The organism is Micromonospora okii, from assembly GCF_020884795.1.
Lineage (GTDB): Bacteria > Actinomycetota > Actinomycetes > Mycobacteriales > Micromonosporaceae > Micromonospora > Micromonospora okii.
The window spans coordinates 111,349-168,777 of the sequence record NZ_BBZF01000021.1 but is presented as its reverse complement, the minus strand read 5'-3'; the positions used below and the strand labels follow the sequence as shown (position 1 = coordinate 168,777).

Genomic DNA, 57,429 nt, shown 5'->3' with positions numbered 1-57,429 from the left:
GTTACGGAGCTGATGTCCCTGGTGGGGCTGCCCGCCTCGGTCGCCGACGTCCTGCCCAGCCAGCTCTCCGGCGGCCAGCGCCAGCGGGTCTCCATCGCGCGCGCCCTGGCCCTGGAGCCGGGGCTGGTCATCGCCGACGAGCCCACGAGCGCCCTCGACGTCTCCGTGCGGGCCCAGATCCTCAACCTGCTGCTGGACCTCAAGGACCGCCTCGGGCTGGCCATGGTCTTCGTCTCCCACGACATCCAGACCGTCAAGCGGATCAGCGACCGCGTGGTCACGATGTACCTCGGCCGGATCGTGGAGCAGACGCCCGCCGCCGCGCTTCCCGAGGGCGGCCGGCACCCGTACACCCGGGCGCTCTTCTCCGCCACGCCGGGCCTGCTCTCGCCGATCGACCCGATCCCGCTGGTCGGCCCCGTGCCGTCCGCCACCCGGCCGCCCAGCGGCTGCCCGTTCCGCACCCGCTGCTGGAACGCCACCGACGTGTGCGCCGCCGACCTGCCGCCGACCGAGCCGGGCGGCCTCGGCGGCGGCCACGAGTTCCGGTGCCACCACCCCGTTCCCGCAGGGGTCGGCAGCGCCCAGCTCGTCGAACTCGCCAAGGCGGCGACGGGCCGCACCACCCCCCTACATGTCGAGGAGACAGCGTGACCACGCCAGCCCCGAGGATCACCGGAGTCGTGCCGCCGGTCGTCACCCCCCTGACGCAGGAGGGCGCGGTCGACGTCCCCTCCCTGGAGCGGCTCGTCGAGCGGCTGCTCGCCGCCGGCGTCGACGGCATCTTCGCGCTCGGCAGCTCCGGCGAGACCGTCTTCCTCACCGACAGCCAGCGGGACCTCGTCCTCGACACCGTCGTGAAGACCGTCGGCGGCGCGGTGCCGGTGATCGCCGGGTGCATCGAGCCCACCACGCCCCGGGTGCTCGACCGGGCCGGGGCGGCGGCGCGCCTCGGCGTCGACGGCCTCGTGGCGACCGCCCCCTTCTACGCCATCGTCGGCCCCCACGAGACCGAGCGGCACTTCCGGGCGCTCGCCTCCTCGGTCGAGCTGCCCCTCTTCGCGTACGACATCCCCGTCTGCGTGCACACGAAGCTCTCCACGGAGCTGCTGGTCCGGCTGGCGGCGGAGGGCGTCCTCGCCGGCGTCAAGGACTCCAGCGGCGACGACGTCGCGTTCCGCCAGCTCGCGCTGGCGGTCGCGGAGCGGACCCCCGGCGGCGGCTTCAGCCTGCTGACCGGGCACGAGGTGGTGGTCGACGCGATGATGCTCGCCGGAGCGTCCGGCAGCGTCCCCGGGCTGGGCAACGTGGACCCGGACGGTTACGTGCGGCTGCACCGGGCCGCCGTCGACGGCGACTGGGACGCCGCCCGCCGCGAGCAGGACCGCCTGACCCGGCTCTTCCGCATCGTCGACGCGGCCGACCCCGCCACGTCGGCCGGGGCGACCCGGGGCGTGGGCGCGTTCAAGACCGCCCTGGCCCTGCTCGGCGTCATCGACGGCAACGCGGTGTCGCTGCCCCTGCGGCCCCTCGACGCCGACGAGACGGCCCGCGTGCGCGCCCACCTGGAACTGGCGGGGCTGCTCTGAGCATGTCCGAGCCACGCACGCCCCCCGCCGACGCCGACGAGGTCGTCGCGGCGCTCGACATCGGGGGCACCAAGACGACCGCCGCGCTCGTGACCCGGCGGGGCGAGGTGGTCGACCGCGCCACCGCCGCCACCCCGGGCCGGGCCGGCCCGACCGCCGTGCTCGACACCGCCGCCGGACTGGTCGACCGGCTCCGCGCGCGGGCCACGGGCACCCGCGTGCGCGCCCTCGGCGTCGGCAGCGCCGGGGTGGTCGACAGCCGCACGGGCCGGGTGCTCTCGGCCACCGACGCCCTGGCCGGCTGGGCCGGCACGGACCTGCGCGGGGGGCTGCGGGGCCTGCTGGGCCTGCCCGTCGCTGTCGTCAACGACGTGCACGCGCACGCCCTCGGCGAGGCACGCCACGGCGTCGCGGCCGGGCACGCGACGGTGCTCTTCGTCGCCGTCGGCACCGGCATCGGCGCCTCGTTCGTCGTCGGCGACGCCGTGCTCGCCGGCGCCCACTCGGCGGCGGGCCACGCCGGGCACCAGCCCTCCCCGTACGCCGGGTCGCTGCCCTGCCCCTGCGGGCGGCGGGGGCACCTGGAGGCGCTCGCCTCCGGGCCCGGCCTCGCCGCCGAGTACGCCCGGCGCGCCGGGCGGCCGGTCGACGACCTGCGGGCCGTGGCCGCGCTCGCCGAGGGCGGCGACGAGGTGGCCGGGGAGGTCGTCCGGCTCGGCGGGACCGCCGTCGGCTCGGCCGTCGGCGGGCTGGTCAACGTGCTCGACCCGCACGTCGTGGTCGTCGGGGGCGGCGTCACCGGCCTCGGCGAGCCGTGGTGGCGGGCACTGCGCGAGGCGGTACGCGGTGAGGTGCTGCCGGGCCTGGCCGCCGTACCCGTGCTGGCCCCCGCCCTCGGCGCGGACGCCCCGGTCGTCGGCGCCGCGTCGCTGGCCTGGGAGGTGCGGTCGTGAACGCGGTGATCGAGCGGCTGCGTCACCGGCTGGTGGTCTCGTGCCAGGCGTACCCGGGGGAGCCGATGCGCGACCCCGACACGATGCGCCGCGTGGCCCTCGCCGCCGCCCGGGGCGGGGCCGCCGGCATCCGCGCCCAGGGGCCGGCGGACATCGCCGCGATCCGCGCCGCGGTCGACCTGCCCCTGATCGGGCTCTGGAAGGACGGCGACGACGACGTCTTCATCACCCCGACGATGGAGCACGCCGTGGCCGTCGCCCGGGCCGGGGCCCACGTCGTCGCGCTCGACGCGACCTGCCGGCCCCGCCCCGACGGGCTGACCCTCGCCGAGACGGTCGCCGCCGTCCACGAGCGGACCGGGGCCCTGGTGATGGCCGACTGCGCCACCCTGGACGAGGGCGTCGCCGCCGCCGAGGCGGGCGCGGACCTGGTGGGCACCACGCTCGCCGGCTACACGGCCTACACCACCAAGGGGGACGGCCCCGACCTCGACCTGGTCGCCCGGCTCGCGCGCGCCGTCGACGTGCCGGTGGTCGCCGAGGGGCGGATCCACACGCCGGGGCAGGCGGCCGAGGCGCTGCGCGCGGGCGCGTGGGCCGTGGTCGTCGGCACCGCCATCACCCATCCGACGACCATCACCGGCTGGTTCGCCTCGGCCGTGGCCGACGCCGCCTCGGCCTGACCGGCCCGCCGTCGCCGCCTCGACCGTGTCGACCGCCGGGCAGGCGCGGCGCGGGTCGTGGGCGACGCGCCGACCGTCGCCGGAGGACTCGCCGACCGAACCGCCGTGGCCACGGCGCGTGGGCGGTAGCGATACCCTCGACGGGCATCGCTCGATGTCGCCGCCTTCGATGATGGCCGAGGACCGAGGAGTTGCTCATGCCGGACCTGTCGTCCCGCCCCGCTGCCGTGCTCCACCCCGCCGCTGTGCGTCGCGCCGTCGTGGCGGTGCTGGCCGTCGGCGTCGCCGCGTCCGCGTCGGCCTGCACCACGTCCACCCCCGAGGCCGGAAACTCTGCCGCCCCGTCGGCGACGTCGGCGCCCGCCGTCGACGGCACGAGCGCCGGCCCGCCTTCACCGACGGCCACCCGGTCCGAGGCCCGGCCGGGGACGGGCGGCGCGGACCCGATCCTGCGGGGCAAGCGGCAGATCGTCCTGCGGCCGGTCGACTCGTTCGAGTCGATCCTGGCGTTGGACGCCAAGGGCCGGCTGGACCTGACCGACGGCGACACGGACACGAGCCTGTTCGTGTTGCTGCCCGCCGGTGGGAAGAGGTACCAGATCCGCACCGCGAAGGTGCGCGAGCACGGCGAGCCCGAGTGCATGGGCCTGCGCGACGACGGGACCGCCCCCACGACGGTCGTGGCGGCCCCCTGCGACGCCGGCCGCGCAGGCCAGATGTTCACCATCTCCGCGGCGGGGGAGACCGACGAGGGGCGCCCCGCCTACACGATCGCGGGTCAGGGTGGGCTCCACCTGCGCGCGCTGGACGAGGAGGGCCTCGTCGCCCAGCGCCTGGGCGAGGGTGACGCGGGGAAGGGCACCACCTTCGACTTCGTCGACAACGGGGCTGCCCCTCCCGGCCCGGGCGAGTGACGCCGGCGTCGCGCCGCACCCCGGGGGCCCCGCAGGCGCGGCGGCCCCCTGGAACGAGGAGCCGCCGGGCGGGTGGACCGCTACCGGGCGGGTGGACGCGGCCCGGTGCCCCGCCGGCCCAGGGGCATCACCGAGGTAGGTCGAGTCCGTACCGCCGTTCCAGCCGGCCGCTGCGCGGGTGCGCCGTGGCGTCGCCGTGCGGCGACCAGCCCAGGCCCTCGTAGAGCCGGACCGCCCGGGGGTTGTCCACGTACACGTCCAGCTCGGCCCGGGTGTAACCGGCGGCGGCCAGGTGGGCCGGCAGCTCCCGCATCAGGTGCCGGCCGACGCCCCGCCCCCAGTCGGCGGGCCGCACCCCGACGTAGCGGACCTCGGCGGTCGACGCGTCCGCCGGCAGGGGCGCGACGGCGGCGAAGCCGACGACCCGCTCGGCGTCGTCGCGCGCGACGAGCAGCAGCGCCCCGGGCGCGTCGAGGACCGCCTGGATGAGGGGGCGGGCGAGGCTCAGCGGCGCGGCCTCCGGCTCGCCGTCGCGGGCGGCCGTCGCCTCGGCCCAGATGCCGGCGGCGGCGTCGACGTCCTCCCCGGGGCCGGCCGCTCCTGCGCGCACGATGATCACCCGCCCAGTCTCCGCCCCCGGAGTGGCGGGCGGCAACCGGGTTCACGGGTCGGTGTGAAAAGCGCGTCAAGAATCCGCCGGCCGCCGTCATGGCTGCGTCAACGGCCCTGTCCGGACGCTCTCCGAGGCGTTGTGATGGCTCGGCGCGACCGGAAGGCGGTCGTGACGAGCTCATTCCGGTAAGAGGAGTCAGCGTGTCTGACGTGGTGTTCGTGGTGCTGACGGTGGCGCTGTTCGCGGCGCTCGCCCTGGTGGTGCGGGGGGTGGAGAAGCTGTGAGCGCCGTCGACGCCGTGGGCCTGGCGCTCGCGATCGGCCTGGGAGTCTTCCTGGTGGTCGCCCTGCTGTTCCCGGAGCGGTTCTGATGACCATGACAACAGCGGGCGTGCTCTTCGTGCTGTCCCTGGTGGCGGCCCTCGTCGCCGTCCACAAGCCGCTCGGCGACCACATGTTCCGGGTCGTCTCCGGCACCCGCTCCTCCCGCGTCGAGCGGGGCGTCTACCGGCTGGTCGGGGCGAACCCGGCGGCGGAGCAGACCTGGGGGGTCTACGCCCGCAGCGTGTTGGCGTTCTCCGCGGTGTCGCTGCTGTTCCTGTACGCGTTCCAGCGGGTGCAGGACAAGCTGTGGCTGTCGCTGGGCTTCGACGCCGTGGTGCCGCACGGCGCGTGGAACACGGCGGTGTCGTTCGTGACCAACACGAACTGGCAGTCGTACTCGGGCGAGTCGACCATGGGCCACCTGGTGCAGATGGCCGGGCTGGCGGTGCAGAACTTCGTCTCCGCCGCCGTCGGCATCGCCGTGGCGGTCGCGCTGGTGCGCGGCTTCGCGCGCAGCCGCACCGGCCAGCTCGGCAACTTCTGGGTGGACCTCACCCGGATCGTCCTGCGGATCCTGCTGCCGATCGCGGTGCTCGCCGCGCTCGCCCTGATGCTCGGCGGGGCGGTGCAGAACCTCTCCGGCGGCACCGAGGCGGCCACCCTGACCGGTGGCACGCAGACGGTCCCCGGCGGGCCGGTCGCCAGCCAGGAGGTCATCAAGGAGCTGGGCACGAACGGCGGCGGCTTCTACAACGCCAACAGCGCGCACCCGTTCGAGAACCCGACGGCCTGGACGAACTGGCTGGAGATCTTCCTGATCCTGGTGATCCCGTTCAGCCTGCCCCGGGTCTTCGGCCGGATGGTCGGGCAGAAGCGGCAGGGCTACGCCATCGCCGCCGTGATGTCGCTCCTCGCGCTGGCCAGTGTCGTCCTGACCAACGTCTTCGAGCTGACCGGCGGCGGCACCGTGCCGCAGGCGATCGGCGCGGCCCTGGAGGGCAAGGAGGTGCGCTTCGATGTGTCGAACTCGGCCACCTTCGCGGCGGCCACCACGCTGACCTCCACCGGCGCGGTGAACTCGTTCCACGACTCGTACACCCCGCTCGGCGGCATGATGCCGATGATCAACATGATGCTCGGCGAGGTCGCGCCCGGCGGCACCGGCTCGGGCCTGTACGGGATGCTCGTCCTCGCCGTGCTCACCGTGTTCGTGGCGGGCCTGATGGTCGGGCGCACCCCGGAGTACCTGGGCAGGAAGATCGGGGCGCGGGAGATCAAGTTCGCCTCGCTCTACTTCCTCGTCACCCCGGCGCTGGTGCTGATCGCCACGGCGACGGCCTTCGCCACCGGCAACGACTCCACGACGCTCAACGTCGGCCCGCACGGGCTCTCCGAGGTGCTCTACGCGTTCACCTCGGCGAGCAACAACAACGGCTCGGCGTTCGGCGGCATCACGGTCAACACGACGTGGTGGGACACCGCGACCGGGCTGTGCATGCTGCTGGGCCGGTTCCTGCCGATCATCTTCGTGCTCGCCCTGGCCGGCTCGCTGGCCCGGCAGACGCCCACGCCCGCCTCCGAGGGCACGCTGCCCACGCACCGGCCCCTGTTCGTCGGGATGGTCGTCGGCGTCACGGTGGTCCTCGTGGCGCTGACCTTCCTACCCGCGCTCGCCCTCGGCCCGCTGGCCGAAGGGCTGTGACCACCATGAGGAACGAGGACATGTCCGTCGCGCCCGTGACGACCGGCACCGGCGACCAGCCGACCGCCGGCACCCCGGCCCCCGCCGGCACCCCGGCCCCCGCCGGCACCCCGGCCCCCGCCGGCACCCCGGCCCCCGCCACCCGGGGCAACCGGGTCGGCGGCGGCCTGCTCGACCCGGGGCAACTGCTGCGCTCCCTGCCGGACGCGCTGCGCAAGCTCGACCCGCGCACCCTGTGGCGCAACCCGGTCATGCTGATCGTGGAGATCGGCGCGGCCTTCACCACCGTCCTGGCCGTGGCCGACCCGTCGGTCTTCGCCTGGGCCGTCACGGTCTGGCTCTGGCTGACCGTCGTCTTCGCCAACCTGGCCGAGGCGGTCGCCGAGGGCCGGGGCAAGGCGCAGGCGGCCACCCTGCGCCAGGCGAAGAAGGACACCGTCGCCACGCGGCTGGCCGGCTGGACGCCCGGCACCGCCGCGAGCGCCTACCGGCAGGAGCCCGTCCCCGCGCCGGAGCTGCGGCAGGGCGACATCGTGCTGGTCGAGGCCGGCGAGATCGTCCCCGGCGACGGCGACGTGGTCGAGGGCATCGCCAGCGTGGACGAGTCGGCCATCACCGGCGAGTCCGCCCCGGTGATCCGGGAGTCCGGCGGCGACCGCAGCGCGGTCACCGGCGGCACCCGGGTGCTCTCCGACCACATCGTCGTGAGGATCACCCAGAAGCCGGGGGAGAGCTTCATCGACCGGATGATCGCCCTGGTCGAGGGCGCGAACCGGCAGAAGACCCCGAACGAGATCGCGCTGAACATCCTGCTCGCCGCGCTGACGGTCGTCTTCCTGCTGGCCGTCGTGACGCTGCAGCCGCTGGCGATCTTCTCCAAGGGCTACCAGGCGGCGGCGCCGGACACCGGCGCGGTCACCGACGCCGGGGTGACCGGGATCGTGCTGGCCGCGCTGCTGGTCTGCCTGATCCCGACCACCATCGGCGCGCTGCTGTCGGCCATCGGCATCGCCGGCATGGACCGCCTCGTGCAGCGCAACGTCCTCGCCATGAGCGGCCGGGCCGTCGAGGCGGCCGGCGACGTCGACACGCTGCTGCTGGACAAGACCGGCACGATCACCCTGGGCAACCGGCAGGCCGCCGAGTTCGTCCCCGTCGAGGGGCGGACGGCGGCGGAGGTCGCCGACGCGGCCCAGTTGTCCAGCCTGGCCGACGAGACCCCCGAGGGGCGCTCGGTGGTGGTGCTCGCCAAGAACTGGTTCGGGCTGCGGGAGCGCGAGCCCGGCCTGGTCCCGCACGCCACCTTCGTGCCGTTCACCGCGCAGACCCGGATGAGCGGCGTGGACCTGGGCGCGGAGAACGGCCGCCCCACCCGGCGGGTCCGCAAGGGCGCGGCGGCGGCCGTGATGAAGTGGGTACGCGACAACGGCGGCCACCCCACCGAGCAGGTCGGCCGGATCGTCGACGAGATCAGCGGCATCGGCGGCACCCCGCTCGTCGTGGCGGAGCACGTCGACGGCGAGCCGGCCCGCGCCCTCGGGGTGATCCACCTCAAGGACGTGGTCAAGGCCGGAATGCGGGAGCGCTTCGACGAGATGCGCCGGATGGGCATCCGCACCGTGATGATCACCGGCGACAACCCGCGCACCGCGAGGGCCATCGCCGAGGAGGCCGGCGTCGACGACTTCCTCGCCGAGGCCACCCCCGAGGAGAAGCTCGCCCTGATCAGCAAGGAACAGGAGGGCGGCCGGCTCGTGGCGATGACCGGCGACGGCACCAACGACGCCCCCGCCCTGGCCCAGGCCGACGTCGGCGTCGCGATGAACACCGGCACGTCGGCCGCGAAGGAGGCCGGCAACATGGTCGACCTCGACTCCGACCCGACCAAGCTCATCGAGATCGTGGAGATCGGCAAGCAACTGCTGATCACCCGGGGCGCGCTGACCACGTTCTCCATCGCCAACGACATCGCGAAGTACTTCGCGATCATCCCGGCCATGTTCGCCGGCATCTACCCGAGCCTGGACGCGCTGAACGTCATGCGGCTGTCCAGCCCCACCTCGGCGATCCTCTCCGCGGTGATCTTCAACGCGGTGGTCATCGTCGCGCTGATCCCCCTCGCGCTGCGGGGCGTGCGGTACCGGCCGTCGAGCGCCTCGACGCTGCTCAGCCGCAACCTGCTGCGCTACGGCCTCGGCGGGATCGTCGTGCCGTTCGTCGGCATCAAGCTCATCGACCTGCTCGTCCAGTTCGTCCCGGGGATCTGATCATGCGCCTGCCCAACTGGCTCTCCCGACACCTCGCGGCGCTGCGCGCGCTGCTCGTCCTCACCGTGCTGCTCGGCCTGGCGTACCCGCTCGCCCTGGTCGGCGTCGGCACCCTGCCCGGCTTCTCCCACCGGGCGGACGGCTCGCTGCTCACCGCGAACGGCGCGACGGTCGGCAGCGCGCTGCTCGGCCAGTCCTTCACCGACGCCGACGGCAACCCCGTGCCGCGTTACTTCCAGTCCCGCCCCTCCGCCGCCGGCGACGGCTACGACCCGACCGCCAGCGGCGCGAGCAACCTCGGCCCGGAGAGCGTGGTCGACACCCTCGACGCCGACCCGCGGGAGTCCACGCCGAGCCTGCTCACCCGGGTCTGCGCCCGCAGCCGGGCCGTGGGCGCGCTGGAGGGCGTCGACGGCCGACGCCCCTACTGCACCGCCGACGGGGTCGGCGCGGTGCTGGCCGTGTTCCGCGCCGACGGGCTGACCGGCCGGGCGACCCGGGTGGTCAGCGTCAACCAGGCCGCCCCGGCCACGCCGTTCGTCGCCACGTACGAGGGGGTGCCGGTGGAGCCGGCGCGGCCCGGCGAGGACTACGTGGCCGCCGGGGGCCTCGTCACCCCGGTCCGGGGCGACGCGCCGGCCGAGCCCGCCGTGCCGGCCGACGCGGTCACCGCCAGCGGCAGCGGCCTCGACCCGCACATCAGCCCGGCGTACGCGGAGATCCAGGTGGCCCGCGTCGCGCGCGAGCGGGGCGCGGACCCGGCGGCGGTGCGCGGCCTGGTCGCCGCGCACACCACCGGCCGGGCGCTCGGCTTCCTGGGCGAGCCCGGGGTGAACGTCCTGGAACTCAACCTCGCCCTCGACGCGCGGTTCCCCGCCCGCTGACCGCCGGTGGCCGGGGCGGGCCCGCGCGCCGCCCGCCCCGGCCACCGGCACCCCGACCAGGCAGGATGGTGACCGTGCCCCAGGGAGAACTGCGCATCTACCTCGGCGCCGCGCCCGGCGTCGGCAAGACGTACGCGATGCTCCAGGAGGCCCACCGGCGGGCCGGACGCGGCACCGACGTGGTGATCGGCTTCGTCGAGACCCACGGCCGCGAGCACACGGCGGCGATGGTCGGCGACCTGGAGCAGGTGCCCCGGCGCGCCGTCGCCTACCGGGGCGTCGAGTTCACGGAGCTGGACCTCGACGCCGTGCTCGCCCGGCGGCCCGAGGTCGCCGTGGTCGACGAGCTGGCGCACACGAACGTGCCCGGCTCGCGCCACGAGAAGCGCTGGCAGGACGTCCAGGACCTCCTCGGCGCGGGAATCACCGTGCTGACCACGGTGAACGTGCAGCACCTGGAGTCGGTCAACGACGTGGTCGCCCAGATCACCGGCACCACCCAGCGGGAGACGGTGCCCGACGAGGTGGTCCGCGCCGCCGCGCAGGTCGAGCTGGTCGACATGACCCCGGAGGCGCTGCGCCGCCGGATGGCGCACGGCAACATCTACCGGCCCGACCGGATCGACGCGGCGCTGGGCAACTACTTCCGCGTCGGCAACCTCACCGCGCTGCGCGAGCTGGCGCTGCTGTGGCTGGCCGACAAGGTCGACGACCAGCTCGACGCCTACCGCGCCGAGCAGGGCATCTCCGCCACCTGGGAGACCCGGGAGCGGGTGGTCGTCGCGCTCACCGGCGGGCCGGAGGGCGACACGCTGATCCGCCGCGCCGCGCGGATCGCCGCGCGCGGCAGGGGCGCGGACCTGCTCGCCGTGCACGTGGCCCGCAGCGACGGGCTCGCGGGCGCCGACCCGGCCCGGCTCGCCCGGCAGCGGGTCCTCGTGGAGAGCCTCGGCGGCACGTACCACCACGTCCTCGGCACCGACATCCCGGCCGCGCTGCTGGACTTCGCCCGGGGGGTCAACGCCACCCAGCTCGTCCTCGGCGCGAGCCGGCGCGGCCGGGCCGCCCAGCTCTTCTCCCGGGGCGTCGGGGTGACCACCGCCGCGCACTCCGGGCCGATCGACGTCCACCTGGTGACGCACCCCGAGGCCGGCCAGGGCCGGCGCGCGGCCGGGACGCCGGCGGCCCTGTCGCGGCGGCGGCGGCTGTTCGGCTTCGCGCTCGCCGGGCTGGGGATGCCGCTGCTGACCCTGCTGCTGTCGGTGCTGCCGGACCTGACCCTCACCAACGACATCCTGCTCTTCCTCGCCGGGGTGGTCGGCGTCGCGCTGGTCGGCGGGCTCTGGCCGGCGCTGGTCGCGGCGCTCGGCGGCTCCCTGCTGCTCAACTGGTTCTTCACGCCCCCGTTCCGCACGCTGACCATCGCCGAGGGGGACAACCTGCTCGCCCTCGGCGTCTTCGTCGTCGTCGCCGTGGCGGTGAGCGGGGTGGTCGACGTGGCCGCCCGGCGGACCCGGGAGGCCGCCCGGGCGTCCGCCGACGCGCAGACCCTCGCCACCGTGGCCGGCGGGGTGCTGCGCGGGGGCCAACCGCTGCCGGCGCTGCTGGACCGGCTGCGGGAGACCTTCGGGCTGCGCGCGGTCAGCGTCCTGGAGCTGGCCGCCGGGGCCGAGGGGCGGCCCGACCGGGCCCGCGACGCCGGTGCCTGGCGGATGGTGGCCGGCGTCGGCGAGCGCCCGGCGGGCAGCCCGAGCGCGGGGGAGACCGCCGTGCCGGTGGACGAGCGGCTCACCGTCGTGCTCAGCGGCCGGCGGCTGGAGGCCGCCGACCGGCGCGTCGTCGAGGCGTTCGCCGCGCAGGCCGCCGTCGCCCTGCGGCAGGAGCGCCTGGCCGAGGAGGCCGCCACCGCCCGCCCGCTGGCCGAGGCCGACCGGATGCGCACCGCGCTGCTCGCCGCCGTCAGCCACGACCTGCGTACGCCGCTGGCGTCGGCCAAGGCCGCGGTGAGCAGCCTGCGCAGCCCCGACGTCGAGTTCGACGCCGAGGACCGCACCGAGCTGCTCGCCACGGCCGAGGAGTCGCTGGACCGGCTCGCCCGGCTGGTGGCGAACCTGCTCGACATGAGCCGCCTCCAGGCGGGCGCGCTCGGCGTCACCGCGACCGCGATCGGCCTGGAGGACGCCGTGCCCCTGGCCCTCGACGAGCTGGGCGCGGCGGCGGCCGACGTCGTCACCGACCTCCCCGCCGACCTGCCCGCCGCGCGGGCCGACCCGGGCCTGCTGGAGCGCGTCCTGGTCAACGTGGTCGCCAACGCCCTGCGGCACAGCCCGCCGGGCCGGCCCCCCACGATCACCGCCAGCGCCCACGGCGGCCAGGTCGAGCTGCGGATCATCGACACCGGCCCCGGCATCCCGGCTGAGGAGTGGGAGCACGTCTTCCTGCCGTTCCAGCGCCTCGGCGACCGGGACAACACCACCGGCGTCGGGCTCGGCCTCGCCCTGTCCCGTGGCCTCGCGGAGGCCATGGGCGGCTCCATCACCCCGGAGACCACCCCGGGCGGCGGGCTGACGATGGTGCTGCGGCTGCCCGCCGCCCGGCCCGGCGGGGCGGAAGGGTCGCAGGGGTGACCCGCGTCCTGGTCGTCGACGACGAGCCGCAGATCCTGCGCGCGCTGCGGATCAACCTGCGCGCCCGGGGCTACGAGGTGGACGTGGCCGGCACCGGCGCGGCGGCGCTGAAGGCCGCCGCCGCGCACCCGCCGGACCTGGTGGTGCTGGACCTGGGCCTGCCCGACCTCGACGGGGCGGAGGTCATCCGGGGTCTGCGCGGCTGGACCAACGTGCCGATCATCGTGCTCTCGGGCCGGGCCGGCAGCGAGGACAAGGTCGGCGCGCTCGACGCGGGCGCCGACGACTACGTGACCAAGCCGTTCGGGATGGACGAGCTGCTCGCCCGCGTCCGCGCCGTCACCCGCCGCCTCGCCGCCGCCCCCGCCGACGCCGTCCCGGTCGCCCGGGTGGGCCGGCACACCGTGGACCTCGCCGACCGCACGGTGACCCGCGACGACGGGACCGAGGTCAGGCTCACGCCGACCCAGTGGGGGGTGCTGGAGAAGCTGCTGCGCCACCCGGGCAAGCTGGTCACCCAGCGGCAGCTCCTGCACGACGTGTGGGGGCCGGAGTACCAGCACGAGACCAACTACCTGCGTCAGTACATGGCCCAGCTCCGCCGCAAGCTGGAGGACGACCCGGCCCGCCCCCGGCACCTGATCACCGAGCCCGGCATGGGCTACCGCTACCGGCCCTGACCGGCAGGAAAGCGCGTGGCGGGTCCGGGCCGCGACCGGCCCGGACCCGTCACGTCCGGCTCGTCAGACCCACGGCACCTGCGGGGACGGGTAGAAGTCGACCCCCTGCTGCCGCCAGCGCGGCGCCTGCTGGCCCAGCCGGCCCCGGAACGACTCCCAGTCGTGGCCGGCCGCCGGGGACCAGCCCAGCTCGGCGATGGCGGGCAGGCGCGGGAACGCCATGTACTCGATGTCGTCGAGGCTGCGCAGGGTCTCCGACCACAGCGGCGCCTCGACGCCGAGGATCGCGTCCTCGCCGACGCCGGTCACCCGCTGCGCCGGGTCCCAGCCGTACGCGTCGCTGACCTCGATGTAGCCGGCCCACTTCAGGCCCAGGCGGGTGTTGGCGTCGTACTTCATGTCGATGTACGTCTTGTTCGCCGGCGACATGATCACCTTGTTGCCCCGCGCGACGGCCTCGGCCAGGTCCGCGTTGGTGGTGCGGGTGCCCCAGAACTGGGACACCACGTCGGCCGGCGGGTCGACCTGGTTGATCTCGTGCCACCCGGAGGCGCGCTTGCCGTACTTGCCGACGAGGGGCAGCACCCGGTCCATGAACGTGCGGTACTCCTCGTCGGTGGTCGCGTGCGCCTCGTCGCCACCGATGTGCAGGAACGGCCCGGGGGTGATCTCGGCGACCTCGCGGATGACGTCCTCGACGAACTTGTAGGTCAGCTCGTCGGAGATGCACAGCGAGCTGTAGCCGACCTCGATGTCGGTGCGCGGCGGCGGGGCGACCCCGTCGCAGTTCAGCTCCGCGTACGCCGACTGGGCGGCGTTGGTGTGCCCCGGCATGTCGATCTCGGGGATCACGGTGATGTGCCGCGCGGCGGCGTAGGCGACCACGGCCTTGTAGTCGGCCTTGGTGAGGTAGCCGGGCCCGACGCCGTCGACGCCGGTGCCCGGGCCGCCGCCGACTGTGGTGAGCCGGGGCCAGGAGTCGATCTGGAGACGCCAGCCCTGGTCGTCGGTCAGGTGCAGGTGCAGGTAGTTGATCTTGTACTGGCTGAGCAGGTCCACGTAGGCGTTGATCTCGTCGACATTGTGGAAGTGCCGGGCCACGTCGAGCATCGCCCCCCGGTACGCGAAGCGCGGGTAGTCGACGATCCGGCCGCCGGGCACGGTCCAGGTCACGCGCTGCCGGTCCGGCGCCTCGATCCGGGCGGGCAGCAGTTGCCGCAGCGTCTGGGTGCCGGCGAAGAGCCCGGCCTCGGTGTTCGCCCGGATCGTCACGGCGCGCCGGGTGACGTCGAGCTGGTAGCCCTCCCGGCCGACGCGCGCGTCGGCGCCCCCGATCACCAGGGCGATCTCGGACAGCGGCGTGGCGGCGACGGGGAGCACCGGCAGCGGATAGCCGGTGGCGGGGCGCAGCGTCTCGGCGAGCTGCCGCCCCACCCGCCAGGCGGCGGCCGAGCCGGGAGACGTGCGGACGACGGTGTGCGGGCGCAGGGTGAAGGTGCCCCTGGCGTCGGGGCGGGTCTCGACCGGTGCAGGGATCACCGCGCCCAACTGGCGGACGGGGGTGCTCGGCGCGGCGACGGCCGGTGCTCCCGCGAGGACGAGTGGCAGCCCGAGCGCGGCTGTGGCCAGCAGCCGCGTCATGGTGTTCCGACGACGCACGATACCTCCAGGGCTGGTAGTTATCGGTGACTATCGATTCGACTCGCACGCTACCCGTGCCGACGCTGCACTGTAAACATTCTTAACGATAAATAACCCGGCCCGGCCCTTGAGTCGCCGTGATTGCCATGGATATAGACGGTTGTTAGTCTGCGTTCCGCCGGGAAGCCGGGAGGCCGCCGATGACACCACCCCCGCCGGAGCCCCCGCACGGCATCTGGGACACCGCCCCGGCGGCGCGCTGGGAGGACGCGTTCCTCTCCGGCAACGGCGAGTACGGGATCATGGTGTTCGGTCAGCCGCACGCGGAGCGGATCGTGTTCAACCACCACCGCTTCGTGCTGCCCAACGGCACCCGCCACGCCCGAGCGCCACGCATCGCCGACCGGCTGCCGCTCGTGCGCGACCTCGTCCTCGCCGGCCGGCGCGCGGAGGCCGGCGCGCTGCTCGCCGACGGGCGGGAGCTGCGCTGGACCCAGTCGTTCCACCCCGGGTACGCGATGACGATCGACGCGGCCGACGGCCCCGCCGCGTCCGGCTACCGGCGCAGCACCGACTTCGCCACCGGGGAGGTCGTCGTCGGGTGGGACGCGGGACGGCGGCGCTCGTTCGTCTCGCGGGCCGACGCGATGGCGGTGACCCACGTCGACATGCCCGCGTTCGTCGTCGGGCTCACCGCAGACCTGCCGGGCCGCCCCGACGACGTGCGCTACGACGTGACCGCGTACCGGCGGGGCGGGCACGCGTTCCTCCGCGTCCGGGGCCGGTACCCGCGCGACGGCGGCGGCGCGTACGGCTTCGAGGGGCTGACCCTGGTCGCCGGCGACGCGGAGGCGACGGGGGACCGGGTGGCCGTGCGCGGGCCGGCCCTGCTGACCACCGTGCTGGACCGGCGCGCCGAGGCGCCCTGGCGCACCGGCGAGCTGGAGGAGACCCTGCTGGCCCGCGCCGGCGCGGGCTACGACGAGCTGCTGGCCCGGCACACGGCCGTGCACACGCCGATGTACCGGCGGGTGAGCCTGGACCTGGGGGTGCCGGCGCGGGAGCGGAACCTGCCGGTCGGCGAGCTGATCGCCCGGCAGAACGCCGACCCGGCCACCCCGCTGCCGGCGCTGCTGGAGCGGCTGTTCCACTGCGGACGCTACCTGCTGATCAGCGCCAGCGGGGTGCTGCCGCCCCGGCTGACCGGCCTGTGGCTGGGCGCCTGGGACGCGGCGTGGGCGGGGGACTTCACCACCGACGCCAACCTCAACCTCCAACTCGCCGGGGCCAACATCGGCGCGCTGCCCGAGGTCACGGCGGCCCACGCCGCGCTCGTCCGGGGGCAGGTCGACGACTGGCGGCGCAACGCCCAGGCGATCTACGGCGCGCGGGGGCTGCTCGCGCCGGGCCGCACCGACGGCGAGCACGGCAACCTCTTCCACTTCCGGGCCGACTGGCCGTGGGCGGCCTGGCTCGCCGGCGCGGACTGGCTGCTGCACCCGCTGTGGGAACACCACCTGGTGACCGGCGAGCCACCGGGCGAGCTGGCCGGCTGGCTGGCGGAGGCGGCCGACTTCTTCGTGGACTTCCTGACCGTCACCGACGACTCCGGCGCGGTGGTCGTCGTGCCGTCGTTCTCGCCCGAGACCGGCCCGCCGGACCCGAGCGGGCGGCCGGTGTACGTGGCCGTCAACGCCACGATGGACGTCGCCGCCGCCCGGCACGCCCTGGCCACCGCCGCCGAGGCGACCGGCGTCGACCGCTGGGCCGACCTGCGGGCGCGGCTGCCCGCGTACCGGGTCGACGCGCGCGGCGCGCTGGCCGAGTGGGCCTGGCCCGGCGGCGCCGGTGACGAGGACCACCGGCACGTCAGCCACCTCTACCCGGTCTGGCCCCTGGACGAGATCAACCCCGACGACACGCCCGAGCTGGCCGCCGCCGCCCACCGCGCGCTGGCGCTGCGCGGCGACGAGAACCTCTCCGCCCACGGCAGCCTGCACCGGGCGCTGGTCGCGGCCCGGCTGCGGGACGCCGCCCTGGTGCAGGAGAACCTGCTCAAGATCGTCGGAAACGACATGTTCTTCCGGTCCCTGATGAGCGCGCACAACCCGGGCCTGGAGATCTACAACGCCGACGCCGTGCACACCCTGCCCGGGGTGCTCATCGAGGCGCTGGTGCACTCCCGGCCCAACCTGGTGTGGCTGCTGCCCGCCGCGCCGGCCGCGCTGGCGGCCGGGACGCTGCGGGGGGTGGCCTGCCGGGGCGGGGTGCGGGTGGAGGAGCTGAGCTGGGACGGCGACGGCCTGCGGGCGCGGCTGGTCGCGGCGGCCGACCGGCGGGTGACCGTGCGCAGCCCGTACGGCGAGCGGGTCGTGGACCTGGCCGCCGGGGTGGCCGCCGAGCTGACCCTGCCCTGACCCCGCGCCGGTCGGCCCGTGACCGGGTGGGCCCGCGCCGGTCGGCCCCCGCCGGTCGGCCCGTGACCGGCGGGGCCCGCACCCCGGTCAGCCCGCCGCGGTGGCTCCGGCCGGACGGGGGGAGGGGACCGCCGGCGCGCCGGGCCGGGCGGCGGTGGCCCGGCGGCGGCGCAGCACCAGCCAGGTGCCGAGGACCGCCAGGGAGACCAGCGGGGCGGGGTGGCCGAGCAGCGCGGCGACGGCGAGGTCCGCCGCCACGGCGGCGACGGTGGCCACGAAGACCCAGCGCGGCGCGGTGTCGGCGGCGGCGCGACGCCGGTCCCGGGGCGCCCAGGGGGTCGTCGACCAGGGCTTGGCCACCGACACCCACGCCTGGAAGGCGATGGCGCCGGCCATCAGCGCCGAGCCGACGGCCAGCGGCACGGCCGGGCCGGTCCCGCCCCCGGCGGCGGCCGACGCGGAGTCGGCCAGGGCCCCGGAGAGCACGAAGATGCCGAGGTGGAGCTGAACCAGGGTGATCGCGAACTTCACCGCCACCCACCAGTGCCGGAAGAAGCCCCACGGGGTGGCGGCGGCGAGCATGAACCCGGTGAACGCCGAGGCGTTCGCCAGCGGGGCCAGCAGCCGGCCGTCGAGCACCTGGGCCATGGCCGTCGCCCCGACGGCCACGTCCCGGCTCTCGGTGGTCAGGCTGGTGGTGACCAGGACGAAGAGCGCCAGGGCCTGCCCCATCCACGCCACGGACGTGGTCACGTGCAGCCAGAGCGCGAGGTGCCGCCAGCGTCGTACGGATCGGGATGCCATGTCCACCACGCTGCCACCGGGCCCGCCCACCCTCCATCGGAGACATCCCGCGAATCCGCGGCCCGCCGGCCCCGCGCCTCCTAGGGGAAGCCCCCGAGCGGGCTGCGGGCCGGGCGGCCCACGACGCTGCCGGTGCCGCCGCCGGGGCGGGCCGCGCACGGTTCAGCTCCCGGCGTCGGCCTTCCACCGGACGGTCACCTGGAGCTGGCCCTGCACGCCGGTACGGGCGATCAGCGCGCCCGCCTCGGCGGTGAGCTGGATGCCGAAGCTGATCTCGACCTCGTCCGGGCGCTCCGCCATGGACCGGAACTCCCCGAGCGCGGCGGACGCGGCGTCGCGCGCCTGGCCGATCGCCCGGTTGAAGCTCATCCCGGCGCGGCGCAGCACGTCCTCCGCGCTGGACGCCGGGGTGATCCCCGCGACGTCGTCCACGGCGACGAGCACGTGCCCGCCCCCGTCCAGGGCGAACTCCGCCACCTCGGTCATCGGCCAGGTCTCCTCTCGACGGTCATCGGCGCGGGCTCAGACACGGCAGCCGTAGCCACCCGTCCCCCGGCGTCCGGCTCCGCACGATATCCAGCTCGGTCAACAACGCGTCGAGCAGCCCGGGATCGTCGAGGTAGCGCAGCACGGCCGACTGGAACGCGGCGGTCATCGTCGCCGGCATCAGGTCGGAGGCGTCCCGGCACAGCGTCGCCGTGGCCAGGGCGGACGCGATCCGGCGCGGCAGCCCCTCCGGGTAGGCGGCCGGGTCCGCGCCGCCGTTGAGGGTGAAGGTGAGGTGGCCGCTGGCCTCCCGCCAGATCCGGCGGGCCGGCTCGCCGGCCAGGTAGCGGATCAGCGCGCGGGACTGCGCGGTGTCCCGGAACATGCCCACCACGTCCTCGGAGATCTCCCGCACCGGCCCGAACGCCGCCGTCGCCTCGAACGGCGGGAACGGGAAGAAGTCGAACCCCGGCGCGGGCCGGTCCGGGTCGGACCCCCGGTACGACGCGACGATGAACGAACCCTGATGGTCCAGGAAGCAGGACGGCGGCGAGGCGAACATGCCCCGCCCGACCGAGTCGAACGTGCTCAGCAGGACGTTGTCGGTGCGCCCGCCGGCCCCCACCAGTTCGCCCCACGCCCGCCAGGCGTCCCGCACCTCGGGCGACCGCCACTCCAGCTCGCCCGTCGCCCACCGCTGGTAGACGGACGGGCCCGACCGGTGCAGCAGGATGTCCTCGATCCAGTCGGTGCCCGGCCACCCCGACAGCGGCTGCGCGCCCATTCCGAGGCACCACGGCACCCCGCCGCGCGACTCGATGCGCCCGGTGAGGCGCAGCAGCTCCGCCCAGGTCCCCGGGGGTCGGGCCCCGGCGAGGCCACCGGAGGCGGTCGGCGCGTACCAGACCAGGCTCTTGGCGTGCGCGACGACGGAGAGGCCGTACGGTCGGGCCGGTGCGTCGCGGGCGGGCCGCAGGTGGAGCAGTTGCGGCGCGAGGTCCGAGCCGGCGGGCGCGGCGAGCACGTCGTCGAGGGGGAGCAGTTCGGCGCGGCGGGCGTACGCCTGGAGGTCGTTGAGCCGGGGCAGCACCGCCACGTCCGGCGGCCGGTTCCGGTCGACCCCCGACCGGAGCACCTGCCCGACGTCCCGGGTGCCCTGGTAGTCGGCGCGGATGCCGGTCTCCCGCTCGAAGGCGTCCAGCACCTGCCGGAAGGGGCGCGCGTCGTCGCCGCTCCAGGAGGCGACGACGGTCACGGTGGCCGGCGGCTGTCCGCCGCAGGCGGCGAGGCCCACGGCGGCCAGCAGGGCCGGGACCAGGGCGGAGGCTGCTGCGCGTCTCATCGCTGTCGGTACCTGTATTCCTCTAGGCGGGGCAGCAGGCCGACGACGACCAGCGCCATGACGAGCAGGGCCGCGGCGAGCAGGCCGACCTCGCCGCCCCGGCTGTCGGCGGCGCGGGCGGCGTACGTCGTGGCGGCCCTGTCGTGCCGCTCGTGGGCCGCCTCGGCCCCGTCGGCGGCGTCCATCCCGTCGACCGGGGCCGAGGGTGCGGGCACCCGGAGCCCCTCCGGGTCGACCCGCGCGATGGTCTCCGGGCACCCCTTCGGCCGGCAGGCCCGGGTGAGCAGGGCGGTCAGGCCGGCGGTGTCCCGGTCGGCCAGCGCGTCGAGCCGGGCCTCGCGCAGGCCGGCGGCGCGGTCCGTCTCGGCGCGGGCGTCGGCGAGCTGGTCGGCCGAGCGCAGGCTCAGGGCGGCGGTGGCGCCCATGCCCACCACCGCGAGCGTCGCCAGCAGCAGCGGCACGTTCAACCGGCGGCGGAACCGGGCGCGCAGGAAGCGCTGCGCGGCGACCAGCAGCGCCAGCAGGACGAGCACCGGCCCGAGCCACAGCAGGGTCGTCGCCCCGCTCGTCCACGCCCCGTCGACCTGGTCGGCCAGCGCGTCGGCCTGCTTGGCCCGCAGGCCGTCGAGGCGGCGCAGGATCTCCTCCAGCAGGGTCGCCGCGTCCCAGAGCGTCGCGACGCCCAGCGCCCCGCCCCCGTCCTGCGCGACGTGGGCGTGGGCCCGCTCGATCAGGCCGGTGTAGGTGACCAGCGACGCCTGGACCACCTGGAGGTCGCGGCTGCCGGCGTCCCCGGCGGCGTTGTCCTCGGCCGCCTGCGCGAGGTGCTGGCCGGCGCGGGCGATCAGGTTCTGGTAGTCCTCGCCGGGGCCCGCCAGCAGCCGGGTGCCGCTGGTGAGGCCGGCCTGCGCCGCGCCGTGCGCCTCCCGCAGGGCGATCTGCGCGTCGTAGACGGCCAGCACCGCCGGCACGGACCGGTCGTGGGCCGCGGCGGTGGTGCGGTGCACGCCGAGGAAGACCGCGAGGCAGCCGGCCAGGGCGACGGCGGTGCCGGCGAGCAGCGCGCGCAGGAACCACCGCAGCGTGCGCCGGGTGGTGCTGGCCGGCCGGGCGGTGCTCACGCCGGCACCGGCCGGGTCTCGTCGCCGTCGGGGAACCGGCTGCCGCACCGCTCGCAGTAGCGGGCCGCCGGCGGGGAGCGGTGCCCGCAGGGGCAGGCGCGGGGCTCCCCGCCGGGCGGTGGGGGCGGCGGCGCCGCAGGCACGCCGTCGCGCGCCGTGAAGGACGACCGGAGCGCCACGTTGATCACGTCGACGCGGGCCACGTCGTCGCGCAGGCGCACCGAGCCGGTTTCGACGCCGTCGACGAGCAGCCCGAGCTGCTCCAGCCGCCGCTCGTCCCCGGCGGCGGTGGCCAGCTCCACCGCGCGGCCGAGGAGCGCGGTGGCGGTCGCCCGGTCGCCCGAGTCGTACGCGTCGCAGCCGTCGGCGATGAGCTGGCTGAGTGCCTCCTGGCCGGTGTAGTGGGCGACCCGGGGGTCGATCCGGCTGGACAGGACCAGGTCGTCGGTCCAGTGCGCCAGCACGTTCTCCTGCCGGGTGACCGGGGTATCGTCCACCAGCAGGTCGACCCGGGCCACCCGCACGTCCTCGCCCTTCGCCCGGCCCGTCGCGTCGACGGCGAGGCAGAGGTGGTACTCGCGGCTCTCCGGCCCCCACGACCCGGTGGGGCACTCCACCGTCCGGTCGTCGACCGCGGTCACCGCCAGGTCCGCCAGGGTGGGGTGCACCTGCCGGCAGGAGAGCACCCGGGTCGGCGGCACGAGGGTGACGCGCAGGCGGGCCCGGCCCACCTGCTTGGCCATCGCGGCCCGCATGGTCGCCCGGAAGTCGGCCTCCAGCTCGGCGGGGCGGCGTACCGCGTCGGCCGTGCCGTGCAGCGCGTCCGCGATCCGCGTCAGCTCGCGGGGCTCCCAGCCGTCGCCGACGCCCCGGGCGTCGCAGACGAACTGCCCCGCGCACTCCGCGAGGACCTCCCCGAGCCGTTGCGGCGTCTCGTGCTCGTTACGGCCGTCGGTGAGCAGCAGGGCGTGCCGGATCGCCTCCGGGTGCGGGGCCAGCAGCTCCCGGGCCAGCTCCAGCCAGGTGCCGATCGCCGTCCCGCCGGCCGCGGCGAGCCCGGCCACCCGCCGCCGCGCCGCGTCGCGGGTGGCCGGGGAGGCGGTGGCCAGGCCCCGCTCCGGCGGGTAGACCATCCGCGCCCGGTGGGTGCCCTCGACCACGGCGAAGCGCACCCCGTCGGGCAGCATCCCGACGGCGGTGGCCGTCGCCCGCCGGGCCGCGGCGATCTTCGTCGACGGGTACGCCATCGACTCGGAGCAGTCGACGATGATCACCTCCGCCCAGCCGGGGGCGTCCTCGGCGGGCTTGCCGCCGGCCGGCGGCCGGGCGGTGACCGTCAGGATCGCGTGCAGCTCGCGGTCCCGGGTGGACAGGAACGGGTCGTGGTCGATCCTCAGGGCGAAGTCGAGCCTGCCTGACAAGGGACGCTCCTCACCGTGCTCACAGTCTGGTCAGCGGTCGGACCGCGTTCGCCCGGTCGACGAGGACGCCGTGGTCGTCGGCGTTGCGCGCCTGCCGGGCCAGCGCCCGCAGGGAGCCCTCCAGCCGCGCCCGCACCGACCGCTCCGACGGCGGCTCACCGAACGCGTCGCCCCCGACCAGCCCGCCAACCCCGTGGGTCAGCACCCGGTCCAGGGCCGCCTGCCGCACGGCTGCGGTCATCCGGTCCCGGGACTCCCCGTGCCGGGCGCCCCCGTCCAGCCGCAGCCCCTCCAGGCGGCGGACGGCGTCGTTGAGGTGGGCCGGGTCGGGCCGGTCGTCGCCGAGGCGGGCCGTCAGCACCCGGACGGCGGCGACCCGGGCGGCGTCGTAGTGCCGGGAGACGCGGGGCACCCCGTCGAGGAACTCCACCGCGCCGGCCCGGTCGCCCTCGACGAGCCGGAGCCGGGCCAGCCCGAACGCGGCACTGGCCGCCGAGCGGTCCCGCCGCCACACCGCCCGGTAGTAGCGCGTCGCCTCCCGGGCCCGGCCCTGCCGCTCGGCGCAGTAGCCGACCGCCAGCTTCGGCGCCACCTCGCCCGGCAGGGCCCCGTAGACGCCCGTGAACTTCGCGGCGGCGTCGTCCAGGTCGGAGCGGGTGAGCGCCAGCAGCCCCTCGTGCCAGGTGAGCCGCCAGTCGGCGACCCGGTCCGCGCCGAGCAGCCGCGCTGCGGCGTCCAGCGCCGCCCGGGCGGGCGCCGGCTGGCCCAGCTCCAGGTGGGCCCGGCAGCGGGCGAGCTGCGTCTCGACCGAGTCCGTCTCCAGGGCCGCGAGGCGGGCCAGCAGGCTGCGCGGGTCGAGGACGCCGATCAGCTCCAGGGCCGGGGTTGCGGCGTCGCCGGGCGCGGGCCGGGGCACCGGCAGGCCGGTGGCCACCGTGGCGGGGGCCGGGCGGCCGTGGTCGGGCAGCGCGTCGCCGGCCGGGTCGGTCCACGTGGACAGCGGCGGCACCGCGCCGAGGCCCGCGTCGAGCAGCGCGGGGGTGGGGGCGAACACGGCCGAGGGCTCCTGGGCCCGGTCCGGCGGCACCGCCGGCAGCAGCTCGCGCAGCACGCCCCGGAGTTGCTCCGACATCTCGGCCGCGGAGGCGAACCGGCGACGCCAGTCCGCGCAGGCCCGGTCGACCAGCCGGCGGAAGGAGGAGACCCCGAGGGCCTCGGCCTCCGCGTCGGCCCCCGCGCCCGCCGGGCCGAGCGGGCCGAGGACGCCGCTCAGCTTCTGGAGCACGACCCCGACCGCGTACAGGTCCGACCGGGCGGTGAGGCCGTGCTCGGCCAGCTCCGCGTCGCCGACCCGGTACGGGACGGGGGCGTACATCCTCGGGCTGGTGTGGTCGTCGGCCCGGCGCACCCCGCCGAGGTCGATCAGCTTGACCCGGTCGCCGGTGCAGATGACGTTCCCCGGGTGCAGGTCGGAGTAGACCAGGCCCTTGCCGTGCAGGTACTCCAACGCGGTGAGGATCTCGTGGCCGTACGCGAGGATCTCCACCAGGGACAGCGAGACGCCGGAGCCGGGGCGGGCGGCGGCCCGGCGCAGCTCGTCCAGCGACAGGCCGGCCAGGTACTCCATGACGATGTAGCTCGTCCGGCCGCCGAACAGCCGGTCCTCGGCGGTGACGAAGTTGAAGATCCGCACGATGTTCGGGTGGTCGAGGGTGGTCAGGAAGCGCCGCTCGGAGACCTCGATCGCCAGCGCGCCCGCGCTGTTCTTGTTGAGCAGGCGCTTCAGGGCCACCGGGTTGTGGTCGAGGTGGGTGTCCTCGGCGAGGTACACCTGCCCCAGGCCGCCCCGGGCCAGGTAGCCCACCACCGCGTACTGGTCGGCGACCACGTCGCCGGGGCGCAGGGCGGGGACGAACGCGAAGGGCGTGCCGCAGGCGGGGCAGTAGCCGTGGTCGAGCCGGTCGGCGTCGCCCCGCCCGACCGGCCCGCCGCAGGCGCCGCAGACGCGTGCCTGCTCCGGCACGGTCGGCTCGGCCGAGACGCGGCGACGCGAGGAGAAGTCGCGCCGTGGCAGGGACACCAGGCCGGCCACGTTCCAGGTGCCGCCGGTGGACCCGATCGCGGACGCGACGTCCGGCGGCGGGGGCGACGTGGGCACGCCGGGGGAGGGGGCGAGGCCGCAGCCGGTGCAGTAGCCGTCCTCGACGACGCCGGGGCAGCCCGGCGTCCGGGCGCAGGGCATCAGGGCTCACCCTCCCGCCGGTCGCCGAGGGCGCGTCGGACCTCGTCGGCGTACCCGTATACCGCGGCCGTGGCCTCGGCGAGCGGGCTCGGGCCGCCCCGGAGCAGGTCGTGGGCCCGCCGGTAGGCCACGCCCAGCTCCCGGTGCTCGGTCAACCCGCCGGCCAGGGCCCGCGCCCGCTGCGCGTCGAGCAGCCCGCGCAACTGCCGGTGCGCGTGCGCCAGCTCGGCGAGCCGGCGGCGCAGCCGCGCCGCGTCGTGCAGGGCCCGGTCGGTGGCCCGTTCCAGGTCGGCCAGGCGCTCCGGCACCGGCGGTGCGTCGGAGCGCGCGGCGGCGGCGCGCAGCCGGGTCAGCGCCACCCGCAGCCCGGCGGTCGGGGCGGGCTCGGCCGGAACGTCGGTGAGGCGCTCGGCGAGCGCGCGCCGCTGTTCGCGCGCCCGCGCCCGCTCGGCGCGCAGGGCGGTCAGCCGCCGGGCGAGCAGGTCGAGCCGGACGTCGACGGCGGTGCCCCGGAAGCTCAGCAGGACGCGCAGGTCACGCTCGGCCGCCCGGTCGACGATCGGACCGAGCACGTCGGCGACGAACCCCTTCGGGTCGGTCGAGGCGTCCACGCCGTCGATCAGCACCGAGCGGGGGGCCGCCGCGCCGAGCAGGTCGGCGCCGGGGTCGCCGGCCGGGGCGTCCGCGCCGGCGAACTCCAGGATGCGCCGGGCGATCTCCCGCGGCGGCTTGCCGGCGGCGTCGAGGGAGAGCTCGATGCTGCCCAGCGGCGGCACGGGCGGACCCGACCCGGGCGGGCCCGCCGACGGCGGGCGCAGCTCGGGGCTGGACAGCACGACGGCCCGGCGCAGCGCCGCCGCCACCGCGGAGTCGGGGTGACCGGCGACGACGACCAGCACGTTCCGCGCTGAGCTGCGGGAGAAGAAGCCGGCGATCAGCCCCGCCGCCCCGCTGTCCTCCGGGCGCGCGCTGCCGACGGTGAGCGTCTCGTCGACCGAGGAGCCGCCGACGACCCACCGGGCCACCTCGGGGACGTGGCGCAGGAGCGTCTCCACCGGGATCATGAACGAGCGGCCGGCGGCCGGGTCACTGTAGTAGGCGACGATCATGCCGACGACGTGGCCGGTGGCGCTGTCGACCGCCGCCGCCCCACTGAAACCCCCGCGCACCCAGAGCCCCGGGTTGGCCGGGATCATCTGCACCTGCTCGTTGCCGGGCCCGACCCGGCCGTCGAGCACGGCGTGCACGGTCTCGCCCTCGCTGAACTCCTTGGGGAACCCGAAGGCGTAGATCGGCCGCTGCCACAGGGGGAGCCGCCGCAGCCGGGCCCCCGGCTGGCCGGCGACCGGGTCGCCCAGTTCGAGCAGCGCGACGTCGCCCCGGCCGTCGGCGGCCATCGGGGCCCAGCCGCCCGGCGCGACGCGCGCCCCGCGCGCGGCCAGGTGGGGCAGGCGCACGAGGTCGACCAGGACCCGGACGGCGGGCGGCTCGACGGACGCCGCCCCCCGGCGGCCGGCGGCCCGGTCGACGACGTGGGCGCAGGTGAGGACGTGCCGGTCGCCCAGGAGCGTGCCGCTGCCGAGGACCAGGCCGCCGTCGCCACGGATGCGGACCGGCCATGGCTGACGGCCATGACTGTCCTTCATCGTCACATGGTATTCGCGGATCATTTCCGTAGGGGAAATGGAATCGACCTTTGTAAAATATGCGACTGCCAGGAGGAATGCGCAGCGCAATCGCCGCCGGTATTGGCAAATTGCACCGACGCCATTCCCACGGAACCGCGCGGGGCCAGCCGCTCGGCTACCCTCGGCGCGGTGACGCCCCACACCGTGGCGCCGACGGCCGCCGCCCCGCCGGGGCGCAACCGCGGCTTCCACGCGTTCTGGTCGGCCCAGGTCCTCTCCGTGCTCGGCGACTCCTTCTCGCAGCTCGCCGTGCCGCTGCTGGTGCTCGACGCCACCGGGTCCATCGCCACGGCCGGGCTGCTCACCGGGGTCTCGGCCGTGGCGGCGACGATCGCCGGCCTGTTCGCCGGCGTCGTGGTGGACCGGTTCGACCGGCGGGCGTTGCTGGTCGGCGCGGACGTGGCGCGGATGCTGCTGTTCGCGGCGATCCCGCTGCTGTGGTGGCTGGCCCCGGCCCCGCCGATCTGGCCGCTGTTCGTGCTGCTGCCCCTCGCCGCGGCGATCGGGATGGTGTTCCAGGTCGCCGCCGTCACGGCGGTGCGCGGCCTGGTCCCCGCCCCGGAGCTGACCCGGGCCAACGGCCGGCTGCACGCGGGCGCCGCCCTCGCCTCGGTGGCGGGGCCCGCGCTGGCCGGGGCGGTGTCGGGTTGGCTGGGCCCGGCCGCCGCGCTCGCCGCCGACGCCGCGAGCTTCGGCCTCTCGGCGGCGCTGCTGACCCTGGTCCGGCTCCCCGCGCGGGCCGCCGCGCCCGCCGAGGATGGGGGCCGCGCGGGGCCGTGGGCCGAGTTCCTGGCCGGGGCGCGGTTCCTGCTGCGCCACCCCGTGCTGCGCCCGCTGACCGTGCTGCTGACCGTCTTCCTCCTGCTCGTGCACGGCATGGACGACCTGGTCGTCTACCACCTCAAGCGGGGCCTCGGCCGATCCGACGGCACGGTCGGGCTGGTGCTCGCCGCCGGGGCCGCCGGGACGGTGGCCGGCTCGCTGCTCGTCGCGCCGCTGCGCCGGCGGCTCGGGTTCGGAGGAGCCTGGATCGGTGCGGTCGCGCTCGGCGGGGCGGCCGTCGTGGGCCTGGCCGCGACCCGTGGCCCCGCCGGGGCCGGGGCGCTGCTGCCCGTCTATCTCGCCTGCATGAGCGTCGCCGGCATCTGCTCGCTGTCGCTGCGCCAGGAGGTGACCCCGGAGCACCTGCTGGGCCGGGTCACCGCGGCCTTCTGGACGATCCACTTCTCGCTCAGCGGCGTCGGCGCGGCGGCGGCCACCTGGCTGGCCCAGCGCCACGGTGCCCCGCTGACGTTCGTCCTGGCCGGGGTGGGCACCGTCGCCGTGGCGGTCGCCGCCCTCTTCACGGCGGTCCGCCGGGCGGCCCCGCCCTGACCGCCGCCCCGGCCGGCCCCCGCCAGTTGTCCACCTCCGCCCCGCCCGGCGTCCACCTCCGCCCCGGTCCGCCCCGACCTACCGCCCCCGCCCGACCTCCGCTGCCGGGGCGGTCCCGATCGGGTGACCCGGTGCCGTACCGGCTCCGGGTCTGGGCATCGCTGTCAGACTCGGCCGCATGTCCAGCACCGGGGAGATCGTCACGCTCAGGGACGGCCGCCGGGCGGCGGTGCACCGGCTCGGTGCGGAGACCGGCCGGCGGACGGTGGTGTTCTGCCACGCCGCCCCGGGCTCCGGCGCGTTCGACCCCGACCCGGAGGTCACCCGGCTCGCCGGGGTCACCCTGCTCGCCCCCGACCGCCCCGGCTACGGCGGCTCGGACCCGGTCGCCGGGTGGGCCGACGTGCCGGCCGCCGCCGACGACCTCGCCGAGCTGCTCGACCGGCGGGGCCTCGGCCCGGTGCCCGTGGTCGGCTGGTCGGCCGGCGGCCGGGTCGCCCTCGCGCTGGCCGCCCGCCGGCCGGACCTGGTCCGCCGGGTCGCCGTGCTGGGCACCCCCGCCCCGGACGAGGAGGTGCCCTGGCTCGACCCGGGGCAGCGGGACATGGTCGGGGCGCTGCGTGGCCGGCCGCTCGACGAGGCGCGCGCCGGGCTGACCGCCGCGCTGGCCGGGCTGGTGCCGCCCGACCCCCGGGCCCCGGCGGCGTACCGGCTGCTCGGCGCCGGCCCGGCCGACGAGGCCACGCTGGCCGCCCCCGGCGCGGCGGCGCGGCTCGGCGACATGCTCGCCGGGGCGTTCGCCCAGGGCGCGCGGGGCATGGCGGACGAGATCGCCGGGTACGCGCTGCGCCCCTGGGGCTTCGCCCCCGGCCAGGTGCGGGCGCCCACCCTGCTGCTGTACGGCGCGGGCGACACCCTGACCGGCCCCGAGCACGGCCGCTGGTGGCGCGACGCGCTGCCCGACTCCCGGCTGGAGGTCGTCCCGGGCGCCGGTCACCTGCTCGTGGTCCCCTCGTGGTCGCGCGTGCTCAACCACCTGGTGGGCCCACCGACCCGGCGCACCTCCGCCCGGGACGCGGTCGCCTTCATCCTCCGTGCCCCCTGACCCGGCCGCCCCGGCGGCGGGCTCAGTCCGGCTCCGACGGGGGCGGGAGCACCGCCAGGGCCAGCGTCAGGTCCAGCACCGTCGCCGGTTCGTGCAGCCGGTCGCCGTACAGCTCCCGCACCTTGGCCATCCGGTAGCGCACGGTCTGCGGGTGCACGAACAGCTCCGCCGCCACCTCGTCGCGCCGGCCCTGGTGCAGCAGCCAGGAGCGCAGGGTCTCGGCGAGCCGGTGGGCGGTGGCCGGGGGCAGCGCCGCGAGCGGTCGCAGCACCTGGGCGCGCAGGTCGGCCAGGGCCTCCGGGTCGGTGCTGAGCAGCAGCTCGGCGAGGTGCTGCTCGGTGTCCAGGGGGGCGGCCTCCCGGCCCGCGCGGGGCAGCCCGAGCAGCAGGGCGCGGGCGGCCCGCTCGTACGACCCGGCGACCCGGTGCCACGGCCGGGCCGGCCCCAGCACGGCCCGGTGCCCGTGCAGCGCCCGGGTGAGCTGCCGCCGCCGGCCGCCGTGCGCGTCCGGCACGAGCAGCACGGCCAGCTCCTCGCCCGGCTCCACGCCCGGCATCTCCTCCCCGCTCTCCAGGGTGTGCGGGCTCAGCGCGGCCAGCACGGCACGCAGGCCGCTGCGGGGCAGCAGCACGACGGTCAGGGTCTGCGGCACGGGCCAGTCCGCCCGCTCCGCGCTGCGCCGCAGCACCTCCTCGGCCTCGCCGGCCAGCAGTTGCTGGGTGAGCCGCTCCAGGTACCGTCGCCGGGCCCGGCCCGCGCTGGTCAGCTCGTCGGCGTGCCCGGCCACGCTGGCGGCGGAGAGCTCGTCGATGTAGGCGAACAGCAGCTCGGCGAACTCGGCGACCGTCGACGCGGGGAGCCCGCCGCGCACGGTGGTCGCGGAGACCTCCCGCCATGACACCCGCGCCCCCACCCGGTACGCGGCCAGCAGCGCGTCCATGCTGCGACCGGAGCGGGCCTCGCCGCTGCCGAGGGCGTACGCGGCCTCCAGCGCCGGGGCCAGCGGGGTGCTCGGGTCCGCCTCCTGGGGCCGCCCGACGAGCTGGAGGAAGGTGTCCAGCGCGATGCGCACCGCGTTCTCGATCTTCTCCCGCATCTGCCCGGTCAGGGTGCCGGAGTAGGCGGGGACCTCGGCGGTGATCGCCGTGACCGTGCGCTCGGCGACGAGGGGGAGCACGGCGCGCAGCCGGGCCGCCATCAGCTCGTCCAGTTCGAGGCGGGCAGCGTGGCGGCTGGCCCCGGATTCCTCCGACATCATTGTTCCCCCGGAACAAAACCCTGCGACTTATTCACCTCTTCCGGTCAAGATGTTATGCGATCGTGCCCGTCACCCTGGAGTCATGACGACCACCGTCCCGCGCCCGCCCGGCAGGCCCACCGTCCGGGACCGGCTGCTCCGGCTCGCCGAGACGGTCACCACGCCGCTGCTGCCGGAGGACTACCTCGACCTGGTCGCCCCGCTGCGCTCCGGGGCCGCCCTGCGCGGGCGGATCGTCGACGTGCGCCCGGAGACCCGGGACGCGGCGACGGTGACCATCCGCCCCGGGCGCGGCTGGCGAGGTCACACCCCCGGGCAGTACGTCCGCCTCGGTGTGGACGTCGACGGGGTCCGCCAGTGGCGGGCGTACTCGCTGACCTCGCCCCCCGGCCGCCGCGACGGGCTGATCTCGATCACCGTGAAGGCGATCCCGGACGGCAGGGTGAGCAACCACCTGGTCCGGCGGGCACGGCCCGGCACCGTCGTCCAGCTCGACCAGGCGCAGGGCGACTTCGTTCAGCCCGCCACTGCCCCCGCGAGGATCCTCTTCCTCACCGCCGGCAGCGGGATCACCCCCGTCATGGGGATGCTGCGCGCCGGCGCGCACGGCGCCGCCGACGTGGTGCTGGTGCACTCGGCGCCGACCCCCGCCGACGTGATCTTCGCCGAGGAGCTGCGCGGGCTGGCCGACCGCGGCGCGATCCGGCTGGTGGAGCGGCACACCGACACCGAGGGCGTGCTCGGCGTGGCCGAGCTGGGCGACCTGGTGCCCGACCTGCTCGACCGGCAGACCTGGGCGTGCGGCCCGGTCGGCCTGCTCGACGCGGTCGAGGCGCACTGGGCGGCGCACGGGGCGGCCGACCGGCTGCACACCGAGCGGTTCCGGCCGACGGTGGTCACCCCGGGGGCCGGCGGCACGGTCACCTTCGCCCGTTCGGGCGTCGCCGTCTCCGCCGACGGCGGCACGGCCCTGCTCGACGCGGGGGAGTCCGCCGGGGTGCTGATGCCCTCCGGGTGCCGGATGGGCATCTGCTTCGGCTGCGTGGTGCCGCTGCGGGAAGGCGCGGTTCGCGACCTGCGCAACGGGAACCTCACCACCGCCGCCCCCGGCGACGGCGTGCTCATCCAGACCTGCGTGTCGGCGGCGGCCGGTACCTGCGACATCGATCTCTGACAGGAGAACCGGACGTGACCGCGATCCAGAAGAAGGCCCACAACCCGATCGCCCACCTCACCGCCGAGGACATCGAGAACCTGGGCAGGGAGCTCGACGCCATCCGCGAGCGGGTGCTCGCCAGCCGGGGGGAGCGCGACGCCGCGTACATCCGCCGCGTGATCTCCACCCAGCGCAGGCTGGAGGTGGGCAGCCGGGTCGTGCTGCTGTTCTCCCTCTTCCCGCCCGCGTGGCTGGTCGGCACCGCCGGCCTCGCCGTGGCCAAGATCCTGGAGAACATGGAGATCGGCCACAACGTCCTGCACGGCCAGTGGGACTGGATGCGCGATCCGAAGATCCACTCGACCACCTGGGAGTGGGACCACGTCTCCCCGGCCGCGCAGTGGAAGCACTCGCACAACGAGCTGCACCACACGTACACCAACGTGCTCGGCAAGGACAACGACCTCGGGTACGGCATCATGCGCGTCGACGAGGACCAGCGGTGGCACCCGATGCACCTGGGCCAGCCGCTGTGGAACTTCGTCAACGCCTGCTTCTTCGAGTACGGCATCGCCGCGTACGACCTGGAGCTGGGCCGCAACCTGCGCAAGGGCCGGCACAAGGCCCCCGAGTTCCGGGCCCGCGCCCGCGCGGTCGGCCGCAAGATCCGCCGTCAGGTCCTCAAGGACTACATCATCCACCCGCTGCTGTCGGGGCCGTCCTTCCTGCACACCCTGGCCGCCACCTTCACCGCGAACCTGATCCGCAATCTGTGGAGCCACTCGGTGATCATGTGCGGGCACTTCCCGGAGGGCGTGGAGACCTTCGAGAGGAGGTCCATCGTGGGAGAGACCCGGGGCGAGTGGTACCTGCGGCAGATGCTCGGCTCGGCCAACATCAGCGGCAGCAGGCTGCTGCACATCATGACCGGCAACCTGTCGTACCAGATCGAGCACCACCTCTTCCCCGACCTGCCGAGCAACCGGTACCAGGAGATCGCCCCCGAGGTGCGGGCGCTCTTCGCCCGGTACGGCCTGAACTACACCACCGGCGCGCTGCCGAAGCAGGTCGCCTCGGCGTGGTGGAAGGTCATCCGCCTCTCCCTGCCGAACCGCCCGGCCCCGGCCGCCCCGCGCCCGGTGGACGACGTGCCGGCCCCGGCGCTGGCCCAGGTGTAGCGGGTCGCGGTCGCCGAGCCCGGTCGAGCGCCGCCGACCGGGCTCGACGGCGTCTACGGGCGTGTCGCAGCCGCCGCGCCGGTCCATCCAGATCGGAACTGCGGCCGGTAAGAGCGCTCTGACCACGATGTATGACACTGCGTCAATGCGTTGCGACATTTAGTAATTTCATAAGTGTTACAGGCTTCGGTACCCTGATCAACAATTGCACGTTGACCACGGAGGGTACCGATGGCGCAAATACACCGCTCCGTTGTTTCCATGGTGGATTCCCTGAGTCAGGAGCTCCAACACCTCGACGCGCGTGAGCGCCGGGAGCTGTTGGTGCAGATGGTCCGGCTCCTGGCGGCCACCCCGGGCACGCAGCTCCAGCTCGGCGGCGGCGGTTCCGGCCGCTCCGGGGAGAACCGCGCGGTGGCGCTCTGCGAGTGGGCCCTCGACGCGGGCGCCACGGAGAGTGAGCAACTGCTCAAGGTCGACATGCGACCCGGCGAGATCCAGATCGCGAAGACGCGCGAGGCGACCGGTCGCTCCCTGATCACCAACGGCTTCCTCGGCGCCGACCTCATCCACGTCCCCGCCGGCGAGGGCTTCGCCCCGCACACCCACCCCGGCGACCACCTCCTCTTCGTGGTGGGCGGTCGCGGCACCATCACCGCGGCCGGCGAGATCCTGGAGACCACGCCCGGCCTGGTGTACATGGTGGATGGCGCGCAGCCGCACGCGGTCGGCGCGATCACCGACCACGTCCTGCTCTCGGTGGGCGTCGCCCACCAGCCGCTCGACAGCGCCAACCGGCAGGAACTGCGGCCGTTCGGGGACCTGCTGACCGACGACGGGCACATCGTCTGCCGTATCTGCGACATCAAGGCCGGCAGCGGGGACGAGCTGAGGGCCGCGGGATGCACACACGGTCCCGTCGTGTTCGGCGCCACCGGTGACTGACGGCCCGGAGCCGACGAGCACGCGCGGGAGCTTCCTGGAGCACCCCCACGACCGGCACGTCCCGATGCGGGCGGCGCTGCTCGGCGGCCGAGGGCTACCGCCGCCCGAGCTCGCGCCGGAGCCGGTGCCGGCCGGCTGCCCGGTCGACCGGGTCGAGGAGGTGCTGCGGCGTCAGCTCACCGCGCACGGGCTCGGCCTCGTCGACCTCGGTGCGCCGCTGACCAGCGCCGACCTGCTGGAGCTGGGTCACCGCCTCGGCGACGTGATGCCGGAGACCGACCCGGCCGTGCTGCCCAACGTCGAGGACGGCCGGATCCTGCACCTGGTCAGCGCAGAGGGCGACACCGCCGACACCACGCGGCAACCGTTCGCCACGAGCGCCCTGAGCCTGCACACCGAGGGCAGCGGGCGGCCGACCGGCGACCAGCCGCGCTACATCGTCCTGATGTGCCTGCACCCCGGGGACGACGAGAACGCCGCGCAGACCGTCCTGGTCCCGTTCGCCGGGGTCGACGAGCGGCTCCGGCCCACCGAGCGCGAGATCCTCGCGCACGTCCGGTACGACCGCCCCGGCGTGCCGCCGGTCCGGCGACAGGTGGACGGGCGGTCAATCTTCTCGTTCCGCGACTTCCAGGCCGACACGCTGCGCTGGGTCTGCGAGACCGACCGGTTCGCCGCCGTCGAGGTCCGGGACGCCCTCGCCGCGCTGCTCGCGGCGATGTACGAGGGCGGCGCGGCGCGCGGGCTCCAGTGGCACCCCGGGCTCCTCGCCGTCCTGGACAACACGTACGCCTTCCACGGTCGCTCCGCCGCGCCGTTCCACGGCTCCACCCGGCACCGGCACCTCAAGCGACTGCGGATCACCCACCGATCGGGGGAGATGGCCGGATGACGGATGTCCAAGGGCTGTTCGGCGAGGTCGGGCAGCCTCGGCTGTCGGTCGTCTCCGCCGAGGTCGAGATGCTCGCGGCACAGCGCCCCGACCCCTCGCGGGCCCCGCTGGCCCTGGACCCGGGCCCCGACGCGCGGCTCCTCGAGGTGTACGCCCGAGCGGTGAACCCGCAGGACCCGATCGAGCTCCGCGACCTCTACCTGGGTCGGGTCGAGTGCGAGCTCGGGGCGCAGAGCCACCGCCCCGAGCTGGCGGCCCGCTGGCGGCAGTCCCGGCACCGGCGGGAGGTCGACGCCGCCACGGTGCTCTCCTCCCGGGCGACCGTCCGGTTCGTCAAGGAGTTGTTCAACTTCTACTTCCGCGACGACCTCTACGGCGACCTGCGCTCGCAGGCGGGGATCATCCTCTCCAGCGGCTCGGTCGACGAGGAGCACTGGGGCCTGCCCAGCGCGTTGAAGGACTGCATCTCCTACGCCCTGAACCGGGACTGGTACGGGTACTCCGACTCCCGTGGGCGGGAGCCGGCCCGGGAGGCGGTCGCGGCGTACGAGTCGGCGCGGCTGCCCGGCGCGGGATACACGGCCGACAACGTCGCGCTGACCATGGGCGCCACGCTGGCGATCAGCACGCTGCTCGACTTCATCCTGCTCGACTCCGGGCCGGGCGGGGCCGCGTCGCTCTGCGCCATCCCCAACTACCCGCCCCTGGTGGAGTCGGCGGCCCGCCGGGGGCCGGTGTCGCTGGTGCCGCTGCCGTCCACCTCGGACGGCCGGACGTCGCTGCGACCGCTGATCGACGCGCTGCGGCCGGACACGCCGGTCGTGCTGCTCCAGACGGCCGCGAACCCGACCGGCGCCCTGGTCTGCGAGGACGAGCTGGAACTGCTCATCAAGTCCGCCTCGCCGAACACCCTGATCGTGCTGGACGAGTGCCACGAGTGGCTGGGGGACCCGGTGGACGCCTCACCGGCCCGCGCCGCGCCCAACGTCATCCGGGTCAGCAGCCTGTCGAAGAACTGGTCCGCCCCCGGCCTCAAGGTCGGCTGGCTGGTCGCCGACAGTGGCTTCATCGACCGCTACTACGAGTACGCGTCGACCACCTTCGGCGGGCCGCCGTCGTTCTTCTACACCGTGGTCGAGGTGCTGGCCCGGATGGAGCGGTGGCTGGTCAGCGGCGAGGAGGAGCTGACCGGCGCGCACTGCCGGGAGTTCGAGTCGACGTACGGCCTGCGCCTGCCCGGCCTGCAACGCGCCTACGACAACTACCGGGCCGAGCGGGCGGCCCGGGAGCGGTCGCTGACGCTGATCCGCGACGCCTACCACAACGGCATCCGGTGGCCGGGCGTCTCCGTGCTGCCGGCGCGCTACTCCATCAACCTGACCGCGTCGTTTGACGACCACGAGGACTCGTACCTCTGCTTCCGGGAGCTGCTGCGGGAGACCAACGTCTCCCTCTTCCCCGGCATCCTGACCTTCTGCCTCTCCGGCGCGTTCATGCGGCTGACGACGTCGCGGCCCTGGTCGGAGTTCGCCGAGGCGTCGCCCCGGGTGCGGCGCTACCAGGAGGGTGTGCTCAGGCGAGCCTGACCGTCACGGTCTTCGGTCGCTGGAACTCGGTGAGGGCGAGGACGCTCAGGTCGGTGCCGTGGCCTGACGCGCCTCGCCCGCCGTGGGGCAGCTCGGGGCACTGCTCCAGCACGCAGTTGACCCACACCTCGCCGGCGTCCAGCGCCCGGGCGACGGAGAGTACCTGGCCGGTCGCGGCGCCCCAGACGCTGCCCGCCAGCGCCTGGTCGACGCCGTTGGCCAGGCGGACGGCGTCGTCGACGTCCTCGGCGGCCTGCACGGTCAGGCAGGGGCCGAACAGCTCGGTGGCGACGGCCGGGTCGTCCGGCTCCAGGTCGGCCAGGATGCGTCCCTCGGCCCAGTAGCCGTCCTCGTGGGAGTCGTCGCCGAGCGCCAGCCCGGCGGCGTGGCTCACCCCGGCCCCGGAGCCCGCGAGGATCTGCCGGTAACGGCGGATCTGGTCGGCGTTGTTCAGCGGGCCGAACGAACGGCCCGCCTGCCGCCGGCTCATCGCCTCGGCGAGGCGGTCCACCACCTCGGCGTAGTTCGACCGCAGCGTGATCACCCGGGCCGGGGCGGCGCAGCTCTGCCCGGCGTTGTAGGTGGCCGCGCCGGTCAGGTCGGCGTAGGTGTGCTCGGGGGCGTCCGGCAGCACGATCGCCGGGCAGTTGCCGCCGAGTTCCAGGCTGACCCGGCGCAGCCCCGCCCGGGCCGCCACGTCCTGCCCGCCGGCGATGCTGCCGGTGAATGCGATCGCGTCGATGCGGCTCTCCACCAGCAGCCGGCCCGTCGCCCGGTCGCCGGGCAGCGCGCCGAGCACCCCCGGGCCGAGCGTGGCCTCGGCGTCGCGGGCCAGCAGCAGCGCGCTGTCGGGGGTGCTCTCGGCGGGCTTGAGGAGCACCGCGTTGCCCGCCGCGAGCGCCGGCCCGATGCGCCAGGCGGCCATCATGATCGGGTAGTTCCACGGCACGATCGCGCCGACGACGCCCAGCGGCTCCCACCGCACCCAGCTCTCCCGCTGGGGGATGTGGTGCCCGGCGGCGGGCGCGAGCGCGCCGCGCACGGCGCCGGCGTAGAACCGCAGCAGGTCGACGCTGTCGCGGATCTCGCCCTCGGCCTCGTGGGCGGGCTTGCCGGTGCCGGCCTGCTCGGCGGCGACGTACTCGCCCAGCGCGCCCTCGATCCGGTCGGCGAAGGCCAGCAGACGGCGGCTCCGCTCGCCCGTCGGCAGGCCCGCCCAGGACCGCTGGGCCTCGCGCGCCGCCCCGACCGCGTCGGTGACCGCCGCCTCGTCCGCGCCGGCCAGGTCGGCGCGGGCCCGCCCGGTCCGTGGGTCGGTGAGCCGGAGACGGCTCGGCGAAGGCGGGACGGCGACGGTTTCTGCGGTCATGGTCATGATCCTATCCGGCGGACGCGCCCACTCTGGATCTCGTGGCCCCGCCTCCCACCTGGCCGACCGGGCGAGAGGCGGGGCCGGTCGGCATCGACTAGGCTCGCCGGGCACGGAAAGCGCCGGTGGGCGGCCGGCGGCGGGGGCCGGCGGGACGGTGAGGGAGACGCCATGGGACTGCCGGGGCCGACCAGGACGTGTTACGGGGTGGTGCACCTGGCCCCGCTGCCGGGCACCCCGTTCTACGAGCCCGATTCGCTGCGCCACACGCTGGCCCGCGCGGTCTCCTCGGCGCGCGCCCTCGACCGGGGCGGCGCGCACGGCTGCCTGTTGCAGACGGCGGACCGGGTCTACGGGGTCGAGGACGACTGCGACCCCGCGCGGCTTGCGGCCGTCACGGTGATCACCGAGGCCGTCCGGGCGGCGACGGCCCCGGCCTTCCAGGTCGGCGTCCAGATCATGCGGAACGCGACCAGGGCGTCGCTGGCCGCCGCGAAGGTCTGCGGCGGGAGCTTCGTCCGGGTGGGCGCGCTCGTCGGTGAGACGTTGAGCTGGCAGGGCACGGTGCGCCCCGATCCCGCCACGGTGATGGCGTACCGCCGGGCCATCGACGCGTGGGACGTCAAGGTGATCGCCGACGTCGCCAGCATGCACTTCAGTTGGCCGAACGGCGACCGGCAGCCCGGCGAGGTGGCCCGGGCGGCGATGAACGCGGGTGCCGACGCCGTCTGCCTGGGCGACCCGGACGACTCCCGTACCCTGGAGTTGATCTCGCAGGTCCGGCGCGCGGCCCCGGCGGCCCCGATCTACCTGGCCGGTCACACCGACCACGGCAACGCCGCCCGACTGGTCGGCGCCGCCGACGGCGTCTTCGTCGGTAGCTGCGTCACCGACGGCGGCTGGGCCGGGGACGTGTCCGAGGAGAAGGTGCGGTCCTACATGGAGATCCTGGACGCGCTGCCGCCCCGGCGGGCCGCATGAGCCCCTACACCGTGGCCGCGATGCGCGCGGAGGTCGCCGACCTGGCCGCCGACCTGGCCGTCCTGACCGGGGTGCTCGGCACCCAACTGGACGAGCTGCGCTGCGCCGCGCCGGCCCCCCGCCGGATCGTCCTGTCGGGCAGCGGGGACTCCCTGTACGCCGCCCAGGCCGCCGAGCACGCCCTCGACCGGCTGCCGGGCACCACCTGCGCGCTGCGCAGCACGCAGCGGCTGCTCGACTACGGCGTCGGCGGAGCGCTGCCGGAGCCCGCCGGGGCGACCCTGGTGGTGGGCATCTCCGCCTCGGGCGGCAGCGCCACCCTGGCGGCCGGCCTGGACCGGGCCCGGGCCGCCGGCTGCCGCACCCTGGCGATCGTCGGCTCGGCCGACACCCCCGTGGGCCGTAGCGCGCAGCACACCGTCGCCACGAAGCTGCCGAAGCGCCCGCCCGCCCCGGGAATCCGGAGCTACCAGGCCAGCCTGCTCGCCCTCCTGCTCCTGGCCGAGGGGTGGGCGGACGCCCCGCCGGCCCCCGCCGCGCCCGGATCCGGTGGGCTCGCCGCCCTGCCGGAGCTGGTGGAGCGGACGGTGCGCCGGCAGGCGGAGCCCTGCCGGCGGCTGGCGGAACAGCTCGTGCGGACGGCCCCGGTGCAGGTGCTGGGCGGAGGGCCGGCGCTGGGGACGGCGCGGTACGCGGCGGCGAAGGTCATCGAGGGGGCCGGCGTGCCGGCGCTGGGGCGTGACCTCGAGGAGTGGTGGCACGTCGAGCGGTTCGCCACCGACGCCGACGCGCCCCTGATCGTGCTGGCCCCGCCGGGGCCCAGCCACGGGCGCGCCGTGCGCCTGTGCGCGCAGGCCCGCGACCGGGGCCACCTGGTGGCCGCGGTGGCCGAGCCCGACGACGAGGAGATCCGACAGCAGGCGCACCTGGTGCTGCCGCTGCCCGGCGGCTGCCCCCCGGCCTGGTCCCCCCTGGTCGAGCACCTCTTCGCCGCGCCGCTCGCCGCCGACCTGGCCGAACTGCTGGGGCGGGTCCCGTTCCACCGTCGGTGACGGCGGGCCGGTGGGCGACGGCCCGGCGCAGACCCTAGGGTCGTCGCCATGGACGCTGCCAGCCCGGCCCGCGACGGCCACGCGCACCCCCTGCCCCCGACGAGGCTGTACGGTGACGCCCTCCGGTTCGGAATCCACTCCGGACAGTTGCACGGCGGTTACGAGATCTGCCGTGACCTCTGGCGGCGGGCGGAGGAGCTGGGCTACGACTGGATCTCGCTGATCGACCATCTGCGACCGCACCTGTACGGCCCCGACCAGCCCTGCTTCGAGGGCACGACGCTGCTGGCGGCCCTCGCCGCGCAGACCGAGCGGATCCGCTGCGCCATGCTGGTCACCGGCGCGATGTGGCGGCACCCCGCCGTCACCGCCGCCGCCATGGCCACCATCGACCACGTCTGCGACGGGCGGCTCGAGGTGGGCCTCGGCGCGGGCGGCCCGGACCTGGCCTACGAGCAGTACGGCATCCCGTTTCCCGCCGCCGGGGAGCGGCTGGACCGGCTCGACGAGACCTGCGAGATCCTCCGGCGGCTCTGGACGCAGCCCGAGACGACGTTCGAGGGGCGGCACTTCCGGCTGGACCGGGCCCGGCTCGCGCCGAAGCCCCGGCAGGCCCACGTGCCCCTCGTGGTGGGCGGGAGCGGGGTGCGGCGGACGCTGCGCACGGCGGCCCGGTACGCCGACATCTGGAACACCCTCGCCACCAGCACCGAGGACTACAACCGCCAGCTCGCCGCCCTGCGGGGGCACTGCGCGGCGGTGGGGCGCGACGTGGCCGCCGTCCGGCAGTCGGTGACGTTCCGGGCGGTGCTGGTCGAGCGGGCGTCCGACGTGGCCGCGCGATCGGCGGAGCTGCTGCGCGGCGCGCCGGACGAGGTGCGCGCCGAGTACCTCAGCTTCGGCACGCCCGAGCAGTGCGTGGCGGACCTCAGGCCGTACGTCGACCTGGGCGTGCGGGACTTCCTGCTGGCGGTCAAGCCGCCGATCGACTGGCAGACCGTGGAGCTGATGATCACGCGGGTGGCCCCGGCGCTGCGGGAGTACGCGTCGTTGCGGGAGGTCTGAGGCGGGCCCTATCATCGGCCCCGACCCGCCCACCGGGCGGACGACGGGGGAGAAGATGACGCGGCCCGACACGACGCGCGTGCGACGCCGGCAGGTCGGCGTGACCGGCCCCGACGGCCCCGACGCCGGCCGCGCCGTCGAGGAGATCACCCTCTCGGCGGGCGACCTCGACGTGACGGTCTGGACGTACGGCGCGACCCTCGTCGAGGTGCTGGCCCCCGACCGGGCCGGCGACCGGAGCAACGTCGTGTGCCGGCTGCCGGACCTGGCCGCGTACGAGGACCGGGCGCTCAACGCCTACGTCGGCTCCACCGTCGGGCGGTACTGCCGGGGCGTGCGCGACGGGACGTTCGTCCTCGACGGCACCCGGCACACGCTGGACCGCAACGCCGGCGGCCACCACCTGCACGGCGGCACCGACGGCTTCGACCGCCGGGTGTGGCAGGCCCGCGTCGAGGAGGGCCCCGAACAGGTGGCGGCGGTCCTGACGCTGGTCAGCCCGGACGGTGACCAGGGGTACCCGGGGGAGTTGACCGCCGAGGTGGCGTTCCGGCTGCACGCCGAAGGCCGGCTCACCTTCGACTACCGGGCGTCGACCACCGCCCCGACGCTCGTCGGCCTGACCAACCACGCGTTCTGGAACCTGGCCGGCGCGTCGACGGTGGACGGCCACCTGCTCGCGCTCAACGCCGAGCGGGTCGTCCCGTTCGACGAGGAGCTGTTTCCGCTGGCCGGCCCGCTGCTCCCGGTGGCCGGCACCGGCCTGGACTTCCGCGCCCCGCGCCGCATCGGGGCCGCCCGGCTGGACAACTTCTTCGTCCTCGACGATCCACGGTGGGCCGCCGAGCTGCGCGACGAGCGCAGCGGTCGCCGGATGCGGGTGCGCACCGACCAGCCGGGGCTCGGCGTGTACAGCGGCGACGGGCTGTTCGCCCCCCGCGCGGGGCTGGCCCTGGAGGCCGGCGCGTGGCCCGACGCGCCGAACCTCCCGGAGGTGCCGTCGGTGCGGCTCGACCCCGGGCAGACCTACCGGCACCGTACGGTGCACGAGTTCCTCGTCGGCTGACCCGGCCGGCAAATCGGTGCCGGCCCCCGCCGAGGGGCCGGCACGGCGACGTCACTGCGGCGGCGCGTCGAGCTGCGCCGCGACCTGCTCGGCCAGCCTCGGCCGGAGGATCTTCCCCGTGGCGGTGCGGGGGATGGCGTCGAGCGACAGGACCCGCCGCGGCACGACCGTGGCGGCGAACGAGGCGCACAGCGCGGCCCCGACGTCCGGCCGCTCGCCGGGGGCGAAGACCACCGCCGCCACGATCTCGTCGCCCAGGAACCGGTGCGGCAGGCAGACGCACGCCGCGTCGCGGACCCCCGGCACGGCCCGCAGGGCCCGCTCCATCTCCTCCAGGGAGACCGTCTCGCCGCGTACCTTGGCGATGTTCTTGCCGCGCCCCGTGACCACGAAGTAGAGCCGGTCGTCGTCGGGGTCGCGCACCGCGAAGCCCAGGTCCTGCGAGTGGAACCAGCCGTGCCGGAACGCCTCGGCGGTGGCGTCGGCGTTGCCCGCGTACCGGCTCATCACGTTGTGGCCGCGCATGCAGAGCTCACCGACCTGGCCCGGCTCGGCCACCCGGCCGTCCTCCAGCAGCACGGCGACCTCGTTGCCGGGCATCGCCGTGCCGATGGACGGGATGTCCGCCTCCAGGATCAGCCGGCGGTAGGTCTCCGGCGAGACGTCCGGGGGCATCGTGGTGGAGAAGTTGGTGGTCTCCGTCAGCCCGTAGCCCTGGAGGACGCGCGTGCCGAGACGCCGCGACACCTCCCGGGCGGTCTGGGCGGTCAGCGGCGCGGCGGCCGAGACGAAGTAGCCGAAGTCCGCCGGCAGCCGTGGCGTGCGCCAGGTGTGGGTGAGGGCTTCGAGCAGGCTCGGCACCACGGACGCGATCCGGGGCCGGAACCGTTCGAGCAGCCGGGGATAGCCGAACGGGTCGAACGCGTGCGCGAGCAGCACGTGGGCGCCCGCCGCGAGGGGGCCCAGCACGGTGAAGTGGAGCCCGTTCACGTGGTGGATCGGCAGGCACCCCAGCAGCCGCTCGCCCGGCCTGATCCCGTGGTGGGCGCGCAGCGCGGCGGCGTTCGCCACCACGTTGTAGTGCGACTGCGCCACGAGCTTCGAGGCGGCCGTCGACCCGGAGGTGCCGATGAGGAACGCGTCGTCGGCCGGGCCCACCGGCGCGTCCGGCTCGTCCCACGCCGGGTCGGCCAGGGTCTCGGGGTCCGGGAGGACCACCGACGCCAACGACGGGTCGAGGGAGACCGTCGGGGGGTGCAGGACGACCTTCGCCCCGGCGGACTCGACCTGCGGGCGCAGCCGGGCGACCGGGTCGGCGGGGCTGAGCAGCAGCACCGTGCAGCCCGCGCGGAGGGCCCCGAGGATGCCGACGACCGACCGCGCGTCGTTGACGGGGGCGAGCGCCACGGTGTCGCCCGCGCCCACCCCCGCCTCGCGGCGCAGCCAGGCGCTCACCCGCCGGCTGAGGCGGTTCACGTCGCGGTAGGAGAGCGTCGTCGTCTCGCCGTCGGCCGTGGCGGTCGTCAGGAAGGCGGCGTCGCCGAGCACGTCGACCTGGCGGCGGAGGATCGACACGATGGTGCCGCCGTACTCCCAGGGCGGCCCGAACGGGCGGCCCTGGTAGCTGTGGGCGAGGTCGTGATCCGTGACCTGGGCTGCGCGCATGGCTACGCGGACCCGGTCGCGGAGTGGGGCCGGTCGAGGTCGCCCGGGCCGCTTCCGGCGGACCCGCCCAGCGACACCACCGTCTCCGCGATCGATGTGACGGTGCGGAAGGTGGACCAGTCGAGCAGGTCGGACGGGAACGTGACCGAGAACCTCCTCTCGATCAGGACGATCAGCTCGACGACGGCGAGGGAGTCGACGCCGAGCGCGACCAGCTCCGCGTCGGGGTCGTCCAGGGCGCGCGCGTCGGCGGCGCGGACGTACGGCCGCACCAGCTCGGTGATGGCCCTTCTCAACTCATCCACTACTGGGTCACGTTCCCTTCGGACGACAGCCGTGCGCTGTGCCGTACCCGGCGGACCCTGTCGGGTCACGTCGCTGATTCGTCGTCGCTCTTCGCCGTGGGCTACTCGGCGACAATCTTCTGCAGGTGGACCCGGCGCACGCCGTTCTCCGCCAGCGTCGGCCCGTGCTGGGTGAAGCCGAGCGCGTCGAGCATCCGCCGCGTCGCCTGGAGATCGGGGTTGGCCTCGCAGCGCAGCACGTCCGCGCCCCGCTCGTGGGCCAGCTCGACGGCCCGACGCAGGCACCGCAGACCGACGATCGAGCCCTCGTGCGCCGGCGCGACGGCCAGCCGTTGCAGGTAGACCGGGCTGGCGGCGGGCGGGTAGACGGAGAGGTCCATGCCGTGCGGGGGCTCGGGGGACAGCGTGAACGACGCCGCCGCCTCCGCGCCGTGGCGCAGCAGGTGCACCGAGCCCGCCCGCACCCGGCGCGCGGTGGTGTCGAGGCTGCGCACGGGAGCGGTCATCCCGTACCGGGCCGCCTGGTGTCCGTCACTGGCGCACAGCAGGGCGTGCGCCTCCGACGCATCCGTGGCGACCTCCCACGTCCACTGCGTCGGCCCGCCGTCTGCGCTCTCACTGGACACAGCGGTGAATCCTGCCCGGCCGGTTCTGCCTCGTCAAGCACGTCGCGGGCGGCCGGTGCCCGCATGATCATTGTGGATACAGTGATCACCATGACCGCCCACGATGTGTCGACGCGCGCCCGGTCCGCGCCGGCCCCCGCGCACCCGCCCGCCCCGCCGGTCCGGCTCTCGGCCTGCGTCATGGCGCATCCCGCCCGGCGGGCGGCGGCGGAGCGTCTCGCCGTGGCGCTCGCCGGGCTCGACGCGGCCGTGGCGACCGACCCGGAGCCCGGCCGCCCCGGCGGCACGCTGCGCACCTCGCGCCTGGCGTGGTCGCGGGTCGCGCCGGACGCGACGCACCACCTCGTGGTCCAGGACGACTCCGTCCTGGCGCCGGACTTCGTGCGGCACGCGCTCGCCGGGGCGCGCGCCCTGCCGGGCCACGCCCTCGGCCTGTTCACCGAGTGGGGGTCGTTCACCTCGTACGCCCTGCGGATCGCCGCGCTCGTCGGCACCGACTGGGTCGAGGTGGTCGACGGCTACATGCCGGCCCAGGCGCTCATCCTGCCGGCGGACGTCGCCCGCGAGTTCGACCGGTACGCCGCGCGGGCCACCACCGGCGAGGAGCCGGACGACGAGATGCTCCTGGGCTTCCTGCGGGCGGTGGGCGTGCCGATGGTCGTGTCGGTGTCGAACCTCGTCCAGCACGGCGACGAGGTGAGCATCGCCGGCAACGGCTGGCACGGCCTGCGCAAGGCCGCGTGCTGGCGGGCCGGCCCCGGGCCGGGCGGGACCGTCCTCGACCGGATCGCCGTCGTGCCGTTCTTCTCCTGGTTCACCGGGAAGGCCATCTGCCGGTTCCGGGACCGGCCGGACAGCGACGACTGGCGGGAGGTGCCGGCCGTCGACCTGCTGCGGGCCCACGGGCTCTCCGACGACGACGTGCGGCGGCTGATCCCCGACGGGGGCCCGTCGTACGCGGGCGACGCCGTGCCGGCCCACCTGACGCAGGCCCTCGTCACGGCGGCGGTCGCCGTGGGGCTCCTGGCGGGTGAGTGTGGCGCTCCCGCCGACGGCGCGTCGACCGGGCCGGTCCCGGCGGCGGCGCTGGCCACGCTCGCGCCCGGCGGCCTGCGCAACTTCGTGGACGGCTCCGCCCTTCCGACGGTGAGCGAACAGCTCGCGCCCGTCGTGGACGCGGCGGTGCGGCTGGGCCTGGAAACGGCGCGCCGGACGGCCCGCGTCGGCGGTGACCTGCCGGCGGTGCGGCACCCGTCCCCGCAGCAGCCCTGTTGATGATCACTCCGGCCGCCGTTAGGCTCGCCGGGTTCGGTGGTCGGCCCCCGGGTCGACGACCACGGGCGACATAGGAGGTTCGGTGGCACCGCTGGTGCTCGCCCTCAGGAAGCGCTCCACCCGCTGGGTGAAGATGCTCCGCCTGTTGCCGCACGCGGGGCGCGGCCTGGTCCTCGGCGCGCTCGCGCTGAACGTCACGCTCGGCCTGCTGCCGTCGGTGTTCATCGTCTCCACCAGCATGTTGCTCTCCCGCGTGCCGGCCCTCGCCGCGCAGCCTACGGGCCTGTCGTGGGACGGCATCGCGGTCGTCTTCGCGGTGGCGCTGGGCGCGTTCACCCTGCAACAGCTCCTGACGCCGTTCCAGTCCGCCGTCACCGAGGTCATCGCGCGTCGGGTCGACGAGGTGTGCGTCGGGCGGCTGCTCGACGCGTCGCTCGCCGACGCGCCGATCGCGCTGCTGGAGGACCCCGAGGCCCTGGACGTGCTCGCCGACGCGCGGGCGGCGTTCGAGCGGCAGGCGTACACCCCCGGCGACGCCGTCGGCGCGATCCCCGCGCTGGTGTCCCGCTACTGCCAGTTGGTCGCCGCCGTCGTGCTCGTCGGCGTGGTGCTGAGCCCGCTCGCCGGGCTGATCATGATGATCACCGCGCTGGTCATCCGGGCGGGGGTGCGCGGCACGCTGGGGCGGTTCGCGGCGGTGTCGGAGTCCCTGGCCGGGCACCGACGCCGGGCCGGGTACGTCGCCGGCCTGGCGACCGGCGCGACCGCCGCCAAGGAGATCCGCGTGTTCGGGCTGCTGGGCTGGCTGCGCGAGCGGCTGCGCTCCGACACCATGGCCAACCTCCGACCGATGTGGGCCGGCAGCCGACGCCTCCAGTTCTGGCCGTTCGTCGGGTTCTCCGCCGTGGGGTTCGTCGGTGGGGCGATCGCCATCACGATGCTCGCCGTGGCGGCCGGTCGGGGAGAGATCGACCTCTTCGCGCTCGCCGTCGCCCTCCAGGGAATCCTGATCCCCATGCGCTTCGGCGTCTACTTCCCGGAGTGCGACGTGCAGACGCAGTTCGGGCTGCACTCGTTCGAGGCCCTGGAGCGCTTCGAACGACGGGCGGACGCCGCCCGCCCGACCGCCGCGCGGGCGACGACGCCGCCGGTGCGGCCGAGCCGGGAGATCCGCTTCGAGAACGTGAGCTTCCGGTACGCCCCGGACGGCCCCGACATCCTCGACGGCCTGGACCTCACGCTCCCGGTCGGCCGTTCCACCGCCATCGTCGGCCTCAACGGCGCGGGCAAGACCACGCTGGTGAAGCTGCTCGCCCGCCTCTACGAGCCGACCGGCGGCCGGATCACCGTGGACGGGGCCGACCTGGCCGGCTTCGACCCCGACGGGTGGCGACGGCGGCTCGCGGTGATCTTCCAGGACTACGTCCGCTACGAGCTGACCGTGGCGGAGAACATCGGCCTCGGCGCGCCACGGCTGCTCGCCGACGACGAGGCGATCACGGCCGCCGCCGAGCGGGCCGGCGCGCTGGACGCCCTGCGGGGGGCGGCGGACCCGCTGCGCGTGCCGCTCTCCTCGCGCCATCCCGGCGGCACGGACCTGTCGGGCGGCGAGTGGCAGCGCGTCGCCCTCGCCCGGGCGCTGCTCGCCGTCGACGGCGGCGCGTCGGTGCTGGTGCTCGACGAGCCGACCGCGCAGCTCGACGTGCGGGCGGAGGTGGAGTTCCACGACCGCTTCCTGGCCACCGCGAAGGGGATCACCAGCGTCCTGATCTCCCACCGGTTCTCCACGGTCCGCCACGCGGACCAGATCGTGGTGATCGAGCACGGCCGGGTCGTCGAACGCGGCAGCCACGACGAGCTGATCCGACGCGACGGCCGGTACGCCGAGCTGTTCGAGTTGCAGGCGCGCAGGTTCCGGACGGACCCGGTCGACTCGACGGCGGTGCGATGAGAAGGATCGCCCTCGCGGCCGGGTTCCTCCTGCGCCTCGGTTACCGCACCGACCGCCGCAGACTCCTCACCGCGATCGTCCTGATGGCCGTGGGCTACCTCGCGACGCCACTGATCGGCGTCGTCCTCGCGGCCCTCACCAACGCCGCGATCGGCCGGGACGCCACGGTGGCGGTGCTGCTGGCCCTGGCCGCCGCCCTGCTGCTGGTCTTCGAGCTGACCATGATGCACTTCGCGCACCTGTCCTACTTCGAGTTGGGGGACCTGGAGCAGCTCGCCATCACCGACGAGGTCGCCTCGATCGTCAACGGCAGCGCCGGCATCGACCACTTCGACTCCCCGAGGTTCGTCGAGGCGCTGACCCTGGTGACCGAGAACCTGATCCGGGTGCGCAACGCGCTTGAGTCGACGCTCCAGTTGGGCGGCGTCGTGGTGCAGCTCGGCCTCACCTCCGTGCTGCTGGTCAGCGTCGACCCGTGGCTGGTGATGCTGCCGCTGGCGGCCCTGCCGCCGGTGCTGCTCAGCAACCGCGCGCAGCGGATGATCGACGAGGCCCAGCAGGCCGCCGCCGTCGACATCCAGGTCTCCCGACACCTGGTGAAGGTGGCCACGACCGGAAGCTCCGCGAAGGAGATCCGGCTCTCCGGCGCGCGGGACGCGGTGATCGCGCGGCAGCGGGCGGCCTGGGCGGCGACGACCGGCCGGCTGTGGCGGGCGCACCGGCGCAGCGCCCTGCTGCGCGCCGGGGGGCAGGTGCTCTTCGCGGCGGCGTACGGGACGGCGATCTTCCTCGTCGTCCGCAGCGCGGTGCGCGGCGAGGCGAACGTGGGGCAGGTCGTCCTGGTGCTCACCCTCGCGGTCCAGGTCAGCGTGCAGGTGGCCGGCCTGCTGGGGATGCTCGGGATGTTGCAGCAGATGGGTCGTACCGTCGAGCGCATCGACCTGCTGCGGCAGTTGACGGCCGCTCCCGGACGTGCCCCCGCGACCGGCCCGGCCCGCCGGGCGGAGGTGTCGGGGCCGCCCGCCCGGCTGCGGCGGGGCATCCGGCTGGAAAACGTCTCCTTCGCCTACCCGGGCGCCGACGAGCCGGTGCTGCGGGACGTGTCGATGGAGATCCCGGCCGGCAGCACGCTGGCGCTGGTGGGTGAGAACGGCGCGGGCAAGAGCACCCTGGTGCGGATTATCTGCGGCCTCTGCGAGCCGACCTCGGGCCGGATCACCGTCGACGGGGTCGACCTGCGCGAGCTGACCCCCGAGCAGTGGCGTTCCCGGGTCGCCACGCTGTTCCAGGACTTCGCGCGCTTCGAGCTGCTGCTGCGGGAGAACGTCGGGCTGGGCCGGCCGGAGGCCGTCGACGCCGACCAGGAGATCATGGCGGCGCTCGACCGGGCCGGCGCGCGGGGCATCGCGCGGGGGGTTCCCGGCGGCCTGGACGGTCTGCTCGGGCACGGTTACGGCGACGGTACGGAGCTCTCCGGCGGGCAGTGGCAGCGGTTGGGGCTGGCCCGCACCCTGATGCGACGCGACCCGCTGCTCGTGGCCCTCGACGAGCCGGCGGCGGCCCTGGACGCCCTGGCGGAACACGCGCTGTTCGAACGGATCGTGAACGCCGCGTCCGACGCGCGCGGAGAGCGGGGGATGATCACCCTCTTCGTGTCGCACCGCTTCTCGACCGTCCGGACGGCGGACCAGATCGCGGTCCTCCGCGACGGCCGGCTGCGGGAGATGGGCAGCCACGACGCGTTGATGAGCGCGAACGGCCTCTACGCCGACCTCTTCACCGTGCAGGCGAACGCCTACCGGTGACGGTGGCCGCGCGGCGGGGGCCGGGCGACCCGGCCCCCGCCGCGCGGCGGCGTCGGATCGCCCGGCCGTCGTCCTACTTCGTGCCGGCGAACCTCTCGTCCACCGGGTACCGGACCTCCTTGCGGGAGGACGCCGCCATGAACTCGCAGTAGGCGAGGTGGTAGGCCAGGCCGGCGAACTGCGGCACCGTCTCGTTGAACAGGTAGGTGAAGTGGTCGATCTCGACGCGCCCGCGCCAGTCCTGGATGAGGAGGCCGTCGTTGCGTCGCGCCACACCGCGCAGGATTTCGGCCGCGGCGTCGTACTCCTCCCGGGCCTGGCGGACCAGCCCACGGTTGATCTCGGCGTGCAGCAGGTCGGGTTCGAGCGCGAGCGCGCCCTGGAATGCCGCCTCGGCCTCGTCCAGCTCGTTGAGCATGAGGTGCAGGACGCCGACCATGTTCAGGAAGATGGAGTCGTCCGGGGCCAGCTTGGCCGCGGTCTGGAACGCCGCGAGGGCCTCGTACGGGCGGTCCGCCGCGCGGAGCACGTGGCCGTGGTAGGCCCACACCCGGGGCGCCGACGGGTCCGACTCGACGGCCTTGGAGCTCCACTCGACCGCCTGCTCGAAGTTGCCGAGGGCGCGGTGCAGGAAGCCCGCGTAGGCGGGCCACAGGCCGAGGCCGGGGTAGTCGGCGATCTGCTTCTCGGTGAGGTCGAGGTAGCGGCGCAGCTTGGCGACCCGGTCCGCGACCGGCCGGACGTTGCCGGGGTGGTTGAGGACCAGGCCCGAGGACGCGATGACGCCCCCCAGGTCCTCCACCGCCTCCTCCACCGACTCGCCGACGAGCCGCCGGTAGCGGATGTCCGGGTGGCTGCGGAACAGCCGCACCGGGCGGTCGACCCAGATCGCGCCCACGGCCGTGAGGTTGAAGCGCAGGACGCTGTAGGCGAGGTGGTCGTCGGGCGCCTGCGCGATGAGGGCGGCGACCCGGGGCCACTCGGTGGCGGGGAACTCCTCGTCCACGTCCAGGAAGAGCACCCAGGGCGTCTTCACCTGCTCCAGGGCCAGGTTCCGCGCGGCCGAGTAGCCGCCGTCCATCGTGGTCTGGATGAACGTGTCGGTGTGGGCGCGCGCGATCTCCTGCGAGCCGTCGGTCGAGCCCGTGTCCACGACGACGATGTCGGCGCAGACGGGGCCGGCCTCCGCGAGGCACCTCGGGAGGAACGCGGCCTCGTCCTTGACGATGAGGCACAGCGTCAGCTCTGGAATCTTGATCTTCTCCACGATCTCTCCATCTCTCGGATCAGGCCCGGCTAACCGCGCCGCAACGCCCGCCGGACCGTCGTCGCCCAGGCCCGCTCGGCCGCCAGCGCGTCGGCGTAGGCCGGCGCGAGCACGTCGTCGAGCGTCCCGCCGTCGGCGAGCGCCCGCTCCACCAGCGCGCGCCACCGGTCGGCCGCGGCTCCCGCCGCGAGCTGGCAGGCCGCCGCGTCGGAGGGGCTCGCCCCGGCCCGGTACAGGACCAGCCGCGTCGCGGCGCCCAGGATGCGCTGGCTGTCCACGTACCCGAACTGACGCCAGGCAGATTCTGGCGCGACCCCGGCCAGGAACTCGGCCTTGGCCCGCACCGGCTCCTCGCCGGCGAGCACCGCGTCGGCCACGTCCCCCAGCTCGGTCGCGGCGTCGCGGACCACGGCGGTCGCGGTCGTCGGCGTCGGCCCGGCCGAGACGGTCAGGACCTGCCCGACCAGGTAGGGGACGCCGTGGTCCGCCCAGGCCGCGTGCGCGCGGGCGAGGTGTGCGCTCGGCACGTACGCCGTCGTGCAGAGGTCCCCGACGACCTGCCGGAGGGTGACCGTCGGCTCGAACGGCACGGCGAAGCGCAGCGGGGTCTCCCACGGATCGAGCGGCGCCGGCCCGCCCGTCGAGTCGACGTGGAACAGCCGGGCGTTGGTCAGCGACTCGAGGTGCAGCCCGTCCAGCACGGTGAACATCTCGCGCCGCTCGCGGTAACCGGTCACCACGATGACGTGCCCGGAGTGGTGGCCGTCGTAGTAGGCGCGGCACGACGGCAGCTCGCCCATGTCCATGGGCAGCAGCGGGACGCGGTCCTCGCGCAGGAGCCCGGCGAGCGTCTCGACCACGTCCTCGCCCCCCGAGCTGAACGTGTCGAGACGCAGCCCCAGGTGGGCGCGGAAGATGCGGTCCTGCACCGCGTCCACCTCGGCGCCCAGCCCGCTGTCCCAGCCCGTCGCGCTGTCCGCCCCCCGCCAGCGGTCGGCGACGTCGTAGCGGTCCCAGCGGTGGGCGTAGTGGACCCAGAGCTGGAAGTGGACGTAGAAGGCGTCGTGCCGCTCCCGGCCCCACCGGGACGCGGCGAGCGCCCGGGGCACCCAGAAGCAGTGCAGCCCGTCCCGGTCGTACATGAGCGGGACGTGGGAGTGGGTGAAGCCGTCCAGGTCGATGTCGTCCATGTGCCCTTCACGCGCGTGGTCGTGCCGCATCGGCTCGTCCGATGCCGGCGTCCAGGTCCGGTGCCGACGGTCACGCGGCCCGACCGGGGCCGGAAGGGCGGCGTCGGGACCGTCGCGCGCCGACGCCGCCACCGCCCGGTCAGGCCGGCACGGGCTCCTCGTGGAGTTCGAGGTGCCGCCGCCGGTTCGCGTTGGTGCTGGCGAAGCTGCGCAGGTAGACCCGCCGGATGTCGTCGCGGCCCCGCGCGTCCCAGAGCCGCTCGTGGTGCTGGTAGCCCTCGATGCGCAGGGAGAACGTCACCGGCGCGGCGAGGGCGAAGTCGGCGAGCGGCTGCCTGAAGTTGGCGTTCTTCCAGCCGACCAGGTCGTAGCGGGACGTCAGGTGCACGGTCTCGGGCACCGGCTCGTGCAGCGGGATGAACGACTGGATCTGCAACTGGGTGATCACGTCCAACTGCTCCAGGAACGACTCCGACGGCGCCTCGCCGGTCAGCTCGCTGTGCAGCCGCAGGCCGCTCTGCGCGAACTCGTGCACGACCTCGGCGAACCGGCCCTCGGTGAACAGGTCGCTGAAGACGGCGTACTGGTAGCGCATCGCCCCGAACTGGTTGTCGGTGACCTGCTCCGGCTGCCGCTCGGCCAGCTCGCGGATCAGCTCGGCGACCTCCTCGCGGGTGTCGCGCATCATCGCCCGGTGGCCGTTGAGGAACCGGCCGGCGAACTCCGCCAGGGTCGGGCACTGCTCGGGGTCGGCCAGCATGGAGCGGATCACGGAGGTGGCCCGGACGCCGTTGGTCTCGAAGAAGAAGACCAGCTCCCGCAGCCAGCCGTAGAAGAGCGCGAAGTTGAAGAAGAAGATGAACTTGAAGAAGCCGAGGTACTCCTGCTCCGGGATCGTCGAGGTGGCGATCACGAGCTCGTCCATCTCGAAGGTCTGCACGGACTCGTACTCGGAGTATCCGTTCTCGGACAGGGCGAAGCGGGTCCTGATCCCGAACCTCTCGCGGTACTCCGCGAAGGCCATCTCGGCCTGGTCGAGGATGTTCAGCGCGTAGATGACGACGTTGTCGAAACGGTGGTCGAGCACCTTGTCCAGGGAGTTGGTGAAGGAGTCGATCGTCTCCCCGGGCAGCCCGAAGATCAGCTCGGTGGAGAGCACCAGGCTGTGCTCCCGGGCGAAGGCCGCTGCCTCCTCGATCGCGTCGTCCTTGACGTTGACCCGCTTGATGTTCTTCAGGACCTGCTTGTCCAGCGACTGGAAGCTGATGTTGAGCGGGATGAGGTCCCGCATGAGCAGGGTCACCTGCTTGACGTTGCGGGTCAGGTGCTTGTCGGTGTAGACCTGCACCACGGAGGGGTAGGAGAAGGTGTCCTTCACCTTGCGGATGTGCTCCGCGATCTCGACGTCGCGGGGCAGGATCCCGAAGTTCTCGTCGGCGATGCGCAGCAGGGGGTTCGACGTCCGCGCCTGGATGTAGTCGATCTCCTCCTTGACGCGCTCCACGTCGAACGCCCGCAGCTTGGACCACCAGTCGTGGCCCGCGACGCAGAACGTGCACCGGTACGGGCAGCCGCGTGAGGTCTGGAGCAGCGGGATGAACTCGGGATTGGCCAGGAAGCCGTCGCACAGGCCGGTCAGGTACGGCGACGGGATCTCCTCCAGGACGCCCACTCGCTCCAGCGGGTCGCCCTGGAGGAGCAGCCCCTCCTCGGTGAGCGAGTAGCACCCGGCCACCACCGTCCCCTTGACGTCGCCGGGGTCGGCCAGGCCCAGGCACGCCTCGACGAGGTTGGCCAGCGGCTGCTCGCCCTCGCGCGAGATGTAGAAGTCGGCGGCCCGGTTCCGCCGCAGGCCGGCCTGCGCGATGGGCTTCTCGGTGGGGATGTTCGGCCCGGCCACCGCGACGACGACCCCGGGGTGCCGCTGCTTCACGACACCGATCACCGCGTTGGTCAGCGCGGTGTTCCACGAGTAGTTGCCGAACGCGAAGATGTCGGGCACCTGCTCGGCCAGCGCCTCGTTGACCTGCTGCGTCGTCGCGAGCTGCCGGATCTGGACCGCGTCGCCGAAGCGCGCCCGCAGGTAGGAGTGCACGTAGGTCATCCCGAGCGGCACCGTCACGCGCAGGTTCTTCCCGGTCGTGCTGTGCAGGTGGGCCAGGAAGACGACGAGCGGCCGGCCGACGGCGGGGGTCCGGGTGCCCTGTGCGTGAGCGCGGGTGGCGAGGTTGCCGACCGGGATGAAGGTCTGTCCAGGCTGCTCGATGACCATGTGTGCCTGCCTCTCGGCATGGTGGACCGGCGGCTCGTCCGCCAGTTCGATGACGTGGCCGAGACGGGTCGCCCGGTGCGGATGAGGGACCAGAAGAGGGCGTCGCGGCCGACGTCGACATCGGCCGCCCGGGAAGCTACGTCGCGGCGCTCCGGTGTGGAGTGCGCGCCGTCCGACGCGCGCCGCGAGCCGTGCCGACGCCCGAAGTGGAGCGCTCCTCAGGGGACCGGGCCGCCGGGCCGGTGCCGGCGTCGCTCGGGCCGCAGGCGGGAGCGAAGGGGGAGCGAACAGGGGAAACCTTCACGCCGCATCCTTCCCGCGCATCGCCGGTCGGCTCGGTGATCTTGCCGAGGTCGGATTCGACGGTACGCGATCGAACGGCCGGAAACGACCCGTCGCGGCCTTCGATTTCCCCCTGGCGGCGCATTCGTTCGCGGCTCATGACGGTGTGAGATCCGGCCGTCGCGATCGGTGTCGACAGGGCGTCGCGGAAGCCCGGCGGCCCCGCCGCGTCGGGGTTCGCGCCTCGGCGCTCGCGCCTACGTCGCGGTGCCCGCCTCGGCCGCTCGCGCCCCCGGCACGGGCCGTCAGTCGGCGGCGAGCAGCCGGTCGCGGACCTCCCGGCGCAGCACCTTGCCGAGCTGCGAGCGGGGCAGGTCGGCCACCAGCACCACCCGGCGGGGCACCTTGTAGCCGGCCAGGTGCTCCCGGCAGCCGGCCCGCAGCGCGGCCACGTCCACGTCGGCGTCCGGGGCGGCGACCACCGCCGCGACGACCTCCTCACCGCCGTGTGCGGCGGGCAGGCCCACCACGGCGGCGTCGCGGACGCCGGGCAGCCGGCGCAGCGCGTCCTCCACCTCGGACGGGTAGACGTTGAACCCGCCGGTGATGATCAGCTCCTTGATCCGGTCGACCACCGTCACGAAGCCGTCCGCGTCCATCGTCACGATGTCCCCGGTGCGCAGCCAGCCGCCGGGCAGCAGCGCCCGCGCGGTCTCCTCGTCGCGCCGCCAGTACCCGCCGAACACCTGCGGGCCGCGCACCAGCAGCTCGCCGGCCTCGCCCGGGGCCCGGTCGGTCGACGGGTCGTCCGGGTCGACGACGCGCACGTCCGTGGAGGGGAAGGGCACCCCCACGGTGCCGGGCCGGCGGGCCGGGGAGACCGGGTTGCCGAGGGTGATCGGCGAGGACTCGGTCATGCCGTACCCCTCGACCAGCAGGCCGCCGGTGACCGACTCCCACAGCTCGACGGTGGCCGGCGGCAGCGCCATCGCGCCGGAGAGGGCGTACCGGACGGAGGTGAGGTCGACGCCGCGCTCCCGGGCGGTGGCGGCCAGCCGCTCGTAGATCGGCGGCACGGCGGGCAGGAACGTCGGCGGGCGGCGGCGGGCCGTGGCGAGGACCTGGTCGAGGTCGAAGCGGGGGAAGAGCACCAGCGTCGCGCCGATGCCGACGGAGAAGGTCAGGCAGAGCGTGAGCCCGTACGCGTGGAACAGCGGCAGCACCGCGTACACCGTCTCCGCGCCGTCGCGCAGGCCCGGCACCCACGCGCGGCCCTGCGCGGCGTTGGCCCGCAGGTTGCGGTGGGTCAGCATCGCGCCCTTCGGCGCGCCGGTGGTGCCGCCGGTGTACTGCAACAGCGCGGTGTCCCCGGGCCCGGGGGCCGGATGCGCGGCCGGCAGCGGCCCGGCGGCGGCGAGCAGGTCCGCCCAGCGCAGCGCGTCCGGGGCCGGGCCGGTCATCGCCGCCCGGGTCGCGCGGGCGGAGCGCACCGGCAGCCGCAGCGCCCACCGCTTGAGCCTGGGCAGCGCGCGGGTGAGGTCCACCGCGACGACGGTCTCCACCGAGCCCCGCCCGCGCACCAGCGGGGCGACCCGGTCCCAGACCACCGCGACCCGGGCCCCGTGGTCGGTGAGCTGCCGGTCCAGCTCCTGCGCGGTGTAGAGCGGGTTGTGCTCGACCACGATCGCGCCGAGCCGCAGCGCCGCGTAGAAGGCGACCACGTGCTGGGGGCAGTTCGGCAGCACCAGCGCCACCCGGTCGCCCCGGGCGACGCCGAGGCGGCGCAGCGCCTCCGCCGCGCGCTCCACCTGCTCGCCGAGTTCGGTGTACGTCGTGGTCGCGCCGTAGAAGTCGAGCGCCACCCGGGGGCCGAAGCGGCGTACGGCGTCGTGGAGCAGGTCGACCAGCGAGCCGGCGGGCTCGGCGACGGTGGCCGGCACGCCGGGGGCGTAGCTGCGCAGCCAGGGCCGCTCGGCGGTGGGGTGCACGGGGCTTCTCCTTGCGGCGGGCGGGGGCGGGTCGGCCGTCGGGGAAGTCCCCGGCCAGCCGCCAGCCTAACCCTACGGTTCAGTAACCTACGGTTGCGTAGGTCACTCGCCGCCCCCGCCGGCCGCCCGGCGCTCAGCGCCGACCGGCCGAGTGCCGCCCCGACCGGCGGCCCTTCACGTACGCCAGCACGACGACCGCGACCAGCGCGACCAGCCCGATGATCACCAGCCACCGGACGGCTTCGAGGAGCAGCCCGAGCAGGATCAGCGCCGCGCCGACGACGCCGACGACCCAGAGCAACGCCCGCATGTCCACCTCCCGTGCCCGAGGGGCCGCCCGTCCGGTCGACCCGGACCGCCCTTTCCCGGCCCCGCCGCCGTCATGCCTGGCGGGGGAGCGCTACCGGCGGGCGACGTAGACGGTGTTGGCGGACTCCCGCCCCTGCAACGGGTTGGGAAAGCGGACGACGTGGGCCACGGAGGTCGGGAAGACCCCGGTGAGCACCCGCTGGAACTCGGTGTCCGGCGGGTCGTTGGACCAGAGCGCGAAGACCCCGTCCGGGCGCAGCAGGTCGGCGAGCCGGCGCAGGCCGTCGGCCGTGTAGAAGGGGGCGTGGCTCGGGTGCAGCACGTGCCGGGGTGAGTGGTCCACGTCCAGCAGGATCGCGTCGAACCGCCGCCCGGCCTCGTCCGGATCGAAGCCGGTGCCGTCGGCCACGGCCGCGAAGAAGTCCGCCCGGACGAGGCGGGTGCGCGGGTCGTCGGCCAGCCCCGCCGCGAACGGCAGCAGCCCCCGCCGGTGCCAGTCGATGACGTCCTCGATCGCCTCCACCACCACCAGCGACGCCACCCGGGGGTCCTCCAGGGCGGTGCGGGCGGTGTAGCCGAGGCCCAGCCCGCCCACCACCACGTCCAGGGGCCCCTCGGTCAGCGGGGCCAGCCCGAGGCGGGCCAGCTCGATCTCCGCCACGGGGAAGAGACTGGACATCAGGAACTCGTCGCCGAGCTTGACCTCGTACACCTCGCGGTCCAGCGCCGGGTCGTGCCGCCGCCGCAGGCTGATCTCCCCGATCGGGGTCTCCCGCCAGGCCAGTTCCTCGAATCGCACGCCCACGGGTTTCCTCACGTCGCCGGGTCGAAGCGGATGTTACCGCCCGCGCCCACCCCCGGCCTGCGGCGCGCCCCCGTTCCCGCGTCGGGGTGGGCCCCCGTGACCGTGCCGGGCGCGCCCCCGTGCCCCGCCCGGCGGGGGCAGTTTCTCGCAAAGAGTGGCTATGCCGCGTCGAATGAGCCTTCATTCCGCGAAGGTGCGGGCCGCGCCGGGGCCGGAGCGGGGGAGAGGCGGGCCTGGAGGGCGGGCAGGTCGGGCAGGAACCAGA

At 75.1% G+C, this 57,429-nt stretch carries 46 protein-coding genes (1 of these 46 only partly in view); 26 read left to right on the top strand and 20 right to left on the bottom strand.

Features of this window, described 5'->3' with window-relative positions; genetic code table 11:
* The 5 genes from LPU43_RS20690 to LPU43_RS20670 all read left to right on the top strand — a co-directional run.
* On the top strand, positions 1–654 hold the 3' portion of the coding sequence (locus tag LPU43_RS20690) for an oligopeptide/dipeptide ABC transporter ATP-binding protein (RefSeq protein ID WP_229402144.1). Its footprint begins 417 nt before the window's first position; 654 of the gene's 1,071 nt are visible here — the last part of the coding sequence; its start codon lies off the left edge, out of view; the stop codon is at positions 652–654.
* Positions 651–1,589 (top strand): dihydrodipicolinate synthase family protein, encoded by a 939-nt coding sequence (locus tag LPU43_RS20685; protein ID WP_229402143.1) that lies wholly within the window; start codon positions 651–653, stop codon positions 1,587–1,589. Before LPU43_RS20690 ends, LPU43_RS20685 begins: the two co-directional genes overlap by 4 nt.
* Before the next feature lie 2 nt (positions 1,590–1,591).
* A complete protein-coding gene (locus LPU43_RS20680; protein WP_229402142.1) occupies positions 1,592–2,542 on the top strand; it encodes an ROK family protein in 951 nt (316 codons plus the stop codon).
* Entirely contained in the window at positions 2,539–3,225 is a 687-nt protein-coding gene (locus LPU43_RS20675; protein ID WP_229402141.1) for an N-acetylmannosamine-6-phosphate 2-epimerase, read from the top strand. Before LPU43_RS20680 ends, LPU43_RS20675 begins: the two co-directional genes overlap by 4 nt.
* A 197-nt stretch (positions 3,226–3,422) precedes the next feature.
* A complete protein-coding gene (locus LPU43_RS20670; protein WP_229402140.1) occupies positions 3,423–4,139 on the top strand; it encodes a hypothetical protein in 717 nt (238 codons plus the stop codon).
* A gap of 127 nt (positions 4,140–4,266) precedes the next feature.
* Here the strand turns inward: LPU43_RS20670 and LPU43_RS20665 are convergent, their stop codons facing one another.
* A complete protein-coding gene (locus tag LPU43_RS20665; RefSeq protein ID WP_229402139.1) occupies positions 4,267–4,758 on the bottom strand; it encodes a GNAT family N-acetyltransferase in 492 nt (163 codons plus the stop codon).
* A 274-nt stretch (positions 4,759–5,032) separates the two neighbouring features.
* On the opposite strand from LPU43_RS20665, the gene kdpF reads away from it, so the two are divergent.
* The 6 genes from kdpF to LPU43_RS20635 all read left to right on the top strand — a co-directional run bounded on the left by kdpF (position 5,033) and on the right by LPU43_RS20635 (position 13,235).
* On the top strand, positions 5,033–5,122 hold the full coding sequence (gene kdpF, locus LPU43_RS20660; protein WP_229402138.1) for a K(+)-transporting ATPase subunit F: 90 nt from the start codon (positions 5,033–5,035) through the stop codon (positions 5,120–5,122).
* On the top strand, positions 5,122–6,777 hold the full coding sequence (kdpA, locus tag LPU43_RS20655) for a potassium-transporting ATPase subunit KdpA (protein ID WP_229402137.1): 1,656 nt from the start codon (positions 5,122–5,124) through the stop codon (positions 6,775–6,777). The genes kdpF and kdpA overlap by 1 nt, the downstream gene beginning before the upstream one ends.
* Before the next feature lie 20 nt (positions 6,778–6,797).
* Entirely contained in the window at positions 6,798–9,044 is a 2,247-nt protein-coding gene (gene kdpB, locus LPU43_RS20650) for a potassium-transporting ATPase subunit KdpB (RefSeq protein WP_229402136.1), read from the top strand.
* A 2-nt stretch (positions 9,045–9,046) separates the two neighbouring features.
* On the top strand, positions 9,047–9,928 hold the full coding sequence (locus LPU43_RS20645; protein ID WP_229402135.1) for a potassium-transporting ATPase subunit C: 882 nt from the start codon (positions 9,047–9,049) through the stop codon (positions 9,926–9,928).
* A 74-nt stretch (positions 9,929–10,002) separates the two neighbouring features.
* On the top strand, positions 10,003–12,555 hold the full coding sequence (locus LPU43_RS20640; protein WP_229402134.1) for a sensor histidine kinase: 2,553 nt from the start codon (positions 10,003–10,005) through the stop codon (positions 12,553–12,555).
* On the top strand, positions 12,552–13,235 hold the full coding sequence (locus LPU43_RS20635) for a response regulator (RefSeq protein WP_229402133.1): 684 nt from the start codon (positions 12,552–12,554) through the stop codon (positions 13,233–13,235). Before LPU43_RS20640 ends, LPU43_RS20635 begins: the two co-directional genes overlap by 4 nt.
* Before the next feature lie 63 nt (positions 13,236–13,298).
* Here LPU43_RS20635 and LPU43_RS20630 read toward each other — a convergent pair whose 3' ends face one another.
* Positions 13,299–14,894: a beta-N-acetylhexosaminidase gene (locus LPU43_RS20630; protein ID WP_306416155.1), complete on the bottom strand. Its 1,596-nt coding sequence runs from the start codon at positions 14,892–14,894 to the stop codon at positions 13,299–13,301.
* A gap of 182 nt (positions 14,895–15,076) precedes the next feature.
* On the opposite strand from LPU43_RS20630, the gene LPU43_RS20625 reads away from it, so the two are divergent.
* Entirely contained in the window at positions 15,077–17,293 is a 2,217-nt protein-coding gene (locus LPU43_RS20625; RefSeq protein ID WP_229402132.1) for a glycoside hydrolase family 95 protein, read from the top strand.
* An 87-nt stretch (positions 17,294–17,380) separates the two neighbouring features.
* Here the strand turns inward: LPU43_RS20625 and LPU43_RS20620 are convergent, their stop codons facing one another.
* The 7 genes from LPU43_RS20620 to LPU43_RS20590 form a co-directional block, all read right to left on the bottom strand.
* Positions 17,381–18,097 carry a hypothetical protein gene (locus LPU43_RS20620; protein WP_229402131.1) on the bottom strand — a complete coding sequence of 239 codons (717 nt, stop codon included), beginning with the start codon at positions 18,095–18,097 and terminating at the stop codon, positions 17,381–17,383.
* A 162-nt stretch (positions 18,098–18,259) separates the two neighbouring features.
* Positions 18,260–18,583: a CU044_2847 family protein gene (locus LPU43_RS20615; protein WP_229402130.1), complete on the bottom strand. Its 324-nt coding sequence runs from the start codon at positions 18,581–18,583 to the stop codon at positions 18,260–18,262.
* Between the two features lie 22 nt (positions 18,584–18,605).
* Positions 18,606–19,925, bottom strand: coding sequence for an ABC transporter substrate-binding protein (locus LPU43_RS20610; protein WP_229402129.1), 1,320 nt, complete (start codon positions 19,923–19,925; stop codon positions 18,606–18,608).
* The gene (locus LPU43_RS20605; RefSeq protein ID WP_229402128.1) at positions 19,922–21,046 is read right to left on the bottom strand and encodes a GlnX family signal transduction membrane protein; all 1,125 of its coding nucleotides are present in this window, start codon (positions 21,044–21,046) and stop codon (positions 19,922–19,924) included. Before LPU43_RS20605 ends, LPU43_RS20610 begins: the two co-directional genes overlap by 4 nt.
* Positions 21,043–22,467, bottom strand: a complete 1,425-nt coding sequence (locus tag LPU43_RS20600) for a vWA domain-containing protein (RefSeq protein ID WP_229402127.1) — start codon at positions 22,465–22,467, stop codon at positions 21,043–21,045. Before LPU43_RS20600 ends, LPU43_RS20605 begins: the two co-directional genes overlap by 4 nt.
* A 19-nt stretch (positions 22,468–22,486) precedes the next feature.
* Positions 22,487–24,709: a serine/threonine-protein kinase gene (locus LPU43_RS20595; RefSeq protein ID WP_229402126.1), complete on the bottom strand. Its 2,223-nt coding sequence runs from the start codon at positions 24,707–24,709 to the stop codon at positions 22,487–22,489.
* A complete protein-coding gene (locus LPU43_RS20590; protein WP_229402125.1) occupies positions 24,709–26,355 on the bottom strand; it encodes a trypsin-like serine peptidase in 1,647 nt (548 codons plus the stop codon). The genes LPU43_RS20595 and LPU43_RS20590 overlap by 1 nt, the downstream gene beginning before the upstream one ends.
* A 171-nt stretch (positions 26,356–26,526) precedes the next feature.
* Between LPU43_RS20590 and LPU43_RS20585 the strand changes: the two genes are divergently transcribed.
* The gene (locus tag LPU43_RS20585; protein WP_229402124.1) at positions 26,527–27,771 is read left to right on the top strand and encodes an MFS transporter; all 1,245 of its coding nucleotides are present in this window, start codon (positions 26,527–26,529) and stop codon (positions 27,769–27,771) included.
* Positions 27,772–27,949: 178 nt separating this feature from the next.
* Entirely contained in the window at positions 27,950–28,876 is a 927-nt protein-coding gene (locus LPU43_RS20580) for an alpha/beta fold hydrolase (RefSeq protein WP_229402123.1), read from the top strand.
* 22 nt (positions 28,877–28,898) lie between these two features.
* On the opposite strand, the gene LPU43_RS20575 is transcribed toward LPU43_RS20580, so the two are convergent.
* Positions 28,899–30,131: a PucR family transcriptional regulator gene (locus LPU43_RS20575; protein ID WP_229402122.1), complete on the bottom strand. Its 1,233-nt coding sequence runs from the start codon at positions 30,129–30,131 to the stop codon at positions 28,899–28,901.
* Positions 30,132–30,216: 85 nt separating this feature from the next.
* Here LPU43_RS20575 and LPU43_RS20570 point away from each other — a divergent pair, with 85 nt between their 5' ends.
* The 5 genes from LPU43_RS20570 (at position 30,217) to LPU43_RS20550 (ending at position 35,891) form a co-directional block, all read left to right on the top strand.
* Entirely contained in the window at positions 30,217–31,308 is a 1,092-nt protein-coding gene (locus LPU43_RS20570; protein WP_229402121.1) for a ferredoxin reductase, read from the top strand.
* A gap of 14 nt (positions 31,309–31,322) precedes the next feature.
* Positions 31,323–32,468: a fatty acid desaturase family protein gene (locus LPU43_RS20565; protein ID WP_229402120.1), complete on the top strand. Its 1,146-nt coding sequence runs from the start codon at positions 31,323–31,325 to the stop codon at positions 32,466–32,468.
* A gap of 261 nt (positions 32,469–32,729) precedes the next feature.
* Positions 32,730–33,413 (top strand): cupin domain-containing protein, encoded by a 684-nt coding sequence (locus LPU43_RS20560; protein ID WP_229402119.1) that lies wholly within the window; start codon positions 32,730–32,732, stop codon positions 33,411–33,413.
* Positions 33,406–34,305: a TauD/TfdA family dioxygenase gene (locus LPU43_RS20555; protein WP_229402118.1), complete on the top strand. Its 900-nt coding sequence runs from the start codon at positions 33,406–33,408 to the stop codon at positions 34,303–34,305. Before LPU43_RS20560 ends, LPU43_RS20555 begins: the two co-directional genes overlap by 8 nt.
* A complete protein-coding gene (locus tag LPU43_RS20550; RefSeq protein ID WP_229402117.1) occupies positions 34,302–35,891 on the top strand; it encodes a pyridoxal phosphate-dependent aminotransferase in 1,590 nt (529 codons plus the stop codon). The genes LPU43_RS20555 and LPU43_RS20550 overlap by 4 nt, the downstream gene beginning before the upstream one ends.
* Here the strand turns inward: LPU43_RS20550 and LPU43_RS20545 are convergent.
* Positions 35,878–37,260, bottom strand: coding sequence for an aldehyde dehydrogenase family protein (locus LPU43_RS20545; RefSeq protein WP_229402116.1), 1,383 nt, complete (start codon positions 37,258–37,260; stop codon positions 35,878–35,880). The genes LPU43_RS20550 and LPU43_RS20545 overlap by 14 nt on opposite strands.
* Positions 37,261–37,431: 171 nt before the next feature.
* On the opposite strand from LPU43_RS20545, the gene LPU43_RS20540 reads away from it, so the two are divergent.
* From LPU43_RS20540 to LPU43_RS20525, 4 genes are read left to right on the top strand one after another with little or no spacing between them, the layout of a single operon-like run.
* On the top strand, positions 37,432–38,241 hold the full coding sequence (locus tag LPU43_RS20540) for a BtpA/SgcQ family protein (RefSeq protein WP_229402115.1): 810 nt from the start codon (positions 37,432–37,434) through the stop codon (positions 38,239–38,241).
* The gene (locus LPU43_RS20535) at positions 38,238–39,293 is read left to right on the top strand and encodes an SIS domain-containing protein (RefSeq protein ID WP_229402114.1); all 1,056 of its coding nucleotides are present in this window, start codon (positions 38,238–38,240) and stop codon (positions 39,291–39,293) included. The genes LPU43_RS20540 and LPU43_RS20535 overlap by 4 nt, the downstream gene beginning before the upstream one ends.
* Positions 39,294–39,341: 48 nt before the next feature.
* A complete protein-coding gene (locus LPU43_RS20530; protein ID WP_229402113.1) occupies positions 39,342–40,358 on the top strand; it encodes an LLM class flavin-dependent oxidoreductase in 1,017 nt (338 codons plus the stop codon).
* A 55-nt stretch (positions 40,359–40,413) separates the two neighbouring features.
* Positions 40,414–41,424 (top strand): aldose epimerase family protein, encoded by a 1,011-nt coding sequence (locus LPU43_RS20525; protein WP_229402112.1) that lies wholly within the window; start codon positions 40,414–40,416, stop codon positions 41,422–41,424.
* A gap of 51 nt (positions 41,425–41,475) precedes the next feature.
* Here the strand turns inward: LPU43_RS20525 and LPU43_RS20520 are convergent, their stop codons facing one another.
* From LPU43_RS20520 to LPU43_RS20510, 3 genes are all read right to left on the bottom strand, one after another.
* Complete coding sequence (locus tag LPU43_RS20520) at positions 41,476–43,089, bottom strand: class I adenylate-forming enzyme family protein (protein ID WP_229402111.1); 1,614 nt, start codon at positions 43,087–43,089, stop codon at positions 41,476–41,478.
* Positions 43,090–43,091: 2 nt separating this feature from the next.
* A complete protein-coding gene (locus tag LPU43_RS20515) occupies positions 43,092–43,394 on the bottom strand; it encodes a phosphopantetheine-binding protein (protein ID WP_229402110.1) in 303 nt (100 codons plus the stop codon).
* 101 nt (positions 43,395–43,495) lie between these two features.
* Positions 43,496–44,020, bottom strand: a complete 525-nt coding sequence (locus tag LPU43_RS20510; protein ID WP_229402109.1) for a GNAT family N-acetyltransferase — start codon at positions 44,018–44,020, stop codon at positions 43,496–43,498.
* A gap of 90 nt (positions 44,021–44,110) precedes the next feature.
* Here LPU43_RS20510 and LPU43_RS20505 point away from each other — a divergent pair, with 90 nt between their 5' ends.
* From LPU43_RS20505 to LPU43_RS20495, 3 genes are all read left to right on the top strand, one after another.
* Positions 44,111–45,295: a hypothetical protein gene (locus LPU43_RS20505; RefSeq protein ID WP_229402108.1), complete on the top strand. Its 1,185-nt coding sequence runs from the start codon at positions 44,111–44,113 to the stop codon at positions 45,293–45,295.
* An 82-nt stretch (positions 45,296–45,377) separates the two neighbouring features.
* A complete protein-coding gene (locus tag LPU43_RS20500) occupies positions 45,378–47,246 on the top strand; it encodes an ABC transporter ATP-binding protein (RefSeq protein ID WP_229402107.1) in 1,869 nt (622 codons plus the stop codon).
* On the top strand, positions 47,243–49,051 hold the full coding sequence (locus LPU43_RS20495) for an ABC transporter ATP-binding protein (RefSeq protein ID WP_229402106.1): 1,809 nt from the start codon (positions 47,243–47,245) through the stop codon (positions 49,049–49,051). The genes LPU43_RS20500 and LPU43_RS20495 overlap by 4 nt, the downstream gene beginning before the upstream one ends.
* A 73-nt stretch (positions 49,052–49,124) precedes the next feature.
* Here the strand turns inward: LPU43_RS20495 and LPU43_RS20490 are convergent, their stop codons facing one another.
* The 6 genes from LPU43_RS20490 to LPU43_RS20465 form a co-directional block, all read right to left on the bottom strand.
* Positions 49,125–50,318: a glycosyltransferase gene (locus LPU43_RS20490; RefSeq protein WP_229402105.1), complete on the bottom strand. Its 1,194-nt coding sequence runs from the start codon at positions 50,316–50,318 to the stop codon at positions 49,125–49,127.
* A 29-nt stretch (positions 50,319–50,347) separates the two neighbouring features.
* On the bottom strand, positions 50,348–51,508 hold the full coding sequence (locus LPU43_RS20485) for a BtrH N-terminal domain-containing protein (RefSeq protein WP_229402104.1): 1,161 nt from the start codon (positions 51,506–51,508) through the stop codon (positions 50,348–50,350).
* A gap of 139 nt (positions 51,509–51,647) precedes the next feature.
* Positions 51,648–53,780, bottom strand: a complete 2,133-nt coding sequence (locus LPU43_RS20480; RefSeq protein WP_229402103.1) for a B12-binding domain-containing radical SAM protein — start codon at positions 53,778–53,780, stop codon at positions 51,648–51,650.
* A 587-nt stretch (positions 53,781–54,367) separates the two neighbouring features.
* Complete coding sequence (locus tag LPU43_RS20475; protein ID WP_229402102.1) at positions 54,368–56,050, bottom strand: long-chain-fatty-acid--CoA ligase; 1,683 nt, start codon at positions 56,048–56,050, stop codon at positions 54,368–54,370.
* A gap of 133 nt (positions 56,051–56,183) precedes the next feature.
* Complete coding sequence (locus LPU43_RS20470; RefSeq protein ID WP_229402101.1) at positions 56,184–56,360, bottom strand: hypothetical protein; 177 nt, start codon at positions 56,358–56,360, stop codon at positions 56,184–56,186.
* Positions 56,361–56,450: 90 nt separating this feature from the next.
* Positions 56,451–57,158 (bottom strand): spermidine synthase, encoded by a 708-nt coding sequence (locus LPU43_RS20465; protein WP_229402100.1) that lies wholly within the window; start codon positions 57,156–57,158, stop codon positions 56,451–56,453.
* Between the last annotated feature and the right edge of the window lie 271 nt (positions 57,159–57,429).

What these genes read in the sequence shown, in the direction of transcription:
- LPU43_RS20480 (WP_229402103.1), bottom strand. Translation starts at nt 53,780, where the DNA reads ATGGTCATCGAGCAGCCTGGACAGACCTTCATCCCGGTCGGCAACCTC.
- kdpB (WP_229402136.1), top strand. Translation starts at nt 6,798, where the DNA reads ATGTCCGTCGCGCCCGTGACGACCGGCACCGGCGACCAGCCGACCGCC.
- LPU43_RS20680 (WP_229402142.1), top strand. Translation starts at nt 1,592, where the DNA reads ATGTCCGAGCCACGCACGCCCCCCGCCGACGCCGACGAGGTCGTCGCG.
- LPU43_RS20530 (WP_229402113.1), top strand. Translation starts at nt 39,342, where the DNA reads ATGGACGCTGCCAGCCCGGCCCGCGACGGCCACGCGCACCCCCTGCCC.
- LPU43_RS20610 (WP_229402129.1), bottom strand. Translation starts at nt 19,925, where the DNA reads ATGAGACGCGCAGCAGCCTCCGCCCTGGTCCCGGCCCTGCTGGCCGCC.
- LPU43_RS20535 (WP_229402114.1), top strand. Translation starts at nt 38,238, where the DNA reads ATGAGCCCCTACACCGTGGCCGCGATGCGCGCGGAGGTCGCCGACCTG.
- LPU43_RS20560 (WP_229402119.1), top strand. Translation starts at nt 32,730, where the DNA reads ATGGTGGATTCCCTGAGTCAGGAGCTCCAACACCTCGACGCGCGTGAG.
- LPU43_RS20505 (WP_229402108.1), top strand. Translation starts at nt 44,111, where the DNA reads ATGACCGCCCACGATGTGTCGACGCGCGCCCGGTCCGCGCCGGCCCCC.
- LPU43_RS20570 (WP_229402121.1), top strand. Translation starts at nt 30,217, where the DNA reads ATGACGACCACCGTCCCGCGCCCGCCCGGCAGGCCCACCGTCCGGGAC.
- LPU43_RS20520 (WP_229402111.1), bottom strand. Translation starts at nt 43,089, where the DNA reads ATGCGCGCAGCCCAGGTCACGGATCACGACCTCGCCCACAGCTACCAG.
- LPU43_RS20495 (WP_229402106.1), top strand. Translation starts at nt 47,243, where the DNA reads ATGAGAAGGATCGCCCTCGCGGCCGGGTTCCTCCTGCGCCTCGGTTAC.
- LPU43_RS20625 (WP_229402132.1), top strand. Translation starts at nt 15,077, where the DNA reads ATGACACCACCCCCGCCGGAGCCCCCGCACGGCATCTGGGACACCGCC.
- LPU43_RS20670 (WP_229402140.1), top strand. Translation starts at nt 3,423, where the DNA reads ATGCCGGACCTGTCGTCCCGCCCCGCTGCCGTGCTCCACCCCGCCGCT.
- LPU43_RS20545 (WP_229402116.1), bottom strand. Translation starts at nt 37,260, where the DNA reads ATGACCGCAGAAACCGTCGCCGTCCCGCCTTCGCCGAGCCGTCTCCGG.
- LPU43_RS20540 (WP_229402115.1), top strand. Translation starts at nt 37,432, where the DNA reads ATGGGACTGCCGGGGCCGACCAGGACGTGTTACGGGGTGGTGCACCTG.
- LPU43_RS20615 (WP_229402130.1), bottom strand. Translation starts at nt 18,583, where the DNA reads ATGACCGAGGTGGCGGAGTTCGCCCTGGACGGGGGCGGGCACGTGCTC.
- LPU43_RS20550 (WP_229402117.1), top strand. Translation starts at nt 34,302, where the DNA reads ATGACGGATGTCCAAGGGCTGTTCGGCGAGGTCGGGCAGCCTCGGCTG.
- LPU43_RS20620 (WP_229402131.1), bottom strand. Translation starts at nt 18,097, where the DNA reads ATGGCATCCCGATCCGTACGACGCTGGCGGCACCTCGCGCTCTGGCTG.
- LPU43_RS20590 (WP_229402125.1), bottom strand. Translation starts at nt 26,355, where the DNA reads ATGAAGGACAGTCATGGCCGTCAGCCATGGCCGGTCCGCATCCGTGGC.
- LPU43_RS20485 (WP_229402104.1), bottom strand. Translation starts at nt 51,508, where the DNA reads ATGGACGACATCGACCTGGACGGCTTCACCCACTCCCACGTCCCGCTC.
- LPU43_RS20595 (WP_229402126.1), bottom strand. Translation starts at nt 24,709, where the DNA reads ATGCCCTGCGCCCGGACGCCGGGCTGCCCCGGCGTCGTCGAGGACGGC.
- LPU43_RS20525 (WP_229402112.1), top strand. Translation starts at nt 40,414, where the DNA reads ATGACGCGGCCCGACACGACGCGCGTGCGACGCCGGCAGGTCGGCGTG.
- LPU43_RS20470 (WP_229402101.1), bottom strand. Translation starts at nt 56,360, where the DNA reads ATGCGGGCGTTGCTCTGGGTCGTCGGCGTCGTCGGCGCGGCGCTGATC.
- LPU43_RS20575 (WP_229402122.1), bottom strand. Translation starts at nt 30,131, where the DNA reads ATGTCGGAGGAATCCGGGGCCAGCCGCCACGCTGCCCGCCTCGAACTG.
- kdpA (WP_229402137.1), top strand. Translation starts at nt 5,122, where the DNA reads ATGACCATGACAACAGCGGGCGTGCTCTTCGTGCTGTCCCTGGTGGCG.
- LPU43_RS20645 (WP_229402135.1), top strand. Translation starts at nt 9,047, where the DNA reads ATGCGCCTGCCCAACTGGCTCTCCCGACACCTCGCGGCGCTGCGCGCG.
- LPU43_RS20580 (WP_229402123.1), top strand. Translation starts at nt 27,950, where the DNA reads ATGTCCAGCACCGGGGAGATCGTCACGCTCAGGGACGGCCGCCGGGCG.